Source organism: Pseudoalteromonas sp. P1-11 (genome assembly GCF_001399995.1).
GTDB lineage: Bacteria > Pseudomonadota > Gammaproteobacteria > Enterobacterales > Alteromonadaceae > Pseudoalteromonas > Pseudoalteromonas atlantica.
The window spans coordinates 289,605-347,275 of sequence record NZ_LJSP01000003.1; the positions used below are offsets into that span (position 1 = coordinate 289,605).

Sequence of the window (57,671 nt, forward strand, 5' to 3'; positions counted from 1 at the left end):
TATCGAGCGTATTTGCATGCTCTATGCACTGAATTAGCTCGTGTATTACTTCACTATTAAATGCGTTGCGTTTTTCAACTCGGCTTAAAACAAGTACAGCCACATTAGATTTTGTTATTTGTAGTGTTACTGACATTTTTGCGCTCCGGTTACATTCTAAATACGCCAAACTTAGAGTCTTGCTGTGGTGCATTTTTAGCTGCACTTAAGGCAAGGCCTAATACGTTGCGGGTATCGGCAGGGTCAATAATGCCGTCGTCCCACAAGCGGGCGCTTGCGTAATACGGATGGCCTTGCTCTTCGTACTGATCAATAATTGGCTTTTTAAAATCGCTAACTTCTTGCTCGCTCATGCTATGCCCTTTACGTGCTAAGCCATCTTGCTTAACTTGAGCCATTACACCGGCGGCTTGCTCACCGCCCATTACCGAAATACGGGCATTGGGCCACATCCACATCATGGTAGGTTCAAATGCGCGACCACACATACCGTAGTTACCCGCGCCGTAAGAGCCACCAATTAGCACCGTAAATTTAGGTACATCGGCACACGAAACCGCCATTACCATTTTAGCGCCGTGCTTTGCTATGCCTTCAGCTTCGTATTTTTTACCCACCATAAAGCCGGTAATATTTTGCAAAAACACTAAAGGAATATTGCGCTGTGCACATAGTTGAATAAAGTGCGCGCCTTTTTGCGCCGACTCACTAAATAAAATGCCGTTATTAGCCACTATGCCTACAGGGTTACCGTAAATACTGGCAAAACCTGTTACCAGCGTTTCACCAAAGTAGCGTTTAAATTCATCAAACGATGAATCATCCACCGTACGGGCAATAACTTCACGCACATCAAACGGCTTTTTAAGGTCGGTTCCTACAATGCCGTAAAGCTCGTTTATATCGTAACGTGGTGGTTTTACATCCTCTAAAAGAGGGGCTGTAGGGCGCGTGTAATTAATACGCTCAATACATTGGCGCGCAATAGACAGCGCATGCTCGTCATTTTCTGCAAAGTGGTCAACCACCCCCGATGTTTTACAATGCACATCGGCGCCGCCTAATTCTTCGGCGCTGACTACTTCACCAGTCGCTGCTTTTACAAGTGGCGGGCCGGCTAAAAATATAGTGCCTTGCTCTTTTACAATTATGCTTTCATCGGCCATTGCGGGTACGTATGCGCCGCCTGCGGTACATAACCCCATTACCACGGCAATTTGAGGAATACCTTTACCCGACATACGGGCTTGGTTATAAAAAATACGGCCAAAATGTAATTTATCAGGGAATACATCGTCTTGCTCAGGCAGGTTAGCACCGCCCGAATCAACCAAATAAATACACGGTAAGTGGCAACGCTCGGCTATATCTTGTGCGCGTAAATGCTTTTTAACGGTAAGCGGAAAGTAAGTACCGCCTTTTACCGTGGCATCGTTCGCAATGATCATGCATTCAATGCCTTTAACACGGCCAATACCGGCAACTACACCTGCACAGGCAATTTCTTGCTCGTACACACCAAAGGCTGCAAATTGCGAAATTTCTAAAAACGGTGAGCCTTCATCTAATAAAGTGCTAATACGGTCGCGTACAAATAACTTACCTCGGCCTTCGTGACGCTCTTTTAATGCAGCGCCGCCACCTAAGCTAATGGTGGCTACTTTACTATGTAAATCATCAACCAAAGCTGCCATGTTTTTGTGATTTTGCACAAAAGTAGGGTCGTGCGGATTAACGCTCGATTTTAATATCGTCATAATTTAATCCTTAACGGCTTTCGGTAAAGAGTTCGCGGCCAATAAGCATGCGACGTATTTCTGATGTGCCAGCACCAATTTCGTATAGTTTGGCATCACGCAATAAGCGCCCTGTGGCGTATTCGTTTATGTAGCCGTTACCCCCTAAAATTTGAATGGCATCGAGCGCCATTTTAGTGGCAAGCTCCGCAGCATATAAAATGGCGCCGGCGGCATCTTTACGGGTGGTTTCGCCGCGGTCACACGCTTTTGCAACGGTATAAACGTATGAGCGCGCTGCGTTCATTTGCGTATACATGTCGGCTACTTTGCCTTGAATTAACTGAAATTGGCCAATAGGGGTGTCGAACTGTTTACGTTCATGAATGTACGGTACAACAATATCCATACAGGCTTGCATTATGCCAAGGGGCCCTGCAGCTAGTACTACACGTTCGTAATCTAGGCCGCTCATTAGTACCTTAACGCCTTCGTTTAGGTTACCTAAAATGTTTTCTTCGGGTACTTCGCAGTTTTCAAACACCAGTTCACACGTGTTTGAGCCACGCATACCAAGCTTGTCTAGCTTTTGTGCGGTAGAAAAACCAGGGAAGTCTTTTTCGACAATAAATGCGGTAATGCCTTTAGCGCCGGCTTCTAAATCTGTTTTTGCATAAATAACAAATGTATGTGCGTCGGGGCCATTGGTGATCCACATTTTATTGCCATTTAAAATGTATTTATCGCCTTTTTTTTCAGCTTTAAGTTTCATTGATACCACGTCAGAGCCTGCATTTGGTTCGCTCATGGCAAGGGCACCAATGTGTTCGCCGCTAATAAGCTTTGGTAAGTATTTTTCTTTTTGTGCTTGATTACCGTTACGGTTAATTTGATTTACACACAAGTTTGAATGCGCACCATAGCTTAAGCCAATTGATGCACTCGCACGGCTAATTTCTTCCATGGCAATTACATGCTCTAAGTAACCTAAGCCTGCACCGCCAAAGTCTTCAGAAACGGTCATGCCTAGTACACCCATTTCGCCCATTTGCGGCCAAAGCTGATTAGGAAACGCGTTGTCCATATCGGTTTGTTCAGCCAGTGGCGCAATTTCTTGGCTTGCAAAGCTATTTACGTGGTCGCGGATCATATCGGCGGTTTCGCCAAGGCCAAAGTTCATCTCTTTATAAAGTGAAATAGTGCTCATGATTCATTCCTGTGTGTGTTGTCAGTGTGTTTTTATTATTAAAATAGGCTACTCGTCTATTTTATTAAGTGTTTCTCTGCAGCGGCGCTCCGCTGTCACTAATTCCATAAGCACAACTTTTATGTCGTCCATTTGCTGAGAAAGGTCGGCTTTTTTCTCTGCAATTAAATCGAGCATAGTCACCAGCTGTTTAGCGCTTGATTTATCAGCGTCGTACAGTTCAAACAAACGGCCTGTTTCTGCAAGCGTAAAGCCTAAGCGTTTGCCACGCAGTATTAGTTTTAAGCGAACTTTGTCGCGTTTTGAATAAATACGGGTTTGGCCATTGCGCTCTGGGCTTACTAAACCTTGGTCTTCGTAAAAACGAATAGAGCGGGTGGTAATATCAAACTCTTTAGCTAAATCGCTAATACTAAAGGTTTGATCGTTACTGCTTGGCGCTTTTGCAGAACTTGCAAAGTTTGTTTGGTTATCTGGTTTCATAGTTGTGTTTACCTCATTCGAATAACTCCAATATAAGTGAAGTTTACGTAAAGGTAAAGCTTGGTGTGGTATGAAACTATTTATAAAGGAGTGTTGATGTGAAATGTTAAATTATATTATTAATATTCAATAGTTTATTTTTATTAATTGTTCACTGCGCCGTTACTGGAAAATAATGCTTACACTTTTAAAACTAAAAATTAAACGCTTTTTAGTTGACGTTAGCGTAAACGTTAGTATTGTGTAAGGGTGTTAAACAATAAATGAATACTAAATTAATAGAGCAAATATTCTAACAACTATTTGCATATAAATACAACGGAGTTAATTATGACTTTAGAATCAGTGGTAATTGTAGCAGCAAAGCGTACGCCAATGGGCGGGTTTATGGGCGCATTGACCGATGCACAATCTACCGAGCTTGGCGCAACCGCCATTGCAAGTGCGCTTGCACAAACTGGTTTAGCAAATGATGCAATAGATGAAGTAATTATGGGCTGTGTATTGCCAGCGGGCCTTGGTCAAGCGCCAGCACGCCAAGCAATGTTAAAAGCAGGCCTTGCTCTGGGTACGGGTGCTACCACCATTAATAAAGTATGTGGCTCTGGTTTAAAAGCCGCTATGCTCGCAAACGACTTAATTAAAGCGGGCTCAATTAGCAGCGCAATTGCTGGCGGCATGGAAAGCATGAGTAACGCACCGTATTTTATACCTAAAGCACGTGGCGGTATGCGTATGGGCCACGGCGAAATTAAAGATCATATGATGAGCGATGGCCTAGAAGATGCTTACGATAACAAAGCAATGGGCTGTTTTGCACAAGATACTGCTGATGAGTACGGCATTGGCCGTGAGCAAATGGATGAGTTTGCACTTAGCTCGCTAAGTAAAGCCAATGCGGCAATTGAAAACGGCAGCTTTGAAAACGAAATTGCGCCGCACACTATAAAAACTCGCAAAGGCGATGTAACCGTATCGATTGATGAGCAACCCGGTAATGCCCGCCCAGAAAAAATACCAAGCCTGCGTGCTGCCTTTAAAAAAGACGGCACCATCACTGCGGCTAATTCATCGTCAATTTCTGATGGTGGCGCAGCGCTTATATTAATGAGCGAATCAAAAGCAAAAGAGCAAGGCTTAACACCGCTTTGTAAAATTGTAGCGCACAGCACGCACTCTCAAAAACCAAGCGAATTTACTGTAGCACCTGTGGGCGCTATGAACAGCGTGCTTGAAAAAGCAGGCTGGACTACCGCTGATGTAGATCTTTGGGAAATTAACGAAGCATTTGCCATGGTTACCATGCTTGCTATTAACGAATTGAAACTTGATGAGAGCAAAGTAAACGTAAACGGTGGGGCGTGTGCTCTTGGCCACCCAATTGGTGCCAGCGGCGCGCGAATTTTAGTCACGCTTATTCACGCACTTAAAAACCGTGGCCTTAAAAAAGGAATTGCGTCTTTATGTATTGGTGGCGGCGAAGCTGTAGCCATGGCTGTAGAGGCTTACTAACAAAAAAGTTAATTAACTAACAGCAACTAAAATGCACCGTACTCATACTAATAACAAAACGGTGCCATTTTTTAAAAGAACACACTAACAACAGGATTTACCCATGCACCAAGTTCCACTACTTATAAACGGCGAATTTGTTCAGTCGGCTTCAAACGAGCTTATTGATGTAATTAACCCAGCAAACCAAGAAGTACTTGCGCAAGTTCCATGCACTACCGACTCAGAAATGGATGCAGCGATTGCCTCGGCCTCAGAAACATTTAAAACATGGAAAGATGTGCCCATTACCGAGCGTGCTCGCATTATGATGAAATACGCGGCGCTGTTAAAAGAGCACCACGATGAGCTTGCGACCATTATTTGCCACGAACTAGGTAAAACGTTTGAAGATGCAAAAGGCGATGTATGGCGCGGTATTGAAGTAGTAGAACAAGCAGCTAACGCACCATCACTAATGATGGGCGAAACAATGGAAAACGTTGCCCGTAAAATCGATACCTATTCTTACATGCAGCCCCTTGGCGTATGTGCAGGCATTACGCCGTTTAACTTTCCGGCGATGATCCCACTTTGGATGTTTCCGCTAGCTATTGTATGTGGTAACACCTTTATTTTAAAACCCTCTGAGCAAGACCCACTCACACCAATGCGTTTAGCTGAGCTATTTATTGAAGCCGGCGCACCAAAAGGCGTATTACAAGTGGTTCATGGTACAAAACCGCAAGTAGACCGCTTATTAGAAGACAAAGCCGTACGTGCAATTTCGTTTGTGGGCTCGTGTGGTGTAGGTGCATACATTTATTCTAAAGGTACACAAAACCTTAAGCGCGTACAAGCGTGTGTGGGTGCTAAAAATCACATGGTTATTATGCCAGATGCGAGTAAATCACACGTGGTAAATAACCTAGTTGGCGCATCGGTTGGTGCAGCAGGCCAGCGTTGTATGGGTATTTCGGTAGCTGTGTTTGTAGGGCAAGCAAGTGAGTGGGTAGATGAAATAAAAGCTGGCTTTGAAAACGTACGCCCAGGCGTGTGGGATGACAAAAACGCAGCCTACGGCCCACAAACATCAAAAGCAGCAAAAGAGCGTATTTTATCGCTTATAGCAAGCGGTAAGGAGCAAGGCGCCACCTGTTTAATTGATGGTTCAAACTACAAAGTAGAGGGCTTTGATCAAGGTAACTGGGTTGGCCCAACACTATTTACCGATGTGACAAAAGACATGGACTTATACAAAGAAGAAATCTTTGGCCCTGTGCTTGCCTGTATGTTTGTAGATACGCTTGATGAGGCAATTGCTCTTATTAACGAAAGCCCGTACGGCAACGGTACCTCGTTATTTACCTCAAGTGGTGCTGCGGCTCGTAAATTTCAACATGAAATTGAAGTAGGCCAAGTGGGTATTAATGTGCCTATTCCGGTGCCGCTGCCGTTTTTCTCGTTTACGGGTTGGAAAGGCTCGTTTTACGGCGATACACACACCTATGGTAAGCAAGGTATACGTTTTTACACAGAAACTAAAACTATTACCTCACGTTGGTTTGAAGACGACATCGCTTCAGGTCCAAACATGAGCATTAATTTAAAATAAACACACTCAAAAATAATAATAAAGAAGGGCGCAAAGGCTAAACTCGCTGACAAGCAACTAGAACACACACATCAGCCTTTGCCGCTCTTCACTCATTTACCCTAATGGGACACACTAACAACACAATTAAAGAGGTCTACCATGGACTTTAACTTATCAGAAGATCAACAAGCCTTTGCAGAAACTGCACGCCAATTTGCAGAATCAGAACTTGCTCCACATGCAGCAAAGTGGGATCGCGAGCATATTTTTCCTAAAGATACGATTAAAGCGGCGGGCGAGCTTGGCTTTTGCGGTTTATATACGCCAGAGGAAGCCGGCGGCCTTGGTTTATCACGCTTAGATTCAAGCATCATATTTGAGCAGCTTGCGATGGGCTGTACAGCTACAACTGCCATGCTAACTATTCATAATATGGCTACGTGGATGGTAGCAAGTTTTGGGACAGATGCAGTTAAAGACAAATACGTAGAACAACTAGTAATGGGCGAGCTACTTGCCTCTTATTGTTTAACAGAGCCAGGGGCGGGCTCAGATGCAGCATCACTAAAAACAAAAGCTGTGCTTGAAGGTGATGAGTACGTTATTAACGGCTCAAAAATGTTTATATCGGGTGCGGGTGAAACTGAAGTTTTAGTGGTTATGGCACGTACCGGTGGCGAAGGCGCTGCGGGTATTTCGGCATTTGTAGTTCCTGGTGACGCACAAGGCGTTGAGTACGGTAAAGCAGAAGAAAAAATGGGTTGGAACGCACAACCAACACGCTTAATTAGTTTTGAAGATGTGCGTATTCCGGCGCATAACTTATTAGGTAAAGAGGGCGAAGGCTTTAAATTTGCCATGCAAGGCCTAGATGGCGGGCGTATTAATATTGCCACATGCTCAATTGGTACTGCACAAGCTGCGCTAAACACGGCAAAAGAGTACTTAAAAGAGCGCACTCAATTTGGTAAGCCCTTAGCTGCGTTTCAGGCTTTGCAGTTTAAAATTGCAGATATGAACACTGAGCTTGTAGCTGCGCGCCAAATGGTAAGGCTGGCGGCATTTAAACTTGATACCGGCGATAGTGAAAAAACCACCTATTGCGCCATGGCTAAACGCTTTGCCACCGACGTTGGCTTTACTGTGTGTAACGAGGCACTGCAAGTACATGGTGGTTACGGTTACATAAAAGAATACCCGCTTGAGCGCCATGTACGTGATGTACGCGTTCATCAAATTTTAGAAGGCACTAACGAAATTATGCGTGTAATTATAGCGCGCCGTATTTTAGCCGAGTCTGCAAGCGACGTTTTATAAGGAGCAAGTTATGTCACAATCTAACCCGAGTATTGAACTGACTACCGAAGGCCATGTTGCTATTTTAACTATGTCTAACCCACCAGCTAATACCTGGACAAAAGACACCTTAATTGATTTAAAAAACAAAGTTAACGAGCTTAATAACAACAAAAACATTTATGCCTTAGTGCTTACTGGCGAAGGCGAGAAGTTTTTTAGCGCCGGGGCCGATTTAAACGTATTTGCTAGTGGCGATAAAGGCGTTGCCGCTGATATGTCGCGTGTGTTTGGTGAAGCCTTTGAAGCACTGACTAATTTTACAGGGGTGTCGGTTGCGGCCATTAACGGTTATGCCATGGGCGGCGGGTTAGAAGTAGCGCTTGCGTGTGATATTCGTATAGCAGAAGAGCAGGCACAAATGGCACTGCCAGAGGCAAAAGTGGGTTTATTACCGTGCGCGGGTGGCACACAAAATTTAGCATGGCTTGTTGGCGAAGGCTGGGCAAAACGCATGATTTTATGTGGCGAGCGCTTAAAAGCCGATAAAGCCTTACAAATTGGCTTAGTAGAAGAAGTAGTCCCACAAGGGGAAAGCTTTGCAGCGGCATTAAAACTTGCCAATCAAGTAAGCGAACAAAGCCCAAGCTCGGTAGCTGCATGTAAAACGCTTATACAAAAAGGGCGCCATCAACCTATGGCAAGCGTATTGCCTCTTGAGCGTGAATTGTTTGTTGGGCTGTTTGATACACAAGATCAACAAGAGGGCGTTAATGCCTTTTTAGAAAAACGCCGCGCAAATTGGGTAAATGGCTAATGAGTAATTTAACGTTATTAAATAATGCCGATGACCCCGTGCTATTTGAAACGGCAAGTGCAGCAAACGGCAGCTTAATTGGGCTTATTACACTCAACGTACCTAAAGCATTAAACGCCCTTAATTTTGACATGATCAAATTACTTGAGCCGCAGCTGCGGGCTTGGCAAAGCGATGATGCAATTGCAATGGTATTGTTAAAAGGCGCAGGGGATAAAGCATTTTGCGCCGGTGGCGATGTAGTGAGTCTTCATCATGCAATGGCGCAAGGTAAACCAACAAGCTTAGTGGAAGACTTTTTTACCCTAGAGTACAAACTTGATTACCTTATTCATACCTTTGATAAACCAATCCTTGTTTGGGGTAATGGCATTGTTATGGGGGGCGGTTTAGGCCTAATGGCCGGTGCTAGCCACCGCGTAGTAACTGAAACATCGCGCATTGCTATGCCAGAGCAAACCATAGGCTTATACCCAGATGTAGGTGGCAGTTACTTTTTACATAAAATGCCACAAGGTGTGGGGCTATTTTTAGGGCTAACATCGGCCTCTATTAACTGTGAAGATGCACGTTTTGTATCGCTTGCCGATCACTTTATCGACAGCACTAAATATGATGCCATGCTAGCGCAAATTTTAGCGGCTAAGTGGGGCAAAACCGCAAGTTTAAATCATGAGCGTTTGACTAAATTATTAACTGATTTAGATAACCAATCTGCGCGTATGCCCAAAGGCAATATTAAAGCTAACTTAGCAACCATTCAAAAATTAGCTGAATTTAATACGCTGCAAGAACAAGTTGATTATATTTTAGGCCTAGCTACTGACGATAAATGGCTGCGACGCGCCCAAAAATCACTTAAACATGGTTGCCCACTAAGTTGCGCGCTAGTAAGTGAGCAGCTAAAAGCCAGTAAAGGCAAAAGCTTACTAGCGTGTTTTAAAATGGAGCTGGGTATGTCTGTACGCGCTGGCGAAGTAGGTGAATTTCAAGAAGGCGTAAGAGCACTATTAATAGATAAAGACGGCGCGCCTAATTGGCAATACAAAACACTGAGTGATGTACCACAACCCATAATAGAGAGCTTTTTTGCTAACCGTTTTAGCGAAAACCACCCTCTCAATGGCTTAGACACCCCAACACACACATAAAGGAAAGACGATGACTAAACTAAATATTGGTTTTATCGGCTTAGGTAATATGGGCGGCCCTATGGCGGCTAACTTAATTAAAGCCGGCCATAATGTTACAGCATTTGATTTAAACCAGTCGGTCTTAAATGAACTCGCAAGTAAAGGCGCACACGCAGCTGAAAATGCAAAAGCCTGTGCAACCAATGCCGATATACTTATTAGTATGTTACCTGCGGGCAAACATGTTAAATCACTTTATTTAGGCAATAACGACGATAGCGGCTTAATTAATGTGTTTAGCAAAAACACCTTAGTGATAGATTGCTCAACAATAGATGCAGAGTCGGCCCGTGTGGTTGGCAGCGCACTTGGCGAGCAGGGTATTAGCTTTGTAGATGCACCGGTATCGGGCGGTGTTGCTGGAGCAACCGCAGGCACGCTTACGTTTATTGTTGGTGGTAGTAAAGCCGCGTTCAATACCGCACAACCTGTGCTTAATGATATGGGTAAAAGCATATTTCATGCAGGCGATATTGGCGCAGGACAAGTTGCAAAAATATGTAACAACATGCTGTTAAGTATTTTAATGGCAGGTACGAGCGAAGCCCTGCAAATGGGTATTAATAATGGGCTAGATGCAAAAGTACTTAGCGACATTATGACTGCAAGCTCTGGCCGTAACTGGACCCTTGAACTTTACAACCCATGCCCAGGCGTAATGGATACAGCCCCTGCAAGTAACGATTACAAACCGGGCTTTATGGTCGATTTAATGGCTAAAGATTTAGGGCTTGCCATGGAAGCCGCGCAGCAAAGTAATTCTTCAACCCCAATGGGTTCAATGGCTAAAAATTTATACACTATGCTACAGCACCAAGGTGCTGGCAGTGATGATTTTAGCGCCATTTTTAAACTGTTTTCTAAGTAGGAGCAAGGCGTGGAAATTAAAAATAACACGGTAGTAATAACCGGTGGCGCACAAGGTTTAGGCTTTGCAATGGCGCAAAAATTTGCCCTTATGGGCGCTAACATCGCACTTATAGATATGGCGCAAGATTTATTAAACAACGCATGCGAGCAACTAACTCAGCTTGAAGGTGTATCTGGCACTATTAAAGGCTATGCCGCAAACGTAACTATTGAGAGCGAAGTAGAAAACGTATTTAATACTATTAACAACGATTTTGGCCACATTGGCGTGCTTATAAACAACGCTGGCATTTTACGCGACGGCATGTTTATTAAAGCTAAAGACGGCAAAGTGGTTAAAAAAATGTCCCTTGAGCAATTTCAATCAGTGATTGATGTAAATCTCACTGGCGTATTTTTAGCAGGGCGTGAAGCTGCAAGCCACATGATTGAATCAGGCAAAGGCGGCGTTATAGTTAATATGTCGAGCGTAGCGCGCGCGGGAAATATTGGGCAAACAAACTACGCGGCATCAAAAGCAGGCGTAGTGGCACTTACAACCACATGGGCTAAAGAGCTTGGCCGTTTTGGTATACGTGTAGGCGCTATTGCACCAGGTGTAATAAGCACCGCCATGACCGACGCCATGAAACCCGAAGCCAAACAGCGTATGCTTGCAGTAACACCCGTAGGGCGCTTAGGCGAAAGCGACGAAATTGCCCATACTGCACAGTACATAATCGAAAACGACTTTTTCACCGGTCGCGTGGTTGAAATAGACGGCGGTATTCGTTTGTAAACCGAACTGGGTTAAGATTGATTTAAAAAGCATGGCGCTTGTGGGCTGTGCTTTTTTGTTTTAAAAAATGCCTAATAAGAGTGGCTTTTGAACCACCTCTTTAAATAATAAGCTCAACCTCATTATTTCCCATTGTTGTTGGGTTCCTCATAGAGTTAAATCGAATAAACGAAGCTATCTAGTATAAATACGCTTTAATGGTACTTTTAGCATAACGCTTTAGATACATTTGTTCGGCTATCATAGTTAAAAAAGATGATTTCATGATATGAATCTCTAGTGAAAATCAACTGTATATATAGACAGTGCTTGTTGTTTTGTCCAATATTACTGATCTCCACCATTTCGGTGTATTTGTGCATTGATTAAAAATATTCTCCAGTTAACTAATTGTTTACAGGTGTTTATTTGATGGTTAAGATAAATGCACTGTAATATATGGACATTTGTCGGTTTATAAAACGACAAATGTCGTAGACAAAATTGTTAGGCTAATTATCAGAATTCAGGATTTACAATGGATGGAAGAAAAAAGTGGGAAGAAGCACCACTTATCAAAGGAATAAAAGAATATGAGTTATCACACTGGAAACATTTTTCTGATTTCATAAATAAAGAAATGCTTGATTACACGACCTACGTATATAGAGGGCACTCTTGTTACAAATGGAAATTAGAACCTACTTTAGATCGTTTTATAAAAGATCCTGAGTCATATCATAGAGAAGAACATCTTAATAAGTTCATGTATGAAACTCGGGGACGACGAGGTGCAAATCCAACCAAAATTGATAATGACAATGACTGGTGGGCTCTAGGGCAGCACCATGGTTTGTACACTCCTTTGCTAGACTGGACTGAATCCCCATTTGTTTCTTTATTTTTTGCTGCAAATAATGCTAGCTCAGAAAAAAGTAAATATATTGCTGTCTATGCCTTATCACAATCTTCAATAGACGAAAAAAATGAACTCATTAAAGCTGACGATAAAGTTAAAAAAATTAACGGTCATAAACCAACAGTTAAATTAGTTCGTCCACTGACTGATGAAAATAATCGACTGGTCAGCCAAAGAGGATTATTCACTCGTGGCCCCAATAATATGGATATCGAAAGTTGGGTTGAAAAATTCCAAACAGAAAATAGTGATACACATTACGAGTTAATAAAAATAAAAATACCTAAAAAAGGTCTTGAAGCTTGTTTACGATACTTAAACAGAATGAATATAAGTCATTCTACTTTATTTCCCGATTTATCAGGGGCTTCTGATTTTTGCAATACACATCTAACGATAGATAAGTATTAGCCTAACAAGTCGTCAAAGATAAAATAAATTAGACACCCAACTTAATTTTGCTCTTTTTAAAATTGAAGACTACGTTTTAATCAGTGTAAAAAACGAGCTGGGTGTCTTATGGCAATTGCAAGAAAGCGACAAGTAAGTTTGGTTGATACGTAAGTTTGGTTGATACAAAATACTACCATTGTATTTCACGGTGTGTTCGTCGTGCTTTTTTATGTGGGGAAGACCGTTTTACTGGTCAATCTTACGAGCATCGACGAGGGTGGGTTGAGGATAAGTTCCTTGAATTAGCTAAGGTATTTTGTATCGACGTGTGTGCTTATGCCGTTATGAGTAATCACACGCACTTAGTACTGTATGTAGATGATAAAAAAGCGAATAGGCTAAATGATAAAGCGATTATTATTCGCTGGCATAAACTCTGTAAAGGCACATTGTTAACACAAAAATACATACAGGGTGAAAAGCTAAGTAAAGTTGAACTTATCTTTTTTAATCAAACAGTAAAGCAATACCGAGAGCGCCTATCAAGTATCAGCTGGTTTATGCGGTTGTTAAATGAAAACATTGCTCGCAGAGCAAATAAAGAAGATAACTGCACAGGGCGTTTCTGGGAAGGTAGATTCAAATCTCAAGCACTTCTTGATGAAGCAGCACTTGCAGCCTGTATGGCCTATGTCGATTTAAATCCCATTAGAGCTAAAATGGCTAACAAACCAGAAGAATCAGACCATACCAGTGTACAAAATCGCTTAACATGCGCGGCAGAAGGTAAACAACCTAAGCAGTTACTACGGTTTGCAGGTATGCCACGTCAGATTATGCCTAAAGGGCTGCCGTTTGAGCTTAAATCGTACCTTGAACTCGTTGAGCTAACAGGGCGAATAATGCGAGAGGATAAGCTTGGGCATATAAATAATATGACCATTCCTTTGTTAGAAAGGCTTAATATATCGCCAGAAAACTGGTTAAAACTTACCACACAATTTACGCGCGTATTTCATGGTGCAGTAGGGAGGCCCACTTCACAAGCAAGTTACTGTGAAAATTTAAAGCGCAAACGGCGTTCAAATATTAGCAATTGCGAAAAGCTACTCGCATAAATTAAAAATTACTCAGTAAAAATTAAAACTGCAATCTTGCAGTTATTTTAATGCGTGTAATTCAGGTTTGAGAATGCCACTGACTTATTTATTGGATGAAATAAAAGTGACCAAGTAATAAAAAATTAATTCGGCACCCGAGGAGAATGTTTAGTAACATAGTTCAGTTCGCTGATTTATAGTGGGTGTCAGATTTAATACCCCTTTCACCCTAAATAAAAGCCACTCAAACACCCGTAATCCCTTCAAAACGCCAATTAAAACAAATATCAAACACTTTAATATTCTGCGTAAAAATACAGTAATCAATTGAACCAAAATAGGAACACAGCTATGGTTTGTTAATCAATAAAAACAAATTTAATAACGAGTTAATCTAAAGGCTCATCATATGCCTAAAAAGGAGTTTTAAACAATGAAGCTTTTTCTAATACCATTATCAATAGTTGTTCTTTGTTCTTGCGCTACAACATCAATTCCAGAAGCTACAAAAACGGAAATGGATAGTGATATAAAAAGATATCTAAATTATAGGAATCAGAAAGCATATGCAGTTGCCGTGGAAAAAGACGGCGCATGGGTAAGTGGCTATGGGTATGGATATCCGAATCAAGAACTCGCCAACAAAAGAGCTTTACTAGAATGCGAAGTACAAAAACAGTCTCGTAAAATTAGTGCAGACTGTTTTGTTCTTTATGAAGATGGACGTAGAAAAAACGGCATATAACAAAACGCTAAACACGTTCGCTGGGACAGTAACGCAGCGGCTCTTCGCAATTATGCAGCTACGTCACTGCTCGTTAGCTTTACAAGGAAAATTTGGTGTTTGATAGGATAAAAATAGCGATGTCAAAGGGGGTTTGGCACGCTTTAGCGGTAATCATAGTCATGCTATTAGCTGGGCCAGAAATAATGGTAAGTATTGAACTTATGGCCATGGTAGAAGTGCTTGGGGTTTCTACCTTTGTATTGATGTATCTCTCAGGTATCAAGCTGTTTTTCTCAAAGGTGTGGGATAAATATAAAAATTTTGAAAAGCATTCAGTTTTCTTTTTTCCAACTTTTCCTGTTTTTAAAAAAATGCCATCACTGATAGTTCATTCTATTCCTGAGCGGACTGTGGTTATTGGACTTCTTACGTTTATTACTGTTGCAATGATAATATTTTACATACAAATTTTAATTTAATTTAGTAAAGCTAATTAGCACCCTGAATCAACTTTGCTAAACATACGCTTGAGCTTGCAAGCCCCTTTGTAGCTATACGTATTAGCGCACTTAATTTTAAAAAAAATGCGCAGGTTTTAATTACATAGCTGGTTTTAAAGCAAGCTTTACTGCACTAATAGCTCTTTTCTTACTATTTCCGCGCCTTTGCTCAATGCATTAAGCTTAGCGTTTGCAACTTCGCGCGAAAGCGGGGCCATGCCGCAGTTTGTGCAGGGGTAGAGTTTGTCGGCATCTACAAACTGTAGGGCTTTGCGTAAAGTAGCGGCTACTTCTTCGGGTGTTTCTATTTCATTGGTGGCAACATCAATAGCGCCTACCATTACTTTTTTACCTCTGATCAGTTCAAGTAAGTCCATAGGTACGTGTGAGTTGTGACACTCAAGTGAGATAATATCAATATTTGATTGCTGTAATTTAGGAAAAGCTTCTTCGTATTGGCGCCATTCATTGCCAAGTGTTTTTTTCCAATCGGTGTTGGCTTTAATGCCGTAGCCATAACAAATATGCACAGCAGTTTCGCATTTTAACCCTTCAATTGCGCGCTCTAAACAGGCAATGCCCCAATCGTTTACTTCATCAAAAAACACATTAAACGCGGGCTCATCAAATTGGATAATATCTACGCCTGCGGCTTCTAGCTCTTTGGCCTCTTGGTTGAGTATTTTTGCAAATTCCCAGGCTAGTTTTTCGCGGCTTTTGTAGTGGTCGTCATAAAGTGTATCTATCATGGTCATTGGGCCGGGTAGTGCCCACTTTATAGGTTGGTTAGTTTGCGAGCGCAAAAACTTAGCGTCTTCTACAAACACAGGTTTTTGGCGGCTAACAGGGCCCACTACGCTTGGTACACTTGCATCGTAACGGTCGCGTATTTTTACCGTTTTTCGTTTTTCAAAATCAACACCGTTTAGGTGCTCTATAAATGTAGTTACAAAATGTTGGCGTGTTTGCTCGCCATCGCTCACTATATCAATACCAGCGAGTTGTTGTGAGTGAAGTGCAATGCGCAGGGCGTCTTTTTTGCCTTCAATAAGTTCGTTGTTTTGAAGCTTCCACGGCGACCAAAGGGTTTCTGGCTCTGCAAGCCATAAGGGCTTTGGTAAACTGCCAGCTGTAGATGTAGGTAATAATGTTTTCATAATAAGAGTGACCCTTTATTAAAATAAGGTTAGACGTTTGCTAATGTAAATTGCTCAAGCACTGATTTATACGGTTTTATAAAATGCTCTTCAGCAAACTTGCCTTGCTCGGCGGCTAATTTACTGCGCTCATCTCTGTCGTAAATAATTTGCGTGAGTGAGTGGTCGGCATTTTTTAAATTAGGCTTAAAGGCGTTACCCGCTTTGGCATTGGCGTTATAAATTTCTGGGCGATAAATTTTTTGAAAGGTTTCCATTGTGCTAATGGTGCTTATTAGCTCAAGGTTGGTGTAATCGTTTAGTAAGTCACCAAAGAAAAACAAGGCAAAAGGTGCGGTACTATTTGCAGGCATAAAGTAACGCACCTGTAGGCCCATTTTTTTAAAGTATTGCTCTGTTAACGAAGATTCGTTTGGTTGGTATTCAATACCTAAAATAGGGTGCTGGTTGGCAGTGCGATGATAGGTTTTGTTATCTGACACACTGAGGCATATAACCGGTGGCTTTTTAAAGTGTTGCTTATAGGTGTTTGAGCTTACAAACGATTGAAATAACTTACCATGCAGCTCACCAAAATTATCGGGAATACTAAATTGTGGTTTATTTTTATTATGTTGCTGAAGTAACACGCTAAAGTCGTAGTCGCGAACGTACGATGAAAAGTTATTACCAACAATACCTTCTATGCGCTTGTCTGTTTTGGTATCAATAATATTCGTTTTTAATATTTCTATAGAAGGAAAGCTTTGGCTGTTTTCATCTAAACCAATATCTACAGAAATAATCTCAAGCTCTACGCTGTAGCGCTCAGCGGTTGGGTTATCCCAATTAGCAAGGGTGTTAAAGCGGTTGTTGATCATATTTAGCGCTTTTCTTAAGTTTTGTTGGCGGTGTTCGCCTCGTGCTAAGTTTGCAAAATTAGTGGTAATACGGGTGTTTTCAGCGGGTTGGTAGTTTTCATCAAGGCGCTGACTTTTAATATTAAATGTAATGTTTTTTCTCATGGTGACTCTATCCATATTGTATATTTAAAACCTGAGCCTTTAGCGTGCTCAAAGAGTGGTTTTGTAATAAACAGGCTTAATGCTTATAAGCGCTGGCCGATGGATAATTTATACGTTGATTGGTGCTTTAATAAAAACGGTTTAATTTCACATAAAACATGAGTTTGATTCATTTATATAAATTAAATGTGTTACTGAAAGGATATAAACCTGTGTTTAGGCATGTAAAAAAATAGTGCAGCGTATAATTTATAGGTGCTTAGACGTCTAGATGTGTTTGTTGTGGTAAATTCACGTTAAGCATTAATAAAATTCAGGCACGGCTGTAACCCTTATTTTAATTAACGCTTAAAGTTACAGTTTTAAAAATTACTGTAGTTTTACGGCGAGTTATAGGCACTTATTAATTAAAAAAGCGGTTAAAAGGGAGTGGTTTTTAATGCAACAACTAACAATAATACCTGCAGGCATCTATGTGTTGTTCATCTAGGCTTAGTTACACTGATTTAACTAACTTGATAATAATAAAGTACATTATGTACGGACACTAAAATAAATGAACAAACTAAAAAATCTCATTACTCAATTTATAGTGGCAATGCAAAAGCGACCAGGGCTATTGGCTGTATTGGCGTTTTGCTCAGGTGTTGCAAGCTATGTAATGGTCGATAGAAAAGAGTCGTTCTCGCAGGTTATTGCCATTGTTTTACTGGTGAGCTGGTTTTGGTTGATCATCGACAACTGGCTACGCGATAAAGTAAAAGAGCGCTTTGGGGTAGCCGTATCTCCCAATGTAATGCGCTTTGCACTGCAAATGGTGCAACAAGAAAGCCTATTTTTTGCGTTACCGTTTTTTTTAGCGGTTACCCAGTGGGATCATCCACAAGCACTCTTTACATCGCTGATTATTATATGTGCCTTTATATCGGTAATAGATCCATTTTACTATAAAAAGTTAGCTAAAAACCGCACGCTGTTTACAGTATTTCATAACTTTGCATTATTTGTGGTTTTGCTTGTTACGTTACCTATTTTATTAAACCTAACTACGAGCCAAAGCTTAGCAATTGCGCTTGTAACCTCATTGCTTATTACTTTACCTAGCTTAACAAACTTAATGCCTGATGCGCGCTGGTGGCGTTTTCCTATTTTAGTTTTAATTTTATGCGTAATAAGCGCCGGGGTTTGGCAGCTTCGCAGCTTTGTACCGCCAGCAGCCCTGCGTTTAACCGATATTACCTTGGCACACAAAGTAGATGTTGAGCATAAAAAACCACTAGGTAGCATTGATACTCTTGATTTATATACACTTCATCATGAAGGGTTATACACATGGACCGCAGTAAAAGCGCCAAGAGGCCTAAATGAAAAAATATTTCATGTATGGATACACAATAAAAAAGAGGTCGACAGAATTACGCTCAATATTAATGGCGGGCGAAAACAAGGCTACAGAGCATGGACTCATAAAGTAAATTTTCCGCATGATGCTAAAGGTAAGTGGCAAGTAAAAGTGGTAACTGAGTCGGGGCAATTAATAGGACTTACGAAATTTATTGTTACACCTTAACGCTACAAATACGCTGATAATCAACTATAGATTTGATACGCTATTTTTACATTACTTAATGGATGAGTGTTATGAGCATTGCTTTAGATATTGTTATGTGGCTAATGATAGAAACCATTTTAGGGTTTATTTTGTACTCTACCGGCTGTGCAATTTTAAACGTATTCACCTTTGGTCAGTTTAAAGCTGACATTAAAGATTACATGAGCTTTAAGGCAAATAAAGCTAAAAACGTTTACCTAATATGTTTGCTTGGTTTTAGTTTTTACGCAGCGTTAATTGGTTTTGTTGCTTACCTAAGCCAATAACTTAGGTTTATAAATATATGAAGTTTAATAAGCTATTGGTTATAGCGGGGGTTTTAAGTTTTATAGCGTCACTCTTACATATTGCCTGTATTTTTGGCGGCCCTGATTGGTATCGCTTTTTTGGTGCTGGTGAGCACATGGCGCAGTTGGCTGAGCAGGGAAGTACGTATCCTACCTTTGTTACTTTAATTATATCAGCCATACTTGCTATATGGGGCATGTATGCGCTCTCTGGCGCAGGTGTTATTTTAAAGCTGCCTTTTTTAAAAACGGCTTTGGTATTAATAACAGGGGTTTATTTACTAAGGGGGATAGCAGGGTTAATCGCTCCTTTTGTAACAACCAGTCAGTTAATTCATCACAACTCAATTGTATTTTGGATTGTAAGCTCAATTGTGTGCAGTATTTATGGGCTGTTTTATTTATTGGGTACACTTAAACTTTTCCGAACACATACCTCATTAACCTTATAAATTAAACACAGCGAGCGCTAAAAATAGATTTTTCACAGCTCAGGTTAATCAAGTTATTTACTATGTAAGGAGCAACATGAGTCACGATCACAGCCATCATATTAGTCACTATAATCGCGCGTTTGCTATAGGCGTTTTACTCAATCTTATATTTGTCGTGATAGAAGCCGGGTACGGTTTTTTTGCCAACTCCCTCGCGCTTTTAGCCGATGCAGGACATAACCTAAGCGATGTGGTTAGTTTATTACTTGCGTGGGGGGCAAATGTTTTGGCAAGTAAAGCCGCTACCGACAAGCGCACCTTTGGCTATAAAAAATCAACGGTGTTAGCGTCTTTAATGAGCTCTGTTTTACTTATGGCTGCCCTTGCTAGCATAGCTTGGCATGCCATAGAGCGTTTTGAAAACCCTCAGCCGGTTACAGGCATGACGGTTATAGTGGTTTCGCTTATTGGTGTGGTAATTAACACCTTAACTGCGTTGTTGTTTGTGCAAGGGCAAAAGCACGATTTAAATATTAGAGGTGCCTTTTTACATATGGCGGCCGATGCAGCGGTGTCTTTAGGTGTGGTAATTGCCGGCATTGTTATTTTATTTAAAAACTGGCAATGGGTAGACCCTGTTGTAAGTTTGAGTATTGTAGTGATTGTGTTTATTGGCACATGGGGATTATTTAAAGACTCGCTTAATTACGCCACAGACGCCGTACCCAAAAATATTAGTATAGAAAAATTAAAGCAGTATTTTTTAAGTATTGAGCATGTAACAGGAGTGCATGGGCTACGTGTGTGGCCACTAAGTACCACAGAGTCTGCGCTTATTGTTCACTTAGTAACTGACAACAACGCATTAAATAACGACTTTTTAATTGAAGTACAGCACCATTTACATGACCACTTTGACATTGAACACGCCACCATTCAAGTTGAAAGCAGCCAAGGCAGCGCAGGTTGTATGTTTAACCATGGGCATGCCCATGGTTAAACGTAATTGGTTTTAAAAAATTAACCCTGATAGCTTGTAACAACTTAACGAAAAAATGAGTAGTAGCACGGGTAATATAACCACATTTAAAAGTGTTGAGTTGGTGTATTTTCCCATGACTGATTTTTGATTCACTAACCACACCAAGTACGCGGTAATGATGGGTAGTAGTAATCCATTTGCAGCTTGTGCAAATATAATTACCGCAACAGGGTCAAGCCCGAGTGAGGCCACAAATGCACCAAAAGCTAAAATAGTAATGGCGACTGTTTTAAAACGGGTGTTACTCATTTCGCTTGACCAACCAAGCATGCCACATACCGCATACGCGCCTGCTAATGGTGCTGTTATTGCGCTGGTTAATCCTGCGGCAAATAAGCCAATAGCAAAAAAGTAATGCGCTGCTTCGCCAAGTAAAGGCTCAAGTTGCACGGCCATATTTGCTGCACTAATTTTACCGGCATCGGTGCCATAAAAGGCAACAGACGCGGTTGATAAAATGGCAAGGGTGATCACCCCACCGAGCGTAATTGATAAACCTGTATCTAAGTTAGTTTGTTTAATAACAGTGTCTTTATCACTTTTAGAATGATCTTGCGCTGCTAAAACACCAGAGTGCAAAAATAAGTTATACGGTACAATGGTTGTGCCAATGAGGGCCAATACCGTTGTAATTGAGCCACTTGGCATTGTAGGTATAAACCCAGCGAGTACTTTAGCCATTGGTGGCGCAGCCATAATTAGGGTAGATATAAATACCAGGCTCATAAGAATCACCAGCAGTATTAATGCATTTTCTACCACTTTGTGCTTACCACTGTATAAAAGAATAGCGCTACATACGGCAATTAACGGCGTCCATATTTGTGCACTTACCCCTGGGAAAATACCAACTAGCCCCATACTTGCACCACTGAGGTTTCCGGCTTCATATGCAGCGCTACCTACACCAATAGCACTTATTACTAAAAAACTAGCAAGCGCTTTAAGATAAGGGGTTTTAATGTGTGCACGTAACGCTTGTGCTAAATCTTGCCCTGTTGCTACTCCTAATCGAGCAGCCATAGACTGCAACAAAATAGTGGCAATAACCGAAAAAAGTAATGTCCAAATTAATGCAAACCCAAAGTTTGCACCGGCAACACTTGCCGTTGTGATTGTTCCGGGGCCAATAAATGCGGCTGTTACAAGTAATCCTGGGCCAAATCGCATACTGTTACCTTAATATTTGCTTTTAAATTTAGAACAACGTTTTATTACGTTGAACCTAGATTGCTGCCACTTTACGTGCCATGCAGCGAGAGCCCCACCTTGGCTAATTAACCTTACACTCTGGGTAATTATTTTAATATGATTATCAAAAAGCCGCGTAGGATACCAACTTATATATAGATTTAAAGAGCCAAACGCTTACCTGCTTGTTAATTGCACAATATGCGCGAGTTATATTTATAAATCAGCCATGTGCGTTGTTGGTTTCTCATTTTTATCCTACCTTATAGATTGTAAAATGAGCAAGTTACTTAGTTTTTTAATGATATGAGCCATTTTTTAAATAAATTGTTTAAAAAGGCATCTTTTTATTGCTGAGCTTCGTTAAATAGCACTATTATGCGCAACTTTTTGGTTTTGGACCTTTTAATGAAAACTAATTTAAAAATCTCTCACTTGATCTGCATTATGTCGCTGGCTTTAGGTACGAGTAAAAGCGCTGCGAATGAATCGCTACACGAGCTTGAGGTAGGTGTAGGGGGTAATATAAAAAGCGTTGCCCACCCTGATCACGAAAATGAAAAATTAAATATTCATATTCATCCTTTATGGGAAAGCCATTATGTGACAGAAGGGCGCGATAACTTGCCCGGTAGCGCTTTAGCCTCTATTGCGGGCGAAATAAATTACAATGACTTTACGTTTATCCCTTGGTTAGCAACAGGCACTGATAATGACTACGATGAGCTAAATTTAAATGCGATTTATTCGACTGAGCTTGCAGAGCACCTAACTTTATATGCAGGTTACAACCATATAAAAGCACGCGAGGAAGGAGTAAATTCCCATGATAATGAGCTTAGCCTCGATATAAGCTATGCATATGATTGGGATATACATGCAATGGCGAGTATTTACCACTCGTTATCGCTCAGTGGCTCTTTTATAGAGCTGGCAATTACAAAAGAGTATGCATTTAGTGATTTAATGCGATTGGAGCTGCAAACTGCGGCGGGTTTTAATAGTGGTTATGTAAGCGATGGCCACAATGGCCTTAATAACGTAAAACTTGCTGCTAATTTATCTTATCAACTATTAAATAATGTCATGCTATCTGGCTATGCCAGTTACAGCGTTGCAATAAACAAAGATGCTGCACACTATAGCGGTGATGAACATTTACGCTCCTTATTTTGGGCAGGGTTTGGTGTTAGTTATCAATTTAATTGAGGGTAGGCTTGGCGTTAGCGTTAAAGCGTAAGTGATGGGTGCCACCCTTATTAATTTTTGTTTAGAGTTCAAAAAATTGTGCAAACAAATATAAGCCTCGCATTTTTAATATGTTTTAGGTTTAAGGTATAGTGGGTACAACACTCAATTAAAGAGGCTTTTATGAAATTTTTAGTTTTTTTAGGCACCGTTAGAGATAGCACACCCCCTAAGCCAGCACGATTAGGAGAGCGAGTAGCTGAGTCATGCCTCAAATGTTTAAACCAGCGCTACAGCGAGCACGAGTTTGAGCTTATAGACGCGCTCGACTTTCCTTCAGAAGATGTATTTAAACCTCATTTTGCCTATGCAAAAAGCCAAGCTCCAGCACATTTAACAGCCTTAGCAGATAAAATTACCCAAGCAGATGGCTATATAATGGTAAGCCCAGAGTACAATCATAGTATGAGCCCGGCATTAGCTGATTTGCTAAACCATTTTGGCAGCTCGTTGTTCTCGTACAAGCCAAGCGCTATTGTCACCTATTCGGCAGGGCAATGGGGAGGATTACGTGCGGCAATTAGTTTACGTACCTTTTTATCTGAACTTGGGTGTTTACCTGTCTCTGCAATGGTTCATGTACCAAAGGCGCAAGAGGTGCTAAATAGCGATGGTTCAATGCAAGAGGGTGAAGAAGAAAAATCGTGGTTTAATTATTATTCGCGTACTTTTAGCCAACTGATGTGGTGGGCACAGGCGAGCAGCCAACATAGTAAAAACGTAGATCCCCACGCTATGTTAAAAAGTTTTAAAACAGAGCCATCTCAGCGAAATGCACCTTAAAAAATGTATTAAGGTGCGCCTTTATATGTATACTGTTTTTATATACAGTCTTTTGCTCGGTTAAAACAATAAGCTAATTGATAAGCGGGCTGTGCGAGGCTCAATAGGATGAAAGTGGTTATCTTCTACACCTTGTGCAGGCTCGCCCGGTAAGCGCGAAGCGTAGTAGTAATCTATATCGTGATCGTTACTATCAAATAAATTCAGTAGTTCAAAATCGACTTTCCAGTGAGTTTGTTTATAGCTAATAGCACTATTAACTACCGTTAATGGTTCAGAGCGAATATCACCAGAGTCAGAAAGCATCCGTTTACCTATGTGGCGTACTCTAAATGATGATTGCCACATTTGACTTATATGCCAATTTAAACCTGCACTTGCAACAACAGGTACTGCGCCTTCTATATAGTTCTTGTCAGAGTTTATATTTAATCTTGAACGAGTAAACGAGGCTTCCATGTCTAGGCTAAAGCGTTCATTAATCCAGTAATACGCGCTTAGCTCTAGACCATAACGTTTTGATGCATCACTGGGCTCTGTATTACCCGCATCACCTACAAATAAAAGCTCTGAGTCGAGTGTAAGCCACCATAAAGCGGCGGATAAATTAACGTTTTGATCATCAGCAAAACGCAGACCTACTTCAGCACCTTCACTTTTTACCAGTAAATCTACTTTTTCGGCATTTTGTTGGCTAACAGGGTCAATATTAATGGTAGTGCCGCGGGCATCGTTTGAATGGAACGACTGCCCCCAGTTTGCATAAGCCGCTAACAAATCGGTAAATTTATAATTTAAACTGCCTTTAAAGTTAACTAAATCGTCGTTTGCTTTGCCAGAATTTACCCGTGTGATACTGCTTACATCGGTATCAAAATAGTCGTACCGTACGCCTGCTGTTGCCTCTAATTTAGGTGTAAAAAGTATTTTTGTTTGCCAATAACTCGAATAGCTTGTTTGTTTTATGGCATCTTGTCTTATTGTATTGAGTCTCTCTCGCGCTTTAGTGTTATAAAGTCCTACCTTGTCTATATAGTCATGGCGAACCTCAAGCCCAGCAGTGTGCTGCATATTTAAACCAGCAGTAAGGGAGTCAAATTGATAACTTAGCTCACCACCATAAATAGTGCGGCTATCTTGTTGGTTAAACTGATCGCCATTTATAGGGTCGTTTAAAAAATAGCTAAAGTTAGAAAACAGTGTTAAATCGTAATTTATGGCATAAATACTGGTTTTTATATGCTTGCCTTGCCAAACACTTGATAGGCTATAGCGACTCGAACTCCCCCCAAGGGTGGTATCAAGCGACCCTAAGGGTGACGTTATATTTTGTGACACTGCGCGCTGTGGAATTTGATCGGCTGATTGCCATGTGTTGTCGTAGGCCATTGCTGTAATAGATAAATCTCCATTTAAAGCTTTGCCAACATAACGAAGTAGGGCATTTTTTTTATTTACGTTTTCGTTTATATCATCCCATGGGCCATCGTAGCCTTGCCACTCAGCTGCTGCTATTAACTTGGCATTAGATACATCAACTGCACTAAGCACTACTGCACGTTTATAGTTATCTTCACCAATGCTTAGCTCTATTTGCTTGTGCTTTAAGTTATTAGCTAAATTAAATTGCGCACTCCCCGCACTTGAAAAGTCCCCTTGTGTAGCGCTGTATGATCCTTTTTGGTAATTAATAGTTGAAATAGCTTCTGGAATAATAAAATTAAGATCGGTATAACCTTGCCCGTGTCCATGGCTTCGCATATTTATGGGCATGCCCTCAATGCTGGTGGCAAAGTCGGTGCCATGATCTAAATTAAAGCCTCTAATAAAGTATTGATTAGCCTTACCCGAGCCACTATGTTGTGTAACCGCCATGCCTGGAATAAGCTCTAACATTTCGGCGCTTCTGAGCATGGGGCGCTGCTGTATTTCTCCTTGACCAATGATACCGCTTGAGGCACTGATAGACTCGCCAATTAAACCATCTCTATGCCCATAAACAGTAAGGGTCTCTATATTAGCGTAGGTGCTAATGCTATATAACGTGCTCAGTGTAAGTAAAGCTAATCTCTTCATCGCTAAAATCCCTATGTATTTACTATCTAAAATAAGCAGATAATTTAAATACGGCTTAGCTAATCGATTGGATGCAACATTTGTTAGCAAGGTGTAATAGTGCATGTTTAGCACTTGGCTAGTTAGCTTTTTAGGTATTAGTAAAAACTACCTAGTGAGTATTGTAATCTGGCTATATAACACTAATAATCATGTGGCTAACTCACTATTTAACCTATAAAACAAAGAGCCTGTATTGAAAGCCAAAGAAATTCGCAATTTTTATATTAACGAAGAGCAATCTGTTTATTTGCTGTCACATAGAGATGCCAAAAAACACCGTCAATGGCTTAATATTTGTATTAAACAACTGAGTGCGCTTGGGTATAAAAATGTAGAGATGATTGGCTCAGGCGCGTTTGGTTTTGTGTTTGCTGGCAATGACGAAAATGCCTTACCTTGGGTATTTAAGTTCTCGCGTATTACGCTTGCCCAAAGCGTGCGCGACCGCCTAGAAGACGAAGCGTATATGCTCTCGCAAATTAATAACCCCCTAGTGCCCAGCTTTTATGCTTTTGAGCGTATAAAAAAGCAAGGAATTTTAATGATGGCCCGTGCCATTGGAGAAGACCTTGAAAAAGTATCGCTAAAAAAAGGGCGTTTTAGTGCCGCCCATATTATGCAATTAGCGGTGCGGCTGCGTAATGTATTAATTGATTTGCGTAATCATAAAAATGGTTTAACCCCTCAACCTATAGTGCATGGCGATATTAAACCTTCTAACTTAGTATGGGATGAGCAAAGCGATGCGCTGTCTTTAGTTGATTGGGGAAGCTCTGTTTACGCACAGGTTGATAGTAAGGGTGAGCCTATAGCCAGTAATTTTATGGATTTAATGTCGGGAGATTTAAGCACTACTAATGCCAGAATGGGCGATGTGTATTTTATAGGTGATGCGCAAATGTCGGGTGAGCAGTCATCACCACGCTTTGATGAACAAGGCGTGGCTTCTACCTTATATGCACTTGCCTCCGCTCAGTCGTGTCGTTTTGGTGCGCAAGCCATTCCTGCAAGCTCGCTTGGCTTACCCAAAGAGCTTGCCAATGTAATTGATGGCATGCTGTCTAAAAATAAAACCATACGCGATGGCGCAGGCGATTACTTTATCCGTAACATTACTAAAATGGCTCAGGCGTATTTACCCGAGCTTAAAAAAGCAGAACCTCGTCCTGCTATTCCGTATTGGTTTGGCAAAGGCGATAAGCCCGACACCGTAGTATATAGCTCGCGCAAACAGTTTTTACGACAAGCCGATCATAATCAGCAATTGCTTGATGTAAACGATGCTCAATTAGACCGCTACTATAAAGAGTTTTTGTTTGATACCGGCGATACCGAAAAAGCCTTTTTGGCCTCAATTAGCCGCCTAGCTAAATACCCAGTAGTGGGTGGATTGAGTTTTCATTGGAAAGATGAGTCGTTGTTTGTTGAGTCATCGCTTATTATGCATGATGAAAGTTTAAAAACAGCCTTTACCGATGCCATTAATAATACCGTGATGCTTGCTCAAGCAATAAGTCAAAAAGGTTTATTTAAGTGTTGTTTATTTGATGCGCGTAAAACCATTCAATTAGAGCGAGATGGAACCGGGGCGTTTAAGTTTGATAACCTCCCTGAGCTTGATTATGAAGTGGTCAGTATGAAGGCAAACGAAATTGCACGTCCACATTCTTACTTTGAAGACGGTAAAGACCCTGATGAGCAGCTACAACTGCCTAAAAAAGTGATTAGATGCGTGTTTGAGTTAAACCAAATTCATCATACTGGCTGTATTATATTTGAAGCCCTGCCAGATAGAATGAAAATACACCATTACTATCGCTTACTCGATGAAAGCAAAGAAGTAGAGTTTAAACGGTTACTTAATAAATTAATGCAGTATGCAGTTAACATTACTGATGTGGGGGTAGCAGGATTTATGAAGCTTCCTTATAAAAACACTCGCGAATTTTCGCTTTGCGAAAAACAACCAGAGAATTTCTTTCCTAAAAATCCAAAATTATTAGCGCAATAAATTAAAAAAGGGCAGCTTAATATTAAGTCTGCCCTTGGCTACTTAATTGTTAGTTTAAAACACTGTGCTAAAAGGCGTACGCGGTGTTAAGGCAAACTGATGAGTCATTTTTTGCTGTTTGTTAGTGGCGGTAATGTGGTACTTATTAAAATCAGAATTTTGACTAAATAACCTAACGTTTAATTTTAGCTGTGCGCTTATACCAGGCACTGTATATCGGCCCGTAATCGTTATGTACTCAATGTTATTAGTATCAGTATGCGACACTTCAGGGTTTAGTAATAAGCCCTCTAAAGAAAACTTATAATGATGATCGTTTAAATAAACCCCTCGCATTATGGTTTTGCTGATTTGCTTTTTATGGGCGTTAAATTCCTCCATAGATACTTTTTTATTTAAATCATCATCAAGGTTATTAAATGCAGAAATAGGCAGCGAGAGCACAATAAAGGCATGGTTATCAATCACGTTTAATGTTCCGTGTTGAGCCACCATTAAATGTGCATAAACAACCGGTGCTATAACAATGTTGGCCACTAAAATAAGCGCAACAAGTGCTTTTTTATGTAATTTCATCATGGTCACTTTGCCTATAAGTAAATTTATAGCTCGCCTTTAACACAGCGTTGAAAAAACGGATAAGTATCGGTTGCATAGTAATGGTATATGCCTTGTGGAAATTCAGGGGTAACACCAAAGCGCCCGTTACACTCATCTAAATCGCCAGAGCCAGCTACATACTCCCAATCTTGTGCAAAAGTCCCCAGTGGATAAATATCGGTAGAAGGGCGGTTATCGCTCACAGTACTAATATGTTGGTAGCTACCTGTCATCACTTTAAGTGACGAACTTGCATCATCTGCGGTGCTATAGCCATAACGCGCATAAATAGGAAACCCATCAGCCGCCCATGCAATTAGAGTCATTGTTGAGCTGTTGCCGCCTCTAAGGGAGATAAACCCCTCAGGCATGCCATGATAATGATATGTGCCATCGGGCTGTACGTGTGCGTTGTTATCGTCAGTACCAAAACTAAAAAAGGTATCTTGGCTTAGTGCTTCAATACTCCAGTTGCCACTGTTATCGCCAAGCGAGCAATTATCGCCAGAGTCATCACAACTGCCGCCGGTACCAGCATCAATTTTAACGCCATTTAGTACTATGCCTAACACGCCTCGAGGGCCGCCCATTAAGGTTGTTGTATCGCTTTGTTCAGGCGTTAACGTAAAGCTCTCACTCACTGTTTGCTCAGAAATAGTGTTTGGATTATCGGGGTTAGGAAACGTGCCCACATCATGATCGGGAATGCCATTAGCAACTACATCGCGTGTTGTACCTGTGCATGCCCAATCAGCAGAGCTGGTGGTTTGCACTGATGTTGAGTCGTTGTATCCATTGTAACTGTATTCACATAGCACTTGCTCGGTTGAGCTGGTGCCACTTGTTGCTGTTGTACTGTCACTGCTTGAACGTGTACTTTCATCAGTGGCGGTTGTTAGATTTTGCTCATCACTGCCACATGCAACAAGAGAAGAAATTGCTGCGCTTAATAACAATATTTTTAATAGTTTAACTTTATTACAGAGAGAGTGATTCATCATACACAGTCAATTAAGTACTAATTGCCGCTATTTTTGATCTTAAATGTGCAAGGAATGTGCAAAAATAAATCAACATTGAGTATGTTTGTTAATCAGGTGATTTTACTTAAGCTGCATGTATTATAAAATCAGTGCATTAACAGCCTAAAGTAAAGAATGGTGTAATGGCAAAATCAAAACCTGAGGTGTCGATTCAAAGTTGTGGGATTTATTCTACCTGGGATAGCAAAAGTAAAGCATTGCCACAAATTGAGCAATTTACTACCAATGTAATTGCCAAGCTTGATGTTGAATTTGGTTTAATAATTAATATTAAAAAAGCAAAAGGCGAAAAACTTCACTTTTGTATTTATCACCCCGATATACCAGACAGTAATGGCGAAATAATGCCGCCCTTTGAAGGCGTTGAATACATTAAAGAGAACGACTGGCAATTTTATTTAGGTGATACGCTGTGGGAGCCTATTGAAAATAAATTAGGTGATTGGCGAATGACACTCACCCTAAATAATAAAATTATTGCCGATAAAACATTTAACGTTGCACTTGAAGAGCAAGGCTCTGTTAATGATTTTTGGCGTAAACGAGGTTACTAAGTCCTAAAATTGCAGAGCTAAAAAAAGCCAATATACATTGGCTTTAAAAATATAACTTAACCTGAACTCTGGTTAAGAGATATACCAACATAATTTATCATGATGATCTTTAAGCTTAATTCTCTAGCCAGCGGTTTTCGGTGAAAACAAGGCGAATTTACGCGTCAATAGCTAGCCTATTGCAAGTAAATTCAACGCTGTTAGCGCTGAAAATAGCTGCTAGAGATAGATTTATTATCCAGAGTTGAGGTTAACTTAGTTACCCCACGGGTTAGTTGCATTTGAGCGTTGTTTTCGTGCCCTGGCGCGTTGTTTAGTGGCCTTTTTTTCCATAATTCGCTTTGCATCACTAAAACTTAATTCGCACGGCTCCCCCGGTTTATGATCAGCAGGAATAACTCTATCTCGTGGCGGTAATTCGTATTGCACATCGTCGGGTTTAGGTAAGTTTTTAAGGCGGTATAGGTAAAAGTTATCTACCTTTTCTTGTGCCCATTGTGTTTTACGTAAAAACTTAACCGCCGATTTTACATCTGGGTTGTTTTTAAAACAGTTTAATTGCAAATAAGCGTGTAGTAGCTCCCACCCATATTGCTCAACCAGTTCTTCAACCACTTGCTCTAATTTTACGCCTTGCAGTGGGTTATTACTGTAAAGATCTTGGTTGCTCATAGGTGTTGCCTCATTAATAAAAATACAAATGCCATTATAAATTTAATAACGAGGCTTTAATAGATAAAATTGCTTAACTTTGGCAATTAACAACTACGCGGCCGCGAATTTTACCTTCCATAAGTTGCTCGGCATTTTCAATTACTTGCTCAAGTGTAATTTCGGTTGAAATTTTATCAAGGTAATCGGCTTTTACTAAGCTTGCTAGTCTGTCCCATGCTTCTACTCTGTCTTTTTTAGGGCGCATAACGCTGTCTATACCAATTAAAGATACACCACGTAAAATAAAGGGCGCTACAGAGGCGGGTAAATCCATGCCTTGGGCTAAACCACACGCAGTAACCACACCACCGTATTTAAGTGATGCACAAATATTAGCAAGTGTGTGGCTGCCTACCGAATCTATAGCACCCGCAAAGCGCTCTTTTTGAAGTGGCTTACCTGGGTTTGAAAGCTCATCGCGGCTAATAATTTGTGACGCACCTAGCTCTTTTAAGTAATCGCTTTGCTCCATTCTACCTGTTGCAGCGGTTACGTTATAGCCCAGCTGATTTAATAAATAAATGGCAAAGCTGCCAACACCGCCGTTTGCACCGGTCACTAATATTTCGCCATCACTTGGAGTGATGCCTTGTTTTTCAAGGGCGATAACACTCAGCATTGCTGTGTAGCCCGCGGTACCAATTTGCATTGCTTGTTTTGGCGATAGCGCTGCAGGGAGGGGGATTAACCAATCACTATTAAGCGATGCCTTTTGTGCAAGGCCGCCCCAGTGTTTTTCGCCCACACCAAAGCCATTTAAAATTACATTATCGCCAACAGTAAATTCATCCGTACTTGTTTCACTTACTGTGCCCACTAAATCGATGCCTGGCACCATAGGAAAACTGCGCACAACAGGGCCTTTACCTGTAATGGCTAACCCATCTTTGTAATTGAGTGTGCTGTAAAGTACATCAAGTTGCACGTTTTGATCTGGTAGGTCACTTTGCTGCACTTCACTAAGCGCCGCAGCGTAGTTTTCGTCTTTCGTAATTACAATAGCTTTAACTGAGTTACTCATAACATATCCTTTTAGACCGATCGGTTTTTAATGGCTAAATAAAATGCGCATTAGGTAAGTAATGCGCGTAAAAACATTTCTGTATACAACGTAAGGGGTTTACTTGATTGGGTAAGTTTAGCTCGCATAACGGCGCCTTCCCAGCCAATCCAAAAATATTCACTCATAAGCTGCGTATCAACAGTTTTAGCAATCGTGCCTTGTTGCTGTGCTTCATTTAAACACAGCTCAACTTGCTGCTGCCATGCTACGTAGCTTTGTAGTAGGCGGATTTTAAATTCATCACTTAAATGATTTAGCTCTTGATTTAAATTGCCGACCAAACAACCGCGTTTGTACTGGTATTTTTGCATGCCCATAATGGCGCTTTGCGTAAAGTGAATTAAGCGCTCCAGGGGCGGTGTATTGCTATCGGTTAAATATTTTTTGAGCTTAGTGATAAAGTAGTCATCGTAGGCATTTACTAACGCAATACCAAACGCTTCTTTACTTTTAAAGTAATGATAAAACGAGCCTTTAGGCACGCCGGCTTTTTTTAAAATGGTATCAAGGCCAGTTGCGCTAAAACCAAATTCAGTTAAGGTTTCTAGGCCAACCCTAATAAGGTGCGCTTTGGTATCGGCGTTTTCACGAGGTATTTTAGGGGGTCTTCCGCGCCGTGCAGGTGCTTGAGCAGTATTCATTATAAGTAACCCCTAATAGCCTTTTTAAAGTTAACCCATATTAGACCGATCGACTTTAATTAATCAAGCATAAATACCAATTGTTTAAAAATAAATCGTTAAAGCTGTTTTTTAAACTAAAGGGCAAATTGCAATAAAATCGTCATGATTACATTTTTGTTTGGAACTTAGCCAAAAAAGGTGTGTCGGATAAATAGGTCGTGTTGATTTTTGCTGGTTAAATTTGCAGTGGTGTTTGGCATTTAGACAAGGCGGTAAAGCACCATAAATACCAACTATATGCTTCCCATTAGGTGCTTTTATTAAGCAGTTATTTAATCGCTTTAATGGAGATATTTAAATCAGCAAAGTAGAACACGCCTTAGCACATAAGTGCATTTAAGCGGTTAGATAGCCGTATTGTAAATTAAAGAAGCAGTAAGAAATTAAGTGGTACGACCACTGTGTTTTTATTAATGTTAAATTTTTTTTGCATCAGCATGTTAGTTAATGTCAAACAAATTAATTAATTTTGCTATTTGAATTTAACATTTTTATTAACTATTCATTAAATGTAGATTTCACTAATGCTACAAAATTTATAATTAAAAAAGGTGAGGATATTACCGATGAAGAGACAAAAAAGAGATCGTTTAGAAAGAGCTCATTCTCAAGGTTTTAAAGCAGGTTTAGCCGGGCGCTCAAAAGAGCTATGCCCTTATCAGCAAATCGATCCTAAGTCTGAATGGTTAGGCGGTTGGCGTGAAGCAATTGAAAACCGAAACATGTATAAAACCTAATTCATCAAATAAGAATTAACGTAAAAAGGCCTCCAACTGGAGGCCTTTTTGCATACATTCATTACTAATTTTAGAATGCGCTTGTGTCTTGAAATAAGCCCACTTTTAAATCTTTTGCTTCGTAAATTACGCGGCCATCTACTTCAACTGTGCCATCAGCCATACCCATAAATAATTTACGTTTAATTACACGTTTCATATCAAGGCGGTATGTTACTTTTTTAGCGGTAGGTAAAATTTGACCGGTAAATTTTACTTCACCCACACCTAAAGCACGGCCTAAACCAGGGCCACCAGACCAGCCTAAGAAAAAGCCAACGAGTTGCCACATAGCATCTAGCCCTAAACAACCTGGCATAACTGGGTCGCCTTTAAAATGGCAATCGAAAAACCATAGGCTTGGGTCAATATCAAGCTCAGCTACAATTTGGCCTTTACCGTGCTCGCCGCCATCAGCAGTGATTGAAGTAATACGGTCCATCATTAACATGTTGTCGCTTGGTAAACGGCAGTTACCTTCACCAAACATTTCACCTTGACCACATAGGATCAAATCTTCTTTTGTATAGCTATTTTTAGGTTCCATAACACTTATCTTCGCTTAGAAATTGCCAAGTACTTTAGCGTACACTTGTACGCTAAACAACTCGGAGCAGTTGAAAAAAACACTTTTTTGCGTGATTTATCGCCAATCAGTAGTGGCGATTGCTTTTTGCACTATAAAACCGCGCAATTACAATCAGAAATCATTATAATTACCCCTGACTTATAACCAGTTTAAAGGAAGTTTATGATCCTTTTTGTTAACTCACTAACAGTGATTGATTTTTCTTACTTATGTAACAAACGCGGCGCCGTTGGCGAGAGCTGGATTGTTGACTTAACGTTGCATGGCAAGCTAAATGAAGAGTCTATGGTGTTAGACTTTGGCTTAGTTAAAAAGCAAATTAAAGGCATAATTGACGACTGTTTAGACCACAAACTAGCAATTGCTAAAGGTTTAAATGGCACAGTACAAGAATTTGATTCGCACAAAACGCTCGATTGCACATTTGGTGATAACCACCATTTAGCAATGAGCGCACCACATCAAGCTTATTGCATGATAGATGCACCAGAAATTAGCGTTGAATCAGTGACTGAATTTTTAATCGACACTATTTTACCAAAACTGCCAGGAAACATTGAAAAAATTGAGTTGTCGCTTAAACCAGAGCACAGCCAAAGTTTTTATTACCATTACAGCCATGGCCTTAAAAAGCACGATGGTAACTGTCAGCGTATTATTCATGGCCATCGCTCGCAAATTGGTATTAGTTTGGATGGTATGTCTATGCCACGCTTACAAAAGCAATGGGCAGAAAAATGGCAAGATATTTACTTAGCCACGCGTGAAGACCAAATCGCTGCAAGCGAATTAAAACACATAAGCGCTAAAAACGATGATGTGTGTTTTGCTTACACCGCTGCACAAGGTTACTTTGAAATGGCGATAAGCGAGTCACGCTGTGACATTTTACCTGTTGATACAACGGTAGAATGTATTGCTCAACACCTTGCTGAGCAGGTTAAGGCAGAATACCCAGACAAAGACGTAAAAATTACCGCTTATGAAGGCGTAGGAAAGGGATCGATTAGTTATGCTTAAAACTCTTTTAGCAACAGCGCTTGTAACCACAACTAGCTTTAGTGCATTAGCGCTTGAGCTAAAAGGGCACCTAACGCAGGGCGGCTTAGTGACAGGCAAGCTTGAAAATGTAAAGTCTGTATCGCTAGATGGTAAAACATTAAAGTTATCAGACTCTGGCAATTTTGTGTTTGGCTTTGGTCGCGACGCGAAAGCAAAACACGCCCTTACGTGGGTAGATAATAACGGTAAAACACACACGCAAGATTTAATGATCACTAAACGCGATTATAAAATTGATAAAATTACCGGTGTGGCTAAAAAGTATGTGTCGCCCCCTAAAGAAGTAAGCGCACGTATTAGCCGTGAGGCGCAAGCAATACGTAAAGCGCGCGCAGTTAACTCTGATTTACAGTACTTTTTAGACCCGGTATTAAAGCCTGCACAAGGACGTATATCGGGTGTTTATGGTAGCCAACGTTATTTTAACGGCGAACCGCGACGCCCACATTTTGGTTTAGATATTGCCAATAAAACCGGCTCGCCTGTTTATGCTCCGATTAGTGGCACCGTGGTGTTTGCCGACCCCGATTTATACTACTCGGGCGGTACGCTTATTATTGACCACGGCCATGGCGTTACCTCTACATATATTCATTTAAGCAAATTAGATGTAAAAGTAGGCGATACAATAAGCCAAGGCGACAAAGTTGCCGAAATAGGTGCGACTGGGCGTGTAACAGGCCCACACCTTGATTGGCGTTTTAACTGGGAAGGCGAGCGCCTAGACCCAGCATTATTGATGCAAGATAAGCTTGCTAATAAAAAGTAGATACTATGACAGACATTAACCGCGATGCAATTATTGCAAAGCGTATTGAAGACTCAACGACCTCGGTTACTAAAACGGTGTTTCCTGGGCGCACTAATCATCACAACACATTATTTGGTGGCGATGCGTTAGCATGGATGGACGAGGTTGCTTTTATTGCCGCCACTCGTTTTTGCCGAAAGCCGTTAGTGACTATTTCATCTGATAGAGTTGATTTTAAAGAGGCTATTCCAGCGGGGACTTTTGCTGAGCTAATTGCTAAAGTTGTGCATGTGGGCAATACATCACTTAAAGTGGATGTGGATATTTGTTTAGAAACCATGCATAAAGATGATAAGCACTCGGCGATTTCAGGCAGCTTTACCTTTGTAGCCGTAGATGATGACCACAGACCGACACCGGTTGTGTGCGATAAAATGATTTACGGTTTTGAATAAATAAATATTAAGGCAAGCAGCCTTTAAATAAGCATCTTTATTAGGTGCTTATTTAATTACAGGAAAAGAACACATCATACTAGTTAATTGTAAAAGCAATCTTAGCAGCTATAAAAATATATAGATTAAGTCAGCAAATAGGGAGGTATAACAAAGGCATGAAATACATGCCTTAAAAATAATGAATTATACACACTATAAGTGCAGAGGTGCTAAAGCACCATAGCCGCAATCCAACCAAATATAAGTAATGGAATATTAAAATGTATAAAGGTGGGGATCACCGAATCTCGTATATGGTCATGTTGACCATCGGCATTTAAACCCGAGGTTGGTCCAAGTGTAGAGTCAGAGGCTGGAGAGCCCGCATCACCTAATGCACCCGCAGTACCCACTAAAGCCGCAGTTGCCATAACCGAGAAACCTAAATCTAAACATAAAGGCACAAATAAGGTAGCTATAATTGGCACTGTAGAAAACGAACTACCAATACCCATTGTTATCAATAATCCCACCAATAAAATAGAGGCCGCAGCGAGAGGCTTATTGCCATCAAATAACGCAGCGCCACTGTGAACTAAACTTGCTACATCACCGGTTGCTTTCATTACTGAGGCAAATCCTTGAGCCGAAATCATAATAAAGCCAATCATCGCCATCATGGCGACGCCTTTACTAAATACGTCGCCGTTTTCTTCCCACTTAACAACACCAAATACACTAAATATCATTACGCCAACAAGGCCGCCTAATATCATAGAGCCACTTAGGTTTTGTGCAACCAATGATGAAAGCACAGCAAACAAACCCACGATCATCACTTTTTTTGGCTTCTCAATGTCGCTAGCTTTGCTTTGTGTTGTTAACGGTTGCGCTTGGTAGTCACGGCGCTTTGCGTAACTTATAAACACCGCGATAATTAACCCAACCAACATACCGCAGGCAGGAATAATCATTGCCATAGGCACTTGTGTGTTAACTATGTCTAGGCCGTTATCAACTAAGTTTTTATGCAAAATAGAGTATAAGTAAATGCCACCAAATCCATAAGGCAATACCATGTAAGAGGTAGCTAAACCAAACGTTAATATACAGGCAATGGCGCGGCGGTCTAAACGTAGTTGATTAAACACAACGAGCAAAGGGGGGATTAAAATAGGTATAAAGGCTATGTGCACAGGCACTAAATTTTGAGATGAAATAGCGCAGCCTAATATAATTAATAAAATAAAATAGCTTAAAAAGGTTTCGCTGCCTGCACCTTGTGCATTCACTTTGTTTAATAGCTTTTCGGCGAGGATACGGGTTAATCCCGATTTTGAAATAGCCACTGCAAAGGCACCTAACATTGCGTAACTTAGTGCAATTTCAGCGCCGGCCGACAAGCCAGAATTAAATGCATCAACACTTTCTTTTATCCCTAAACCCGCTGTTAAACCAGCTACAAGTGCACTAATTATCATAGCTACAATGACATTTACACGGGCTAAGGAGAGCCCAAGCATTAAAATAACGCCTATAACAACCGCATTCATAGTTTTCTCTATTTTGAAGATTTAATTAATTTTATCAGATCTTTAGCCTGATTTTTACGTTCTTTAGTAAAAGGTTTTTTAGCGTAGCGCACTTGATTAAATAAATAGCTAAATTCGCTTAAAGGTTCCGCAGTATCAGGGCTTTGCTCAGCAAAGTATATTAACTGCTGATTAGGTGAATAGTGACTAGGCGCCGCTATGTCGTTTTTATCTGCCCAGTGCTTAATTGCCTCAAATTCTGAAACTAACGGCGGGCGTTTACTTTTATTGCGTGGCCAATTTAAATAAATAAAGTAAGCAGCAAAGCTAAAAGCAAGTCCTAAAATAACCGCTAAAGGTACCAGCCAAAGATGTTTACTACCAAAAAGTGATTTTAAAAAGTTGCTTTGCTTTTCTTCGTCAAAGCCAAGTACCCAGCTAGTCCATTGGTAATCAAGGGTTTCTAGTTTGAGCCTTAACCAATTAACGGCTGCAAAGTTACTTAAACTCACTAAGCCAAAATCGAGATTACTTTTAAATTCATCATTGAGTTCTTCGTTTTGCGAAAGTGAACCATTTAAACGCTCGGGGGCGACCACCGCAGTGGCATCAAAAATCTGCCACTGATTATTAATATACACTTCAACCCAAGCGTGGGCATCGTATTGGCGAACCGATAAATAATTATTTGTTTGGTTTTTTTCACCACCTAAATAACCGCTGGCCAAGCGTGCGGGAATACCGGCGCTTCTAAAAATATACGCTGCTGCACTGGCGTAATGGCCGCAAAAGCCGCGCTTTTTATCAAATAAAAATTGATCAATAGTGCTGTCACCGGTCATAGGCTCGGGGGTTAACGTGTAACTAAATTCTTGTTTAGCAAAGTAGCTAAGCAATGCATTATAAAAGTCACTTTGCGAGGTTGTTGATTGTTTAAGTTTGGCAGCAAGCTTGGATGCTTGTTGGTTTGTTTGGTTATTTAAGCGTGTGTAATAAGCGGTTTGCCAATTTGAAAGTTGCTCTGTACTCAGTGCTGCACTTGATACCTGATACTGCAAGCTTTTAGCTTGATATTGTTTTTTTTGAAGTAACCCTAGCGCATTACTTTCAACATTTTTATTGTTACTGGTTGCGTAATCAAGCCCATATAACCATTTTTGATTAGCAGGCTCGGCAATAATAGTGTAGGTGTGTTGTATCGTAATTTGTTTATTGGGATCAGCGCTTTGATTATTATATTTTAATAAATCAGATGTTTTCCACGCTTTACCATCAAAAGTATCGTGTACAAGTGCTCGCCAATAATAAGGCGAGGCGGGCGTGTCGTTATCAAAACGCGCTCTAAAAACCAGTTCATCAGAATTAGACAGCTTTGCAATATCAAACGGGTCAACCTGTTCAGAGAGCCCTGTTTTAGCAAGCTTTGGCCCAGGTAACTGCCAAAAAGCGGGCATTTTAGGTAAAAACAACAGCAAAAATATTGCTAAAGGCAAAGCAATAAATAACAGCTTAGCACTTTGTTTAGAGGCTAATTTTAAACTATGAGAAGATTCAATTAAGCTCAATACAGCAAAGTTGAGTAAAAATAGGGCGCTCATGGTTAAGGTGGTTATTATGCTTTGGTTAAACAAATACGCCGATGAAATAGAAAAAAACGTGAGTGTGACAATAATATGGTAATGTTTTTTTGTTTTAGCCTGCAGTAATTTAAAAATACTAGAGAGCAATAACATAGCAACAAACAATATGACTGTATCGCCTATACCTATGGTGTAAATCATTAATATTAAAGCTAATCCAGCCAAAATATTTGCAAGCCACGCGTTAGGTTTAGGGTTGTTAGTCAGTGTTAAGTACACGTTCCAAAGACATAAAAGCGATAAAACCCCAATAAACAGTATGGGCATATGCGATAAATAAAACGCAAATAAGCAGGCGTATATAAAGCTCATTGCCAAATTAATTGCCCGGTAATTTAATAGCTCAGCCATTAGTTGCTCCGCCGTATTCGCTCAGAAGTGCTAAACACTGTGATTTATCGTGCGTGTCGTTAGTTGCTTTGTAACTTGCTGAGGGCAAAATTAGTGTAAACGGTGTGTTGTTTTCGCATGCATTACACACTAAAAAGCAAAGCTGACTCAAGCGTTGCTCGGTGTTACCCGTTAGCAGGTTAAAATCAAAAACAATATCGGACTTTTTATAATCTATAAATTCTTTTACGAGTAACTGCTGTGATTTAGCGTAATGTTTCCATGAAATTCGCTGCAATCCCATTTCTGGTAAATGCGTAATTAGCTCATCAAACTCTTCGCTGCCGGGCTCTTTAATACTGCCTGTTTGCGTTGTGTGTTCAAACGTACTGTTGTAAGTGTCGTTTAATACATGCTCTGGCGCAGGGTAAACGTAAACAGAGTCATTGGGTTGTATATAACTCCACACGCTTACCAGCCCAAATGGGTAATTACTGTGTATTTTAAAACGTTCAAGGGTATATTTACCGCGGGCATTATAAGGTAGGTTAATAATTAAAGCGCTGTCTTTGGGCGTAACTTGCGTTAAGTGCTTTGCGTATTCTGAGTCACTCGAGTAGTTAAGCGATACTGATTGAGTAAGTGTAGGGGCTTTTAAAATAAATTTAACCGATCCTTTATTTGGTGAGAAGCTGGCAAAACTTTTTATATATTCAACTTTTAGCCCTCTGGCATTTGTATAACCAAGCAGCACAGCAATAATCATCACCATAAACATTAAATAAGCCATCACCAAAATTAAGTTATTTTGATAATTAATGCCCATAACAAAATTTAAAATAGCCACAATAATAAAGTAAAAGCCGAGTTTCGAGGGCACTACATATATATTGTTATGAGCCAGCGTAATGGATTGCTTTGAATGCTTGTTTTTAAGTAGTTTATTAAGTAAACGCTTTTTTAAAGCGCCTAATATACTGACCTTTTTGGCTTTTTTTTTAAATAACACGTTAAAATGGCACAGCAACGGTTTTTAAAATTTCATTTACTTGCGCTTCGCCCGACTCGTTATGCAAACCTAATCGGTGTTGGCACACACTTGCAAATACAGCTTGTACATCGTCAGGGGTTACAAACTCGCGCCCTTCAATAAATGCCCACGACTTAGCCGCTTTGGCCAGCGCCATACTTGCCCGAGGAGAGAGCGAGCCTGCAAATGCTGCGCTTTGACGGGTATGCGTTACTAATTCAATAATGTAATCGATTACAGGGCTACTTATTACAATTTGGTTAATTAAGGTTTGAATTTGCTGTAGCTGCTTAGCGTCTATTCTTTGTGGTAATTGGCTGTAGTCTCGCGGTTTGATGTTTAAAATAAGTTGTTTTTCAGCCTCTTTAGGAGGAAAGCCTAAACTTATACGCATTAAAAATCGATCTAACTGCGATTCTGGAAGTGGGTAAGTACCCGACTGATAAAGCGGGTTTTGCGTGGCAATTACAAAAAAAGGATTTGGTAATGTGTACTTAGTACCATCTACTGTAACTTGCTGCTCTTCCATTGCCTCAAGCAATGCACTTTGCGTTTTAGGGCCCGCGCGGTTTATTTCATCTGCTAATACAACTTGGCTAAAAATCGGCCCTTTATGAAATGTAAACGTGTACTCATTAGCGTTAAATACATTAGTTCCTAAAATATCGGCAGGTAAAAGATCGCTTGTAAATTGTATACGCTGATACGACAGCCCAAGCACAGCAGCAAGTGCATGTGAGAGCGTAGTTTTGCCCATACCGGGTAAATCTTCTATCAGTAAATGTCCTTCACTGAATAAGCAGGTGAGTGCTAGTTTTATTTGTTGTTTTTTGCCAAAAATAACACTCGATAAATCGTCGATAATTGCCGTAACAGTGCTTTGCATACTGACCTTATTTTATTCGCTTAGTTCGAGGCGCTTCATAACAGAATTAACTTTTTTAGCGTTAAAAGGTTTTTCTATAAAGCCTTTAGCGCCTAATTCCCATGTGTTTTGAACGTTTTCAAGAGTGTTATGACCTGAGCACATAACAACGTGAGCGTGAGGGTAGCTATCATTAATATGTTCTAGAATATCAGAGCTTTCAGAATCAGGTAAGTCCACATCCAAAAAGATGACATTGGGTGATTTTTTATCAAGAAGGGGTTTTGCAGAAAGGTAATCGTTGCTTTCTAAAATATCTTCAAAGCCTAGCTCCGTTAATATTTGGTTTAGGTAGTCACGTATTTCCTTAACGTCATCAATAATAAGTATAGGCTCAAGCGGGCGCACAAATTCCATATGTTAATTACTTCTATTTTTTATACATCTAAAGTAATTTAATTTTATGCTAAGCACTGTATAAGCTCAAGAAAGTAAATCAAAAAACAACCAAATAGCGCTCTACAGAACACTTTAAATAAGACTTTAGTCATAACTGGCAATTTTATTTTGGAATTCAAAACTATTAAACCCTTGTTTATAAATGTAAATTTTTATAAACACGATTTCATGTAAATGTTTTGTAATAAAAGATGTTGACGTTACATTATTCATTTGTGATTATGCTCATTAGCTGAGCCAATGCCCATTACGAAGTTTAAAAACACATTTAAATAAAATGCCCATTTGCTTTAGCTGAACACTGAAAATACACAACACACTAAATAGAGAGTTCATTATGTTAAATAATAAGAAAGCTAAATTTGCGCTAACTTTAGTAGCAGCAGCGTTGGCGGCGCCTGCACAAGCAGATATGTCAGATTACTTTGACCGCCTTGACGTTAACTTTCTAGCAATGCAAAACTTTCAGTCTATTCAAGCTAAAGACGGTGCATTTCGTCCTGGAGATGAAGAGCAATCATCAGGTTTTGGGCGTATTAGAGCTAACTTAATGCTTAAGTTTCATATAAATGAATACATTACTGCCGACATTGATATAGCCGAAGAGCCAAACGATTTTGGCGGCGGCGACCGTGATTTTTCGTTCCATAACGACTTTGCAGGTATTGAATTTGATTTACTTGGCTTATACGGCACACCAAACGAAAACGAAAATTTAACGCTTCGTTTAGGTAATATTGGCGCGTCTCCATTTCAGTTTAAAGGTTTTCAAGACGGCGCTGATAACCAAGGTAATGCCTTAATTGGTAACGGCATTAACGACTACGCAACCGCAGAAAATGGTGCACAATTAAGCTACACAGAAACTTTTGACAGTGGTGTGCTTCGATCTTATAACGTGGCAGGTCACATTACTACATCAAGCTTTGGCGAAGCATTTCAAGAAGATAGAGGCTTTAACTACCGCTTACAAGGTACATTAGAGTTTGAAGGTGGCTTTAAAGTTGGCTTAAATTACTTACAAGCTAACCAAGGCGACCAACTTCGTTTTGAAAATGGCGTAGCGAGCTTAGATGGACTCACAACAACAAATTACCGTTTTGGTGATGGCGAAAACTATAACTTTTCGGCTTCTCCTTCAAGCGAACGTGATACTCACGTAGGTGTTATGCCAGGGCTTGATCAGTCTATCATTCAATTAAATTTAGCGTATCAGCCATCAGATCAAACCAGCATCATTTTAATGTTGGGTAAATCGTCTGACGATTACACCTTTGCAGACTCTGCAGGTAACGCAGTGGCAGGTATTACCTACTTTGGTACAGATGGCGTGGCAGACGAAAACGGTACCTCGTTTGATTCTAGCAGTGTAATTAAAGGCGAAAGCTCAGTAGAATATTACGCAGTTGAAGCACAGCAATATATCATTCCTGAAAAACTTTACGTAGCCGCGCGCTATGCAGAGTCAGAAAACACTTCCGATTTAATCAGCCAAAACGATAACACCGTTGAGCGCCTACAAGTAGCCGCAGGTTACTGGTTTACAGATTCTACACTTTTAAAAGTTGAGTATGTAAACCAAGAAGAAGGCGCAAACTCAGGCGGCCAAATTGGTCGTGGTTTTGACGGTTTCACCTCAGAAATCTCAGTTAAATTTTAAATAGCTTACTAACTTACTGTTTGGTTTAAAGGTAATTTCAGCGCTGTAAATACGTTGAAATTACTCACCGCTTTATTTACTAAGGCGCTTTACAGTTATTTTTTAAGCGTCATTTAACATATTTATGAGGGTTAACCCGATGAAAACTAAATTATTAATGCTCGCGTGTTCAGTTATGGCTATTAACGTAGCCGCTAAAGAAACCATAACCATTGCCACTGTTAATAATGGTGACATGATCACCATGAAAGAGCTAAGCAATCATTTTGAAGAACAAAACCCAGATATTTCATTAAAATGGGTAACACTAGAAGAAAATATTTTACGTCAACGTGTAACAACCGATGTTGCCACAAAAGGCGGCCAATACGATGTAATGACAATTGGCACATATGAAGTGCCAATTTGGGGTAAACAAAACTGGCTAACTGAGCTTGATAACCTAGGTGAAAATTACGACGTTGATGACTTACTACCGGCTATTCGCAGTGGTTTAACCATAGATAACAAATTATACGCGGCCCCATTTTATGGCGAAAGCTCTATGGTTATGTACCGTACAGACCTAATGGAAAAAGCCGGCCTAGAAATGCCAAACGCGCCTACGTGGAGCTTTATTCAAAAAGCTGCAAAAGCGATGACCAATAAAGATGAAGGTGTTTATGGCCTTTGCTTACGTGGTAAAGCAGGTTGGGGCGAAAATGTTGCTTTAATTACTTCAATGGCAAATTCGTTTGGCGCTCGCTGGTTTGATGAAAATTGGAAACCACAATTTAACACCCCTGAGTGGAAAGCCACACTCCAGTACTATGTAGATGTTATGAAAGAGTCTGGTCCTGCGGGTTCGTCAGCGAATGGGTTTAACGAAAACCTAGCGTTATTTCAAACGGGTAAATGTGGTATTTGGATTGATGCAACGGTTGCTGGCGCATTTGTAACCAATAAAAAAGATTCTGAAGTCGCTGATAAAGTAGGCTTTGCACTTGCACCAGATAATGGCTTAGGTAAACGCGGTAACTGGCTATGGTCATGGACACTTGCAATTCCTTCTAGTAGTAAAAAATCTGATGCTGCAATGAAATTTATTAGCTGGGCTACATCAAAAGAGTACAGCCAATTAGTTGCCGATAACAAAGGCTGGGCAAAAGTACCGCCGGGTACTCGCGCATCACTTTATGAAAACGAGCAATACATGAATGCAGCACCGTTTGCACAAATAACGCTTGATTCTATTAATTCGGCCGACCCGAAAAACCCTACTGTTAAACCCGTGCCTTATGTTGGCATTCAGTTTGTAGCTATTCCTGAATTTCAAGGAATTGGCACTGCTGTTGGGCAGCAGTTTTCCGCTGCACTTACTGGGCAAATGACTGTTGAGCAAGCGCTTAACACATCACAACGCCTAGTTGAGCGCACAATGCGTAAAGCACGCTACCCAAAATAAATAAGTAGGCGGGTAAGTTTAACGCTTACCTCGTATTTTTCGTCAGCATTAGCATGTTATCTAGTAGCCGTTTGTTGTTGTTGCTAAGGATAATGCTGACTTTTTGAAGGTCACTGATATGGCAACTACACAGTCTCGTACGCTTGCACGCATAATGCTATTTCCTAGTGTAATTTTATTACTAGGATGGATGATAGTGCCGCTGTGCATGACACTCTATTTCTCGTTTGTAGATTACAACTTACTTATTCCTGGTGAACGTGAATTTGTAGGCTTTTTAAACTACGAGTTTTTTTTAACAGATCCCGCATTTGTTGAATCCTTTTTTAATACCCTTTATTTAGTAACGGGTGTATTAGCTATCACAATTTGTGGTGGTATCGGTTTAGCTGTTCTCCTCGACCAAGCAATATGGGGGCGAAACTATGTTCGTATTATGGTTCTCGCCCCATTTTTTGTTATGCCAACCGTATCGGCTTTGGTGTGGAAAAACATGTTTATGAACCCTGTAAACGGATTATTTGCACACTTTTCAATTTGGCTCGGGTTTGAACCTATCGACTTTTTTGCGCAAATGCCTTTGTTTTCAATCATTATTATTGTTTCTTGGCAGTGGTTACCGTTTGCTGCGTTGATATTACTCACGGCAATTCAATCCCTTGACCGCGAACAACTCGAAGCTGCCGATTTAGATGGTGCAGGGCCTTTTAGTAAGTTTTTTTACATAGTGCTGCCGCATTTATCACGCGCTGTTACCGCTGTTATTTTAATTGAAACTATATTTTTACTGTCTATTTTTGCAGAAATTTTAGTGACAACCAGTGGCGGGCCTGGGTATGCATCAACCAATATTACTTACTTAATTTACACCCAATCGTTATTACAATTTGATGTAGGCGGGGGCTCAGCAGGGGGCATAGTTGCAGTAATTATTGCCAATATTGTAGCCATATTTTTAATGCGCCTTATTGGTAAAAACTTAGAGGGTTAATCATGGCTAGTGCAGCAAATAAAAAATCAAAACTAATTTATACCCTGGCAGCATGGACCATCAGTGGGATGATATTTTTCCCAATTTTATGGACATTAATCACCAGTTTTAAAACCGAAGCAGAAGCAATATCAGCCACACCAGCGTTATTTGCTTTTGATTGGACACTGGAAAACTATCAAGATGTGTTAGCCCGCTCGCCGTATTTTGATCACTTTTGGAACTCGGTGGTTATATCACTCGGCTCAAGTTTATTGGGCTTATTAATAGCCGTACCAGCCGCGTGGTCAATGGCGTTTGTGCAAACGAAAAAAACTAAAAACCTACTTATGTGGATGCTTTCTACAAAAATGCTCCCGCCGGTAGGGGTGTTAATTCCTATTTATTTACTCTTTAGAGACTTTGCTTTATTAGATACAAAACTTGGCTTAGTTATTGTTATGACCTTAATAAACTTACCGATTATGGTATGGATGTTATACACCTACTTTAGAGAAATTCCGGGTGAAATTTTAGAGGCGTCACGAATGGATGGTGCAACTATTGGTGAAGAAATATTTCATGTATTACTGCCAATCGCATTACCTGGCATAGCCTCAACATTACTGTTAAACGTAATTTTGGCATGGAACGAAGCATTTTGGACACTCATTTTAACCGCTGCGAATGCCGCACCACTAACGGCATTTATTGCCAGTTACTCAAGCCCAGAAGGGTTATTTTACGCCAAGTTGTCGGCAGCATCTGCCATGGCCATTGTGCCAATATTAATTCTTGGTTGGTTTAGTCAAAAACAATTAGTGCGCGGCTTAAGCTTTGGCGCAGTAAAGTAGGAGAACACACATGGGCAGCATCACACTAAAAAAAGTAACTAAAAGTTTTGATGAAGTTAACGTAATCAAACCACTTGATTTAGAGATAAAAGACGGTGAATTTATTGTATTTGTAGGGCCATCGGGCTGTGGTAAATCAACATTACTACGTATGATTGCCGGATTGGAAGACACAACCAGCGGCACAATTGAGATTGATGGCCAAGATGCAACACAGACGCCACCGGCAAAACGTGGTTTAGCTATGGTCTTTCAGTCGTACGCTTTGTACCCGCACATGAGTGTACGCAATAACATTGCGTTTCCACTAAAACGTGCAAAAGTAAGCCCTGCTGAAATTGAAAGTAAAATAGCAAATGCCGCTAAAATACTTAATTTAACTGATTACCTAGACCGTAAACCAGGGCAATTATCTGGCGGGCAACGCCAACGTGTAGCAATAGGGCGCGCAATTGTTAGGCAACCGTCGGCTTTTCTGTTTGACGAACCACTTTCAAATTTAGATGCATCGCTGCGTGTAAATATGCGCTTAGAAATTTCTGAACTACACAAAAGCTTAGCTACAACAATGATTTATGTAACACATGACCAAGTTGAAGCGATGACAATGGCAGACAGAATTGCGGTATTTAATGGGGGGATTATTGAGCAAGTCGGAACGCCGCTTGAGCTGTATCAACACCCAGTAAATAAATTTGTTGCAGGCTTTATTGGTTCACCAAAAATGAACTTTATTGAAGTAGATAACGATAGCCATGCACAAACGCACAGTTTGGGTGTACGTCCTGAGCACTTTGAAATTTCAACTGAGTCAGGAACTTGGCAAGGTACTGTGGGCGTTATCGAGCATTTAGGTTCTGAAAGCTTTTTACATGTAACTATTAACGATGGCAGCACGGTTACGGTGAAAGCAGATGACGATTGCCCACTACAATATGGCGATACAATATATTTAAGTGCGCCTGAGCACAAGGTACATAGATTTGATAAAAATGGTTTAACGATTAAAAACCCAACAGTTTAATCCGCCGTTTTAGGCCAATACTTTAGGAATAGCAAATTTACCTAAAGTATTGGTTATTAAATTAATGTGATACTTCGGCATTTTATAAATGAATGATATATTTGCAAATATTGTAAAATGATTTATCGCTAAACTAAGCGGCTTATCAAAATAAGAGGTTTATGTGGCAAAGCTATCAAATACAGAAATACGTAAGCTCGATGATGCAGCTAGAGCAGGGTGGCTCTATTATGTTGCGGGTAAAACACAAGACGAAATTGCCAAAAAACTCAATGTATCTCGTCAATCGGCTCAACGTATGGTTGCATTATCTGTAAGCCAAGGGCTTATTAAAGTAAGGCTCGATCATCCTATTGCTAAATGTATGGATTTAGCAGAAAAAATTAAAAGCCGTTTTGGCTTAGACTCTTGTGAAGTAGTGCCTAGCGATGGTTCAGATCCAAATTCTACAGTGGGTTTAGCGCAAGCCGGTGCTGCTGAAATACAACGCCATTTAAAATCAGAAACACCGAAAATTTTAGCTATGGGGACCGGGCGCGTACTACGTGCATGCGTTGATGAACTGCCAACGCTAGATTGTAGTCAACACAAAGTAGTGGCTATGCTTGGCAACATGGCACTTGATGGGTCGGCTTCACCTTATGATGTAGTCGTTAGAATGGCCGAGCATATAAATGCAAAGCATTACCCAATGCCGCTTCCTGTATTACCAAGAAGTGTTGAAGAAAAACAGCAATTGCATTCACAACATAATATTACCAGTAACTTAAAATTGGCCACTCAAGCCGACGTAACATTTGTGGGTGTAGGTAGCCTAGGCGAAAAATCCCCATTGCATATTGATGGGTTTGTTGATGAGCAAGAGCTAAAAGAGCTACAAAATTTAGGGGCTGTGGGCGAAATGATCAGCTGGGTTTACGACAAACGCGGCCAATTAATTGACTGCACTGTAAACCAACGTGTTGCCAGTACGCCATTAAAAATTGAAGGTAGTAAACAAATTTACGCTATAGCCGCCGGTGAAGATAAAGTACTTGCGATACTTGGTGCAGTTAGATCAAATATGATCAGCGGTTTAATTACTAACGAATACACAGCAGAACGTATTTTAAGTATGGATTAGCTAAGGTTGTTTTAGGTAGCTTTTTAAAATCTACGGATAATAACTGACTGAATGAGCCTTTATTTTTCAAAAAGGAAAACTAACAGGCTCATTTAAAATACCAATAAAGTTTTAAAAAATTTAGGCTTTTTGTAAAACGTTTTAAATAGCGCTGTAATAAAAGAGCGCCGCAATGAAAGAACGTTGATGAAAATAGCAAAGCAAAAACTGCTGTAGTTAAAATTTTAAAGTAGCCAATGCTTAAAGTTCTTTGTAAGTAATATAGTTAGTAAAGTTTTAAGTGTAATGAATAATAAAAGCGTAATGACCAGAAATAAACTAAAAGCACTTAGTAAAGTAAGGCATGGTATAGTTTGGCAAAAATAACCTTAATGTCCGATACCGTCTAGTATTGGACATAGTAGGAGTGTAATACGCACTCCTTATTATAATATACATAACAACCTATAATTTATATTATGTTAAATAAAGTGAATTAATACATAATCAAAGTTAAGTAGCTTCTATTATTTAGGTATAAACCCCTATTTCTGGTGTTTTGTAATAGTCTTTTAAAGTTGGTCTTTCAGTTAACCGTTCAAATTGTTATGTACAGTAACTTTTAACAACAACTTACGCACTAGATTTTACACCGATATTTTCGCTAATATTTATGTAGTCTTTCAATCTTATAAAGCCTAACAATTACAAATTTCATATAGCAGCCTCTATATTCCCTTTATAAAAATTAATTACCTTTTTTAAACAGGCTCAAATTTTGTAATCGTCGTTTCTATCATTTTATTTAGAGCTAACTTACTGCTACAAGCATTTATCGAACCTCATATCAGGTTTAATTTAAAGCCTTAGATTTAAGTTCTTCAAAACCTAAGGCCTCACGCAAAAATAATATGACTTAGTTACAACCTAGTTCAGACCTTAAACCATACACTGATGATTCAATTGTTTGTGCACTGTTATATGATAAGTTTGGCATTACATTTATACCTGAGCGCGATTCAACTTCATCAATACTTACTTCGGTATTACAAAAGTTATCACTGCGACTTGCTGTTTGCTCCATAATAAATGCCGATGCTTTAATTGTGCTACCAGTTTGCTGCATAACAATTTTAAAATAGCCACTTGGAATCGTATGGGCTTCGTTAGCTTGTGGTAACTCTGCAAAATAATATTCGTATAATGGACCTGTTACTACATATAAATCATTTCCATTTCCTACGTGATTTCGCACTGCAGATTCAAGCCTAACCCATGGGCCTTGATTTAATGCGGATGATTGCGGCGTAATATTAGAAAGTAAGTTTGTTAGTTTCCAATCAGCCGTATTGCTAAAAGATGCTAATGGAACTTGATGGCCTCTATCGGTATTTATTGTTGCGTATGCATCGGTATAATCAGCGGGTTCTAACGTATAATGAGAATATAAATCAGGATCGGCTTTCCAACTTCTACTTCTCGATGGTCCACTCATAGTGCTAGTCGTAACATGGTAAGCCACCCAATCTGCAAACTTTGTATAACGATTATTTTTTAAAGTATAAATACTTCGCTCAATTGTATTGCCATTATCTAAACCTGTTGGGCAACCTTATAAACAATTTTCTGCACTTGCACTGTGTGCAAAACATAAACCTGTAAGTACTATTGATGCCTTTATTATTGTCTTCATTGTTTTATCCTCAATTAAATGAGGGTAAAAATTATCAGTACATTATTACAGCAATATGTATCTAACTAATTGTTTATAAATACAATAATATCGTCTTAGGCTTTTGGTATTACTAATAAAAGTCGCGAGTATACAGTTACCCTCGCCTTATATTCAACGTAGTAACGTCACTTGTAGACCTAGCGAATAAAGGGGTTTTTATATACCTGCATATATTATGTTAAATTAATTGCTTTATTTTTTTCTATGCGTAATCACCCTAATATAAAGCGCATACGCACACTTTTAATGTATGAATATTGAGCTATTAATAGCGGTTTATACTTAAATGGTTTAATACTAAAAAATAGATGAAAACAAAAAGCCGTTTGAGTAACTAATTATGAAAAATTAATACAGCTCAAACGGCATGGTGTTATATACATGTTAGCCAAAGTGGCTAACTAGGCTTTTAAATTAAGATATTTTAAAGCTTTTTATCAGCCAAAAATTCACCCATTAACGAAGTTACTCGTTCTGGTTTTTCATCTATAACCCAGTGCCCTGCTTTTTCTATCCAAGTTAGTGTTGCATTTGGTAAGGTTTGAGCTAACTGAGGTGCATATTTAGGTTTTTGAAAGTTATCTTCATCACCCCATAAAATGAGGGTTTCATGCTTTAAGCTTTTAAGCTCACCGGCAATTGCTTGTGTGTACTCTTTATTAAGTCGGCGCATATTATTGAATAACGCTGCTTTACCTTGCTCATTACTCCATTGCTTTAAATACTGTTTTTTCAGCTCATCGGTCATTATACTTTTATCGTATACACCTTTTGGCATAAAATCATTTAGCGTATCAACAAACTCATCAACCGATGTTTCTTGCTCTACACCAGGTTCAAGCAAAGGTTCAAACTCGGGTATTGGCCAAGAATCAAAGCAAACACTATCAATTAATATTAAGCTGTTTACTTTTTCTGGGTAATTTACCGCCATGAGTTGTGCAATTCCGCCACCTATATCATGAGAGGCAATGTTTGCTTTAGCAATACCTAGCTCATCCATAAATTGACTGATTATTTTGCATTGGGCATTAATTGATACATCGGTATTTTTTGGCATATCCGATTCACCGTAATTGAGTAAATCAGGTGCAATAACACGATGTTGCTCACTCAGTGTTGGCATAACATTTCGCCATAACGATTTGTTAGTCGGAATACCATGTAATAATAGTAGAGGTGTGCCCTCGCCCATTTCTTGATACGCAATTTTGTGGCCTTCAACGGTAATGGTTTGTGTTTTACTCATACTTAATATCCTCATCAATATTTAAAATTTAGCCTAAACCTGTGTATGTATAGAGATGAGCAATTATCATCCCAGCTTGTTTTCTAAATAATTTTTTTGAGGTTTTAATAATTATAAAAACCTGAGAGGGCTTTAAAACGCGGTCTGTGGCTATTAATAGTAAGTAGGATTTATTTTGAGTTAAGCGAAAAGAGTAAAATATAAAGAGTTATAAAATAACCTTCATTTTTAAAATTATGAAATAAAGTAGCAGCTACATGAAATAATTACTGCCAGTTTGGGCCTATTAAAAATAATAGGCCCTGTGTATTTTACAGTTTTATATTGTTTAATTTGGCCTAGCTTAGCAAATGCTTAATTTTATTAATTAATACTTGCTGCTTTACTGGTTTTTCAAGCATGTCGTCAAACCCAAGCTCAACATACTTAGCATTACTATTTGTGTCAGAATCTGAAGTGTGGGCAATAATTTTGGTCTGCTTGTCTGCGTTATGTTTTTTTATTTTAAGCATCGCGTCAGTGCCCGAGAGTTCTGGCATAACAATATCCATTAAAATAATATCGTAATTATTTTGCGACACCATCAACATAGCTTCTATTGCATTGCTTGCATAATCTATTGCTACGTTTTCATCTTTCAGCATGGCTTTAATAACCATTTCTACGAGCGGTTCATCATCAACTAATAACAACGATTTGGTGTTGTTAAATTCTGTATGCGTTGTAGTTTCAGTAATAGACTCTTGCTTGTTTGCACTTACGGGCAACAATTCTACCGTGTTAACTAATAACGATAAATTAATAGATGTTGTTTTACCGCGCTCGTGCACAGTAATATTTTTACCGCCGAGCATTTTAAAAATTGAGAGAAAAAACCGCAGCTCTAATGTAGCATCAAAATTAATATCACTTTCAAAAGACTGTTGTTTGCATACCATTTGTAACTGACTATAAAAACTCCCCTGATTTGCTAAGTTATTTATAGAAAAACCCAGCGACAAATAATGTTTACCTTGCTCGTTAATTAGCTCAGAATTTAACGACAATTTACCTTGATGTGTACTTTCTATAAGCTCACTAGCCAGCTGAATAATTAATTGCATAATCAGTTTTTCATCACTGCTTATGCCTTTATCTATGGGCACATTGTTATTAATAATTATATTTTTATCATCAGAGTCTTTATTAAGAATATCGGCCGTATTTTTAAGTAAGTCAGCTAAATTAATAGCGCTCATTTTAAGCTTTAATTTACCGGTATCGGTTTTATTTATATTAACCAACTGCTGCACAACACAACTTAACTGTGTGCATGCATTTTCTAACTCATTGCTAAAATTGGCTTTACTGTTTTTATAATTAAGCTCTACTATAGATTGCAGTGAACTAAGTGGCGCTTTTAATTGCATTGCTAAGCGTGCTACAAATTTATCTTTGAGCTGGTTAGCTTGCTTAGATTTTTCTACTACTTGGGCAAGTAATAACTCTTTTTGATGCGCTTGTGTTTCATCTCTAAAGTAACAAACAAAGCCACCAAAGTCGGTATGCCCTTGCACAACGGTGATCCAGCGGCCATCGCTAAAGCCGATATCTATTAATTGGCTATGTTCATTAGCTAATTTATTATGCTCTTGATAATGCGTAATATTATTATTCTGTTGAGATATACTCATTATTTGACTGTAACTTAATTGCTTATTGTTTTGAATAACATGAGAAAACAATTCATTAAATGCCTGGTTAGTTATTACCGGAAATTCGTTACTATTAAAAATGGCAAAGCCATGCGGCAGCGCATCAAGCGAGCTTGAAAACAACGATTCTCTATTAAGTATAAGGGTATTTTTTTGTTTAATTTCGTCATGTAAGCGCCTTGGTAAACGTAAAAAATAATAAACAAATGCAAATATAGCTAAGCTAATTAATGCCAGTTTAAATAAGTCGAACCTAGATACATTAGCAGGCGTTATCGGTTTAATGGGTTGCACATGCAAGCGCCACGTAGCAGGAAAACGGCTACTTGCTGCGCTTATGCTGTTAGGGATAGTTTTAACATTTAGCTCCCCCCTACTTCCTAATATAAACTGAGGGGTTGATATAAATAAATTATAATTCTGCGTATTTAGCTTACCTATAATGGCATTTAAAAACTTACTTAAATCAAAGGCTGTGAGTGTATAAATAGCGCTATTACCCATGTTTATTTCTGAAATTAAAAACGCTGTATCGGCTACAGTAAATACCTCTACTGATTGTTTATTTGCTCGCATTGAAAATGCGTTTAGCCACTTAGTAAAGCCGTAAGCTGCTAAATCAAAGTTGTTTTTAGACCATATGGCAAGTTGTTTATAGTCATTATCAAATACAACAAAACCTTTATACGTTAAACTGCTTGATACCTGCGTTTTTACTAAATCACTTAATTGTTGCTGAGTATAACTTTGTTGGCTTTTTAAAAAGCCTGCGACAATTTTATCTTTTTGAGTAATATAAAGTGCTTGGTTGTCAAAGCGCTCTAATGCATCAAACAGCGTTTGCCTTAACTGCTGAGTTTGTATGGCATAGGCACTTTTTTTATCTTTTTTATCTAACGTATATAAAAGCAAAGCCGAGAACGAGCAAATAACCAGCGCAATTAAAAAGGCCACCGGCGCTAAGCTAAATAAGTGAACAAATCGATTTAGTGATTTTGTCTCGCTCGGTTTAATTGTCTTAGTTGGGGTAAAATGCTTATTAAGCTGGGTTTGCAGTAATTGCGCAAAAGATACAAATTGCTCTTTTTGAGAGCCTATAAGTGTTTTAGGTGAAATATCGGCAATGATCAGTACGCCAATTAAGCTGTTATCTAAATTATAAATGGGATATTGAGAGTAAAAACGTACCTGTTGGCAGCGCCCTTTTGTTAGTGGGTCAAATAAGGTGTCTTCAATTATGTAGAGTTTTTCTTGTGTGCATTGTGCCAAGCTATTTAATTCACTGTCGGCTTTGTATGGGTCATCGCAGCTAATAATTTGTTGCGTATACAAGGCATTATGATCAACGAATTTAACAATAGAAACATCATAAAACTGCTTCATTAGGGTCAGCGTTTCGGTTATTTCTTGTTTTATTTCATCTATTTGTGTGTTGTTAAATTCATTTATATTATTTGCATATGAGCTGTTCATGGGCGCACTCCTTCACCTTTCGGCGGTGTAGAAATCCAACGCGTGCTGTTAGCACTTGTATGTGATGGAAGTTTTACTCTAAATGGCGGAAGTAAGTTATTTAAAGCAGGTTCGCCTTGTGTATTTAACACCGGCTCTGCCGAAGTTAAATTGAGCGAAGCCTCGCAGTAAGTTACGCCAGGCTCTATGCCAATAAGGGCCAGCGTTTGAATAATTATGTCGTTATTTATTAAATCGATACCTAGCAGCTCAAAGGTTGTTTCTAAAATTGTAAATACCAGTGTTTCTACTATATTTTCATCTTCTTCTAGTTGCGTACCTTGTGGGCAGCAAATACTGCCTAGCTCTACATCTACACTGCTTGCTACACCTATGAGCGACAGTGCATCAAGCGCGGTTCCTAATAACACTTCAACTTGTGGCAAATATAAATCAAGAATATCGCCTTGCGGCTCATACCCTGTTTGGCAACTATTGCACGACTGCGATAATTGCTGACTGTCTATGCCTAATAACGGATTACCAAGCGCAGTTACACCAACCAAGCAACTACTATCGGCTTGCTGTTTAGCAATTGAAAAGCTTTCGCATGGGTTACCAGTAACTACCTTTTGAGACATATAGCGCGATACAATCTCGTCACCTGTTGCGGGGCACGCTAATGCTGTACTTTTTAGTAATTGCCCCATTACGGAGTTACTTAATTGGCCAATGGCATAATTAGGGCCTTGCTGTAGCGCATTGATATAACTTACATTGCCACTATTAGCGGTGTTACTAACTCCTAGACTATCTGAAAACTCATCACTTAAACTTTTTATACACGGGTTGCCTTGGCAATTAGGCGCATCGTAATAAATGGCTTCTCGTGTCATCGCGTATCCCAATTAAAGCGCGATATGTTGCATTTGCTTGGCGGTCTGTGTAAAAAATTAAAGGGGCCTGGTGCTCATCAAACCCAATGGCGATTCCCAAAGGGGTGTTATTAGCATCAACCACTGTTATTTGGTTATCTACCTTTGTGTGATAGCGCTTAATAAGTGCATCGCGCACTAAAATAACACCACCAATAGAGCCAATAATTAAAATGGTAATAATTAAAATCAGCTCAATAGTGAGTATGTAGCCCTGTTGGTATTGTTTATTCATAGAGCGCTCCTATAGCACTTCAACCAGCATTTTTAGTACATTCATTACCTGCAGCGCCGCAGGAAAAAACACCAGTACTAAAAACATAGGAAAACAAATTAAGATAATGGGAAAGGTGGTATGCAATGCTTTTTTATTTACTTTTTTAGCTAATAAAATATTTTTTTTAAGCGCAAAGCTTTCTAATTGTGACTCAACCGCCTGTATTAACGGGGTGCCAAGCTTAGAGCCAATAAGCATTAAATTAGCTAATTTTTTTAAACCCGAAACCCCTGTTCTGTCATATAACGAATTAAAGGCTGTTTCGCGGTCTTTACCGGCACTGAGCTCAAACAAAAATAGTTTAAGCTCTTTATATAAAGGGTGTTTTTTACTTAACCCGTGATCAACCGCTAAAGCAAATGCGCGCTCTAGCGAAAAGCCAGCGCGCATATACACTAACAGCACACTTAAAAAAAACTCTAAGCTATTGTTTATTTGTACTTTACGCTGGCCTTTTTTAAATAAAAACCACATATCAGGTGCAAAAAAGCTAATAAAACAAATAATGGCTACAAGCGGTGTACTTAATACATAACCAGTGATCTCTATGGCAGTATAAGCACAAAATGTGGCGGCCATTTTAAAGCAGTACATGCTCAATAAAATTTTATTTAACTGATACCCTGCTTGTCTAAATTGGCTTTTTGAAATAACAATTAATGGATACCAATTTATATTGGTTTTGATAGGTTGCTGAACCTCAGCCTTTAATGACTGCTTTTGAATATGGATAAATGCCCCCATACTCACCAATAAGCCAACAAATAAAAATAGGTCTATCATAGCGTTACCCTCAAGCTTAGGCGAAGCCATAAAAAGCCAAATAACTGGCAAAGCACAGCAACGGTAATAAAGGCCATGCCATTGGGGTTATTTAACAGCGGATCGAACCAGGTTGGATCTGTGTAATTAAATAAAGGCACTAAAGCGTAGGGTAAAACGCCACTAAACAGCGCAGCGTATTTAGTACCAGAAAGCTTAGCTTTGAGCTGCTGGCGATCTAGCGTTCTTAACGACATCATTTTGCATACACTTTTAAGCATGTCAGTTAAATCGCACTGGCTTTGTGTATGAGTAATTATGCTATGTGAAAATAACCGCACGGTTTCGCAGTTGTAGCGTTTAATCAAAGGGGCAAACGAGCTTTGTATATCACTGCCCATATTTAAGCGCT

At 39.7% G+C, this 57,671-nt stretch carries 54 protein-coding genes and 1 pseudogene (2 of these 55 cut by a window edge); 28 read left to right on the forward strand and 27 right to left on the reverse strand.

Features of this window, described 5'->3' with window-relative positions; all coding sequences use genetic code 11:
• The 4 genes in view from AN390_RS06990 to AN390_RS07005 are tightly spaced (at most 48 nt apart) and all read right to left on the reverse strand, a layout consistent with a single transcriptional unit that may run on beyond the window.
• On the reverse strand, positions 1 to 136 hold the 5' portion of the coding sequence (locus AN390_RS06990; RefSeq protein WP_055253509.1) for an enoyl-CoA hydratase/isomerase family protein. Its footprint begins 635 nt before the window's first position; the window shows 136 of its 771 coding nt (coding positions 1-136); the start codon lies at positions 134 to 136; its stop codon lies off the left edge, out of view.
• Positions 137 to 149: 13 nt separating this feature from the next.
• The gene (locus AN390_RS06995) at positions 150 to 1,757 is read right to left on the reverse strand and encodes a carboxyl transferase domain-containing protein (RefSeq protein ID WP_055253511.1); all 1,608 of its coding nucleotides are present in this window, start codon (positions 1,755 to 1,757) and stop codon (positions 150 to 152) included.
• Positions 1,758 to 1,767: 10 nt separating this feature from the next.
• Positions 1,768 to 2,943 carry an isovaleryl-CoA dehydrogenase gene (locus AN390_RS07000; protein ID WP_024034119.1) on the reverse strand — a complete coding sequence of 392 codons (1,176 nt, stop codon included), beginning with the start codon at positions 2,941 to 2,943 and terminating at the stop codon, positions 1,768 to 1,770.
• A 48-nt stretch (positions 2,944 to 2,991) separates the two neighbouring features.
• Positions 2,992 to 3,426, reverse strand: coding sequence for a MerR family DNA-binding transcriptional regulator (locus tag AN390_RS07005; protein ID WP_055253512.1), 435 nt, complete (start codon positions 3,424 to 3,426; stop codon positions 2,992 to 2,994).
• A 330-nt stretch (positions 3,427 to 3,756) separates the two neighbouring features.
• On the opposite strand from AN390_RS07005, the gene AN390_RS07010 reads away from it, so the two are divergent.
• The 11 genes from AN390_RS07010 to AN390_RS07060 all read left to right on the forward strand — a co-directional run bounded on the left by AN390_RS07010 (position 3,757) and on the right by AN390_RS07060 (position 15,065).
• Complete coding sequence (locus AN390_RS07010) at positions 3,757 to 4,938, forward strand: acetyl-CoA C-acyltransferase (RefSeq protein WP_055253514.1); 1,182 nt, start codon at positions 3,757 to 3,759, stop codon at positions 4,936 to 4,938.
• A 103-nt stretch (positions 4,939 to 5,041) separates the two neighbouring features.
• Positions 5,042 to 6,532 (forward strand): CoA-acylating methylmalonate-semialdehyde dehydrogenase, encoded by a 1,491-nt coding sequence (locus AN390_RS07015; RefSeq protein ID WP_055253516.1) that lies wholly within the window; start codon positions 5,042 to 5,044, stop codon positions 6,530 to 6,532.
• Positions 6,533 to 6,673: 141 nt separating this feature from the next.
• Positions 6,674 to 7,831, forward strand: a complete 1,158-nt coding sequence (locus tag AN390_RS07020) for an acyl-CoA dehydrogenase family protein (protein WP_055253518.1) — start codon at positions 6,674 to 6,676, stop codon at positions 7,829 to 7,831.
• 10 nt (positions 7,832 to 7,841) lie between these two features.
• A complete protein-coding gene (locus tag AN390_RS07025) occupies positions 7,842 to 8,627 on the forward strand; it encodes an enoyl-CoA hydratase (protein WP_055253520.1) in 786 nt (261 codons plus the stop codon).
• Positions 8,627 to 9,778, forward strand: coding sequence for an enoyl-CoA hydratase/isomerase family protein (locus AN390_RS07030; protein ID WP_055253522.1), 1,152 nt, complete (start codon positions 8,627 to 8,629; stop codon positions 9,776 to 9,778). Before AN390_RS07025 ends, AN390_RS07030 begins: the two co-directional genes overlap by 1 nt.
• Before the next feature lie 10 nt (positions 9,779 to 9,788).
• Positions 9,789 to 10,688, forward strand: a complete 900-nt coding sequence (gene mmsB / locus AN390_RS07035; RefSeq protein ID WP_055253524.1) for a 3-hydroxyisobutyrate dehydrogenase — start codon at positions 9,789 to 9,791, stop codon at positions 10,686 to 10,688.
• Positions 10,689 to 10,697: 9 nt separating this feature from the next.
• A complete protein-coding gene (locus AN390_RS07040; RefSeq protein ID WP_055253525.1) occupies positions 10,698 to 11,468 on the forward strand; it encodes an SDR family oxidoreductase in 771 nt (256 codons plus the stop codon).
• A gap of 517 nt (positions 11,469 to 11,985) precedes the next feature.
• Positions 11,986 to 12,777: an FRG domain-containing protein gene (locus AN390_RS07045; protein ID WP_055253527.1), complete on the forward strand. Its 792-nt coding sequence runs from the start codon at positions 11,986 to 11,988 to the stop codon at positions 12,775 to 12,777.
• 155 nt (positions 12,778 to 12,932) lie between these two features.
• A complete protein-coding gene (locus tag AN390_RS07050) occupies positions 12,933 to 13,877 on the forward strand; it encodes a transposase (RefSeq protein WP_157686034.1) in 945 nt (314 codons plus the stop codon).
• A 415-nt stretch (positions 13,878 to 14,292) separates the two neighbouring features.
• A complete protein-coding gene (locus AN390_RS07055; RefSeq protein ID WP_055253528.1) occupies positions 14,293 to 14,604 on the forward strand; it encodes a hypothetical protein in 312 nt (103 codons plus the stop codon).
• A gap of 95 nt (positions 14,605 to 14,699) precedes the next feature.
• Entirely contained in the window at positions 14,700 to 15,065 is a 366-nt protein-coding gene (locus AN390_RS07060) for a hypothetical protein (protein ID WP_055253529.1), read from the forward strand.
• Positions 15,066 to 15,211: 146 nt separating this feature from the next.
• Here AN390_RS07060 and AN390_RS07065 read toward each other — a convergent pair whose 3' ends face one another.
• Both AN390_RS07065 and AN390_RS07070 read right to left on the reverse strand, forming a co-directional pair.
• Positions 15,212 to 16,243: a methionine synthase gene (locus tag AN390_RS07065; RefSeq protein ID WP_055253531.1), complete on the reverse strand. Its 1,032-nt coding sequence runs from the start codon at positions 16,241 to 16,243 to the stop codon at positions 15,212 to 15,214.
• Between the two features lie 29 nt (positions 16,244 to 16,272).
• Positions 16,273 to 17,247, reverse strand: coding sequence for a DUF1852 domain-containing protein (locus tag AN390_RS07070; protein WP_055253533.1), 975 nt, complete (start codon positions 17,245 to 17,247; stop codon positions 16,273 to 16,275).
• Between the two features lie 556 nt (positions 17,248 to 17,803).
• Between AN390_RS07070 and AN390_RS07075 the strand changes: the two genes are divergently transcribed.
• From AN390_RS07075 to AN390_RS07090, 4 genes are all read left to right on the forward strand, one after another.
• Positions 17,804 to 18,817, forward strand: coding sequence for a DUF5924 family protein (locus tag AN390_RS07075; protein WP_055253535.1), 1,014 nt, complete (start codon positions 17,804 to 17,806; stop codon positions 18,815 to 18,817).
• A gap of 71 nt (positions 18,818 to 18,888) precedes the next feature.
• A complete protein-coding gene (locus AN390_RS07080; protein ID WP_004586508.1) occupies positions 18,889 to 19,125 on the forward strand; it encodes a hypothetical protein in 237 nt (78 codons plus the stop codon).
• A gap of 17 nt (positions 19,126 to 19,142) precedes the next feature.
• The gene (locus AN390_RS07085) at positions 19,143 to 19,598 is read left to right on the forward strand and encodes a hypothetical protein (RefSeq protein ID WP_055253537.1); all 456 of its coding nucleotides are present in this window, start codon (positions 19,143 to 19,145) and stop codon (positions 19,596 to 19,598) included.
• Between the two features lie 76 nt (positions 19,599 to 19,674).
• Positions 19,675 to 20,580, forward strand: coding sequence for a cation diffusion facilitator family transporter (locus tag AN390_RS07090; RefSeq protein ID WP_004586510.1), 906 nt, complete (start codon positions 19,675 to 19,677; stop codon positions 20,578 to 20,580).
• A gap of 12 nt (positions 20,581 to 20,592) precedes the next feature.
• Here AN390_RS07090 and AN390_RS07095 read toward each other — a convergent pair whose 3' ends face one another.
• Positions 20,593 to 21,792: an Nramp family divalent metal transporter gene (locus AN390_RS07095; RefSeq protein ID WP_024032231.1), complete on the reverse strand. Its 1,200-nt coding sequence runs from the start codon at positions 21,790 to 21,792 to the stop codon at positions 20,593 to 20,595.
• Between the two features lie 429 nt (positions 21,793 to 22,221).
• On the opposite strand from AN390_RS07095, the gene AN390_RS07100 reads away from it, so the two are divergent.
• Together AN390_RS07100 and AN390_RS07105 are read left to right on the forward strand one after the other, a co-directional pair.
• Positions 22,222 to 23,022 carry a hypothetical protein gene (locus AN390_RS07100; protein ID WP_055253812.1) on the forward strand — a complete coding sequence of 267 codons (801 nt, stop codon included), beginning with the start codon at positions 22,222 to 22,224 and terminating at the stop codon, positions 23,020 to 23,022.
• A 162-nt stretch (positions 23,023 to 23,184) separates the two neighbouring features.
• A complete protein-coding gene (locus AN390_RS07105) occupies positions 23,185 to 23,844 on the forward strand; it encodes an NADPH-dependent FMN reductase (RefSeq protein ID WP_055253539.1) in 660 nt (219 codons plus the stop codon).
• 60 nt (positions 23,845 to 23,904) lie between these two features.
• On the opposite strand, the gene AN390_RS07110 is transcribed toward AN390_RS07105, so the two are convergent.
• Positions 23,905 to 25,920 carry a TonB-dependent receptor gene (locus tag AN390_RS07110; RefSeq protein ID WP_055253541.1) on the reverse strand — a complete coding sequence of 672 codons (2,016 nt, stop codon included), beginning with the start codon at positions 25,918 to 25,920 and terminating at the stop codon, positions 23,905 to 23,907.
• A gap of 235 nt (positions 25,921 to 26,155) precedes the next feature.
• Here AN390_RS07110 and AN390_RS07115 point away from each other — a divergent pair, with 235 nt between their 5' ends.
• Positions 26,156 to 27,973 carry a protein kinase domain-containing protein gene (locus AN390_RS07115; RefSeq protein ID WP_055253543.1) on the forward strand — a complete coding sequence of 606 codons (1,818 nt, stop codon included), beginning with the start codon at positions 26,156 to 26,158 and terminating at the stop codon, positions 27,971 to 27,973.
• A gap of 54 nt (positions 27,974 to 28,027) precedes the next feature.
• Here AN390_RS07115 and AN390_RS07120 read toward each other — a convergent pair whose 3' ends face one another.
• Positions 28,028 to 28,552: a hypothetical protein gene (locus tag AN390_RS07120; RefSeq protein WP_095206734.1), complete on the reverse strand. Its 525-nt coding sequence runs from the start codon at positions 28,550 to 28,552 to the stop codon at positions 28,028 to 28,030.
• A gap of 23 nt (positions 28,553 to 28,575) precedes the next feature.
• Positions 28,576 to 29,574, reverse strand: a complete 999-nt coding sequence (locus tag AN390_RS07125; RefSeq protein WP_055253545.1) for a YHYH protein — start codon at positions 29,572 to 29,574, stop codon at positions 28,576 to 28,578.
• 164 nt (positions 29,575 to 29,738) lie between these two features.
• Here AN390_RS07125 and AN390_RS07130 point away from each other — a divergent pair, with 164 nt between their 5' ends.
• Positions 29,739 to 30,170 carry a DUF3859 domain-containing protein gene (locus tag AN390_RS07130; RefSeq protein ID WP_004586517.1) on the forward strand — a complete coding sequence of 144 codons (432 nt, stop codon included), beginning with the start codon at positions 29,739 to 29,741 and terminating at the stop codon, positions 30,168 to 30,170.
• A 255-nt stretch (positions 30,171 to 30,425) separates the two neighbouring features.
• Here AN390_RS07130 and AN390_RS07135 read toward each other — a convergent pair whose 3' ends face one another.
• From AN390_RS07135 to AN390_RS07145, 3 genes are all read right to left on the reverse strand, one after another.
• Positions 30,426 to 30,842: a VF530 family DNA-binding protein gene (locus tag AN390_RS07135; protein WP_004586518.1), complete on the reverse strand. Its 417-nt coding sequence runs from the start codon at positions 30,840 to 30,842 to the stop codon at positions 30,426 to 30,428.
• Between the two features lie 73 nt (positions 30,843 to 30,915).
• Positions 30,916 to 31,905 carry an MDR family oxidoreductase gene (locus AN390_RS07140; protein ID WP_024032239.1) on the reverse strand — a complete coding sequence of 330 codons (990 nt, stop codon included), beginning with the start codon at positions 31,903 to 31,905 and terminating at the stop codon, positions 30,916 to 30,918.
• A 50-nt stretch (positions 31,906 to 31,955) separates the two neighbouring features.
• Positions 31,956 to 32,588 (reverse strand): TetR/AcrR family transcriptional regulator, encoded by a 633-nt coding sequence (locus AN390_RS07145; protein ID WP_054982497.1) that lies wholly within the window; start codon positions 32,586 to 32,588, stop codon positions 31,956 to 31,958.
• Positions 32,589 to 33,196: 608 nt separating this feature from the next.
• On the opposite strand from AN390_RS07145, the gene rmf reads away from it, so the two are divergent.
• Positions 33,197 to 33,367 carry a ribosome modulation factor gene (gene rmf, locus AN390_RS07150; protein ID WP_004586522.1) on the forward strand — a complete coding sequence of 57 codons (171 nt, stop codon included), beginning with the start codon at positions 33,197 to 33,199 and terminating at the stop codon, positions 33,365 to 33,367.
• A 70-nt stretch (positions 33,368 to 33,437) separates the two neighbouring features.
• Here rmf and fabA read toward each other — a convergent pair whose 3' ends face one another.
• Positions 33,438 to 33,953 (reverse strand): bifunctional 3-hydroxydecanoyl-ACP dehydratase/trans-2-decenoyl-ACP isomerase, encoded by a 516-nt coding sequence (gene fabA, locus AN390_RS07155; RefSeq protein ID WP_004586523.1) that lies wholly within the window; start codon positions 33,951 to 33,953, stop codon positions 33,438 to 33,440.
• A gap of 204 nt (positions 33,954 to 34,157) precedes the next feature.
• Here fabA and AN390_RS07160 point away from each other — a divergent pair, with 204 nt between their 5' ends.
• From AN390_RS07160 to AN390_RS07170, 3 genes are read left to right on the forward strand one after another with little or no spacing between them, the layout of a single operon-like run.
• Positions 34,158 to 35,015, forward strand: a complete 858-nt coding sequence (locus AN390_RS07160) for a 6-carboxytetrahydropterin synthase (protein WP_024033642.1) — start codon at positions 34,158 to 34,160, stop codon at positions 35,013 to 35,015.
• Complete coding sequence (locus tag AN390_RS07165) at positions 35,008 to 35,826, forward strand: M23 family metallopeptidase (protein ID WP_024033641.1); 819 nt, start codon at positions 35,008 to 35,010, stop codon at positions 35,824 to 35,826. The genes AN390_RS07160 and AN390_RS07165 overlap by 8 nt, the downstream gene beginning before the upstream one ends.
• A gap of 5 nt (positions 35,827 to 35,831) precedes the next feature.
• Complete coding sequence (locus tag AN390_RS07170; RefSeq protein ID WP_029772286.1) at positions 35,832 to 36,263, forward strand: acyl-CoA thioesterase; 432 nt, start codon at positions 35,832 to 35,834, stop codon at positions 36,261 to 36,263.
• Between the two features lie 212 nt (positions 36,264 to 36,475).
• Here AN390_RS07170 and AN390_RS07175 read toward each other — a convergent pair whose 3' ends face one another.
• The 6 genes from AN390_RS07175 to AN390_RS19990 all read right to left on the reverse strand — a co-directional run bounded on the left by AN390_RS07175 (position 36,476) and on the right by AN390_RS19990 (position 43,461).
• Positions 36,476 to 37,798, reverse strand: a complete 1,323-nt coding sequence (locus AN390_RS07175; protein WP_054982498.1) for a Na+/H+ antiporter family protein — start codon at positions 37,796 to 37,798, stop codon at positions 36,476 to 36,478.
• A gap of 8 nt (positions 37,799 to 37,806) precedes the next feature.
• Positions 37,807 to 39,768 (reverse strand): DUF3488 and transglutaminase-like domain-containing protein, encoded by a 1,962-nt coding sequence (locus AN390_RS07180; protein ID WP_055253547.1) that lies wholly within the window; start codon positions 39,766 to 39,768, stop codon positions 37,807 to 37,809.
• Positions 39,761 to 40,573 carry a DUF58 domain-containing protein gene (locus tag AN390_RS07185; RefSeq protein ID WP_408003170.1) on the reverse strand — a complete coding sequence of 271 codons (813 nt, stop codon included), beginning with the start codon at positions 40,571 to 40,573 and terminating at the stop codon, positions 39,761 to 39,763. The genes AN390_RS07180 and AN390_RS07185 overlap by 8 nt, the downstream gene beginning before the upstream one ends.
• Positions 40,574 to 40,757: 184 nt before the next feature.
• Complete coding sequence (locus tag AN390_RS07190) at positions 40,758 to 41,663, reverse strand: MoxR family ATPase (protein ID WP_055253552.1); 906 nt, start codon at positions 41,661 to 41,663, stop codon at positions 40,758 to 40,760.
• A 12-nt stretch (positions 41,664 to 41,675) separates the two neighbouring features.
• Positions 41,676 to 42,059 (reverse strand): response regulator, encoded by a 384-nt coding sequence (locus AN390_RS07195; protein ID WP_029772290.1) that lies wholly within the window; start codon positions 42,057 to 42,059, stop codon positions 41,676 to 41,678.
• 1,282 nt (positions 42,060 to 43,341) lie between these two features.
• A complete protein-coding gene (locus tag AN390_RS19990) occupies positions 43,342 to 43,461 on the reverse strand; it encodes a hypothetical protein (RefSeq protein ID WP_408003171.1) in 120 nt (39 codons plus the stop codon).
• Positions 43,462 to 43,900: 439 nt separating this feature from the next.
• Here AN390_RS19990 and AN390_RS07205 point away from each other — a divergent pair, with 439 nt between their 5' ends.
• The 5 genes from AN390_RS07205 (at position 43,901) to AN390_RS07225 (ending at position 49,176) form a co-directional block, all read left to right on the forward strand.
• The gene (locus tag AN390_RS07205; protein ID WP_029772292.1) at positions 43,901 to 45,205 is read left to right on the forward strand and encodes a sugar ABC transporter substrate-binding protein; all 1,305 of its coding nucleotides are present in this window, start codon (positions 43,901 to 43,903) and stop codon (positions 45,203 to 45,205) included.
• Between the two features lie 118 nt (positions 45,206 to 45,323).
• A complete protein-coding gene (locus AN390_RS07210; RefSeq protein ID WP_055253557.1) occupies positions 45,324 to 46,196 on the forward strand; it encodes a carbohydrate ABC transporter permease in 873 nt (290 codons plus the stop codon).
• A gap of 2 nt (positions 46,197 to 46,198) precedes the next feature.
• On the forward strand, positions 46,199 to 47,029 hold the full coding sequence (locus tag AN390_RS07215) for a carbohydrate ABC transporter permease (RefSeq protein WP_004586533.1): 831 nt from the start codon (positions 46,199 to 46,201) through the stop codon (positions 47,027 to 47,029).
• Between the two features lie 10 nt (positions 47,030 to 47,039).
• A complete protein-coding gene (locus tag AN390_RS07220) occupies positions 47,040 to 48,053 on the forward strand; it encodes an ABC transporter ATP-binding protein (RefSeq protein ID WP_055253559.1) in 1,014 nt (337 codons plus the stop codon).
• 163 nt (positions 48,054 to 48,216) lie between these two features.
• Entirely contained in the window at positions 48,217 to 49,176 is a 960-nt protein-coding gene (locus AN390_RS07225; RefSeq protein WP_055253561.1) for a sugar-binding transcriptional regulator, read from the forward strand.
• 895 nt (positions 49,177 to 50,071) lie between these two features.
• On the opposite strand, the pseudogene AN390_RS07230 reads toward AN390_RS07225, so the two are convergent.
• The 7 genes and pseudogenes from AN390_RS07230 to AN390_RS07255 form a co-directional block, all read right to left on the reverse strand.
• Positions 50,072 to 50,848 (reverse strand): annotated as a pseudogene (locus AN390_RS07230) (DNA/RNA non-specific endonuclease).
• Positions 50,849 to 51,314: 466 nt separating this feature from the next.
• Positions 51,315 to 52,139: an alpha/beta fold hydrolase gene (locus tag AN390_RS07235; protein WP_055253563.1), complete on the reverse strand. Its 825-nt coding sequence runs from the start codon at positions 52,137 to 52,139 to the stop codon at positions 51,315 to 51,317.
• A gap of 338 nt (positions 52,140 to 52,477) precedes the next feature.
• Positions 52,478 to 55,306 carry a response regulator gene (locus AN390_RS19785; protein WP_055253565.1) on the reverse strand — a complete coding sequence of 943 codons (2,829 nt, stop codon included), beginning with the start codon at positions 55,304 to 55,306 and terminating at the stop codon, positions 52,478 to 52,480.
• Positions 55,303 to 56,181 carry a hypothetical protein gene (locus AN390_RS07245; RefSeq protein ID WP_236695082.1) on the reverse strand — a complete coding sequence of 293 codons (879 nt, stop codon included), beginning with the start codon at positions 56,179 to 56,181 and terminating at the stop codon, positions 55,303 to 55,305. The genes AN390_RS19785 and AN390_RS07245 overlap by 4 nt, the downstream gene beginning before the upstream one ends.
• Complete coding sequence (locus AN390_RS19870; RefSeq protein WP_236695083.1) at positions 56,147 to 56,455, reverse strand: hypothetical protein; 309 nt, start codon at positions 56,453 to 56,455, stop codon at positions 56,147 to 56,149. Before AN390_RS19870 ends, AN390_RS07245 begins: the two co-directional genes overlap by 35 nt.
• Before the next feature lie 9 nt (positions 56,456 to 56,464).
• A complete protein-coding gene (locus AN390_RS07250; RefSeq protein WP_055253567.1) occupies positions 56,465 to 57,280 on the reverse strand; it encodes a type II secretion system F family protein in 816 nt (271 codons plus the stop codon).
• Positions 57,277 to 57,671: the end of a type II secretion system F family protein gene (locus AN390_RS07255; RefSeq protein WP_055253569.1), read on the reverse strand. The gene runs 481 nt beyond the window's last position; only the last 395 of its 876 coding nucleotides appear in the window; the start codon falls outside the window, past its right edge — the gene reads right to left on this strand; the stop codon is at positions 57,277 to 57,279. The genes AN390_RS07250 and AN390_RS07255 overlap by 4 nt, the downstream gene beginning before the upstream one ends.

Coding starts and splice junctions, on each gene's coding strand:
- AN390_RS07110 (WP_055253541.1), bottom strand. CDS start 25,920: ATGAAGAGATTAGCTTTACTTACACTGAGCACGTTATATAGCATTAGC.
- AN390_RS07195 (WP_029772290.1), bottom strand. CDS start 42,059: ATGGAATTTGTGCGCCCGCTTGAGCCTATACTTATTATTGATGACGTT.
- AN390_RS07170 (WP_029772286.1), top strand. CDS start 35,832: ATGACAGACATTAACCGCGATGCAATTATTGCAAAGCGTATTGAAGAC.
- AN390_RS07015 (WP_055253516.1), top strand. CDS start 5,042: ATGCACCAAGTTCCACTACTTATAAACGGCGAATTTGTTCAGTCGGCT.
- AN390_RS07175 (WP_054982498.1), bottom strand. CDS start 37,798: ATGAATGCGGTTGTTATAGGCGTTATTTTAATGCTTGGGCTCTCCTTA.
- AN390_RS07135 (WP_004586518.1), bottom strand. CDS start 30,842: ATGAGCAACCAAGATCTTTACAGTAATAACCCACTGCAAGGCGTAAAA.
- AN390_RS07180 (WP_055253547.1), bottom strand. CDS start 39,768: ATGGCTGAGCTATTAAATTACCGGGCAATTAATTTGGCAATGAGCTTT.
- AN390_RS07205 (WP_029772292.1), top strand. CDS start 43,901: ATGAAAACTAAATTATTAATGCTCGCGTGTTCAGTTATGGCTATTAAC.
- AN390_RS07160 (WP_024033642.1), top strand. CDS start 34,158: ATGATCCTTTTTGTTAACTCACTAACAGTGATTGATTTTTCTTACTTA.
- AN390_RS07030 (WP_055253522.1), top strand. CDS start 8,627: ATGAGTAATTTAACGTTATTAAATAATGCCGATGACCCCGTGCTATTT.
- mmsB (WP_055253524.1), top strand. CDS start 9,789: ATGACTAAACTAAATATTGGTTTTATCGGCTTAGGTAATATGGGCGGC.
- AN390_RS07130 (WP_004586517.1), top strand. CDS start 29,739: ATGGCAAAATCAAAACCTGAGGTGTCGATTCAAAGTTGTGGGATTTAT.
- AN390_RS07120 (WP_095206734.1), bottom strand. CDS start 28,552: ATGATGAAATTACATAAAAAAGCACTTGTTGCGCTTATTTTAGTGGCC.
- AN390_RS07245 (WP_236695082.1), bottom strand. CDS start 56,181: ATGACACGAGAAGCCATTTATTACGATGCGCCTAATTGCCAAGGCAAC.
- AN390_RS07140 (WP_024032239.1), bottom strand. CDS start 31,905: ATGAGTAACTCAGTTAAAGCTATTGTAATTACGAAAGACGAAAACTAC.
- fabA (WP_004586523.1), bottom strand. CDS start 33,953: ATGGAACCTAAAAATAGCTATACAAAAGAAGATTTGATCCTATGTGGT.
- AN390_RS07080 (WP_004586508.1), top strand. CDS start 18,889: ATGAGCATTGCTTTAGATATTGTTATGTGGCTAATGATAGAAACCATT.
- AN390_RS19870 (WP_236695083.1), bottom strand. CDS start 56,455: ATGAATAAACAATACCAACAGGGCTACATACTCACTATTGAGCTGATT.
- AN390_RS06995 (WP_055253511.1), bottom strand. CDS start 1,757: ATGACGATATTAAAATCGAGCGTTAATCCGCACGACCCTACTTTTGTG.
- AN390_RS07235 (WP_055253563.1), bottom strand. CDS start 52,139: ATGAGTAAAACACAAACCATTACCGTTGAAGGCCACAAAATTGCGTAT.
- AN390_RS07070 (WP_055253533.1), bottom strand. CDS start 17,247: ATGAGAAAAAACATTACATTTAATATTAAAAGTCAGCGCCTTGATGAA.
- AN390_RS19785 (WP_055253565.1), bottom strand. CDS start 55,306: ATGAACAGCTCATATGCAAATAATATAAATGAATTTAACAACACACAA.
- AN390_RS07085 (WP_055253537.1), top strand. CDS start 19,143: ATGAAGTTTAATAAGCTATTGGTTATAGCGGGGGTTTTAAGTTTTATA.
- AN390_RS07045 (WP_055253527.1), top strand. CDS start 11,986: ATGGATGGAAGAAAAAAGTGGGAAGAAGCACCACTTATCAAAGGAATA.
- AN390_RS07220 (WP_055253559.1), top strand. CDS start 47,040: ATGGGCAGCATCACACTAAAAAAAGTAACTAAAAGTTTTGATGAAGTT.
- AN390_RS07145 (WP_054982497.1), bottom strand. CDS start 32,588: ATGAATACTGCTCAAGCACCTGCACGGCGCGGAAGACCCCCTAAAATA.
- AN390_RS07010 (WP_055253514.1), top strand. CDS start 3,757: ATGACTTTAGAATCAGTGGTAATTGTAGCAGCAAAGCGTACGCCAATG.
- AN390_RS07100 (WP_055253812.1), top strand. CDS start 22,222: ATGAAAACTAATTTAAAAATCTCTCACTTGATCTGCATTATGTCGCTG.
- AN390_RS07025 (WP_055253520.1), top strand. CDS start 7,842: ATGTCACAATCTAACCCGAGTATTGAACTGACTACCGAAGGCCATGTT.
- AN390_RS07020 (WP_055253518.1), top strand. CDS start 6,674: ATGGACTTTAACTTATCAGAAGATCAACAAGCCTTTGCAGAAACTGCA.
- AN390_RS07075 (WP_055253535.1), top strand. CDS start 17,804: ATGAACAAACTAAAAAATCTCATTACTCAATTTATAGTGGCAATGCAA.
- AN390_RS07065 (WP_055253531.1), bottom strand. CDS start 16,243: ATGAAAACATTATTACCTACATCTACAGCTGGCAGTTTACCAAAGCCC.
- AN390_RS07185 (WP_408003170.1), bottom strand. CDS start 40,573: ATGGGCATTAATTATCAAAATAACTTAATTTTGGTGATGGCTTATTTA.
- AN390_RS07125 (WP_055253545.1), bottom strand. CDS start 29,574: ATGATGAATCACTCTCTCTGTAATAAAGTTAAACTATTAAAAATATTG.
- AN390_RS07005 (WP_055253512.1), bottom strand. CDS start 3,426: ATGAAACCAGATAACCAAACAAACTTTGCAAGTTCTGCAAAAGCGCCA.
- AN390_RS07000 (WP_024034119.1), bottom strand. CDS start 2,943: ATGAGCACTATTTCACTTTATAAAGAGATGAACTTTGGCCTTGGCGAA.
- AN390_RS07165 (WP_024033641.1), top strand. CDS start 35,008: ATGCTTAAAACTCTTTTAGCAACAGCGCTTGTAACCACAACTAGCTTT.
- AN390_RS07250 (WP_055253567.1), bottom strand. CDS start 57,280: ATGATAGACCTATTTTTATTTGTTGGCTTATTGGTGAGTATGGGGGCA.
- AN390_RS07055 (WP_055253528.1), top strand. CDS start 14,293: ATGAAGCTTTTTCTAATACCATTATCAATAGTTGTTCTTTGTTCTTGC.
- AN390_RS07095 (WP_024032231.1), bottom strand. CDS start 21,792: ATGCGATTTGGCCCAGGATTACTTGTAACAGCCGCATTTATTGGCCCC.
- AN390_RS07215 (WP_004586533.1), top strand. CDS start 46,199: ATGGCTAGTGCAGCAAATAAAAAATCAAAACTAATTTATACCCTGGCA.
- AN390_RS07090 (WP_004586510.1), top strand. CDS start 19,675: ATGAGTCACGATCACAGCCATCATATTAGTCACTATAATCGCGCGTTT.
- AN390_RS07210 (WP_055253557.1), top strand. CDS start 45,324: ATGGCAACTACACAGTCTCGTACGCTTGCACGCATAATGCTATTTCCT.
- rmf (WP_004586522.1), top strand. CDS start 33,197: ATGAAGAGACAAAAAAGAGATCGTTTAGAAAGAGCTCATTCTCAAGGT.
- AN390_RS07190 (WP_055253552.1), bottom strand. CDS start 41,663: ATGCAAAGCACTGTTACGGCAATTATCGACGATTTATCGAGTGTTATT.
- AN390_RS07105 (WP_055253539.1), top strand. CDS start 23,185: ATGAAATTTTTAGTTTTTTTAGGCACCGTTAGAGATAGCACACCCCCT.